Here is a 47,220-nt window from a genome sequence, read left to right as displayed (position 1 = left end):
TCCGAACCCGGAAGCTAAGCCCTCCAGCGCCGATGGTACTGCACTCGTGAGGGTGTGGGAGAGTAGGACGCCGCCGGACAATCTTTCCAGAAAGGGTCACCCGTTATCGGGTGGCCCTTTCTGCGTTGCCCCAGAAAAACCGTGGTATCCGCGGCCACTCCATAACCCGATATCAGGAAAACCGATGGGGCGGCCGGTGGGCCGCGTCAGCCCCGGGTCTGCATGCCGTTGCGGAGGTTACGCAACAGGCCGCCGGCGTCGCCGACCGACCGTCCAGGGAACATCGCCATCACCACGCTGCCGTGGTCGGCCCAGCCGCAGACCGCGAAGTCGCCGCCCTCGCCGCTGGTGCTGCCGCACTTCATCACGCCGCCCAGGTCACCGGCGGGCACCTCGCGGAGGCCGCTCACCGCACCGGTCTCATCCGACATGAGGCGGAAGAGACTGTCCAGGTCCCGTTCCGGCTGCCACAGCAGCGTGGTGCCTCCGAAGACGAGGACCGAGCGCTTGTCGTCGGCCGGGTCCCGGTAGACGGTGCCGAAGCTGCGGTCCAGTTCGATGTCCGCCGCCAAGCCGCTGCGCAGGTAGTCGGCGGTGCTCTTCGCCCGTTCACTGTCGTCGCGGGTCAGACCCGCCACCTGGTCCGGCGACGTCAGTTGCGTGTCCTTCTGCTGCGCGATCCGCCACCCACCCACACCCAGCACTCCGGCGCCGGCGAGGCCGACCACCAGGGCGGCAGTCCAAGCGATCTTGCGCCGGCGGGACCAGCCACCCGACCGCTCGTCCGGGTCGCCACCGGAGTCGCGGGTGCTCAGCTGGATCGGTTCTTCGGTCAGCTCGACCGGCTCGCGACCGCCGTCGAGCGAACGCTCGGTGAGATGTGCGTCGGACATAGCCGACACCGTACGCGAACCACAGGTGGCGCACGTCAGGTCTGCGGAAGCCCTCCGTAGACTTGTCAGGTGACCGAGAGACTGGATGCCCACCGCCCCGCAGCCCCGACCCTTGCCGGCCAGTACCAGCCCGGCGAGGTAGAGCAGCGACGGTACGAGCAGTGGGTAGCCGACGGGCACTTCCGGGCGTCCGCCGACAGCGACAAGCCCCCCTTCACGATCGTCATCCCGCCGCCGAACGTCACCGGCTCGCTGCACATGGGCCACGCGTTCGAGCACACGCTGATGGACGCCTTGACCCGGCGTAAGCGGATGCAGGGCTTCGAGGCGCTGTGGCTGCCCGGCATGGACCACGCTGGCATCGCCACCCAGAACCTGGTGGAGCGCCAGCTCGCCGCCGAGGGCCTGTCCCGGCACGACCTCGGCCGGGAAAAGTTCGTCGAGCGGGTCTGGCAGTGGAAGGCCGAGTCCGGTGGGGCGATCCTCGGGCAGATGCGGCGTCTCGGCGACTCCGTCGACTGGGACCGTGAGCGCTTCACCATGGACGAGGGGCTGACCCGCGCCGTCCAGACGATCTTCAAGAAGCTCTTCGACGAGGGGCTCATCTACCGGGCCAACCGGATCATCAACTGGTGCCCACGCTGCCTCACCGCCCTCTCCGACATCGAGGTCGAGCACACCGACGACGACGGTGAGCTGATCTCGATCCGCTACAGCGACGAGGTCGTGGTGGCCACCACCCGGGCCGAGACGATGCTGGGCGACACCGCCGTGGCGGTGCACCCGGACGACGAGCGCTACCAGCACCTGATCGGCACCGAGGTCGAGCTGCCGCTCACCGGCCGTCGCATCCCGATCGTCGCCGACGCGCACGTCGACCCGTCGTTCGGCACCGGCATGGTCAAGGTGACCCCGGCACACGACCCCAACGACTTCGAGATCGGCCAGCGCCACGACCTGCCCGCGCTCACCGTGATGGACGAGCGTGGGGTGATCACCGTGCCCGGCCCGTTCGAAGGGCTGGACCGGTTCGAGGCGCGGCCCGCGATCGTGGCCGCACTGCGCGAGCAGGGCCGGATCGTGGCCGAGAAGCGGCCGTACGTGCACGCGGTCGGGCACTGCTCGCGGTGCAAGACGACAGTCGAGCCGCGGTTGTCGTTGCAGTGGTTCGTCAACACCGCCCCGCTGGCCCAGGCCGCCGGTGACGCGGTGCGCGACGGTCGGGTGCGCATCGAGCCGGCCGAGCTGTCCAAGCGCTACTTCGCCTGGGTCGACAACATGCACGACTGGTGCATCTCCCGCCAGCTCTGGTGGGGGCACCGGATCCCGGTCTGGTATGGCCCGCAGGGCGAGGTCGTCTGCGTCGGCCCGGACGAGCAGCCGCCGACCGGCGACGGCTGGCGGCAGGACGAGGACGTCCTGGACACCTGGTTCTCCAGCGCGCTCTGGCCGTTCTCCACTCTCGGCTGGCCGGAGCAGACCCCGGACCTCGCCAAGTTCTACCCGACCAGCGTCCTGGTCACCGGCTACGACATCCTCTTCTTCTGGGTCGCCCGGATGATGATGTTCGGTCTGTACGCGATGGACGGCAAGCAGCCGTTCGACGTGGTGGCCCTGCACGGCATGGTCCGCGACGAGCACGGCAAGAAGATGTCCAAGTCGTTCGGCAACGTCGTCGACCCGCTGGACTGGATCGACCGGTTCGGGGCCGACGCCACCCGGTTCACGCTGGCTCGTGGCGCCAACCCCGGGCAGGACGTCCCGGTCAGCGAGGAGTGGTGCCAGGGCTCGCGCAACTTCTGCAACAAGCTCTGGAACGCCACCCGCTTCGCCCTGATGAACGGTGCCCACACCACCGGCGACCTGCCGCCCGCCGAGCAGCTCTCCACCGTCGACCGGTGGATCCTGTCCCGGCTGGCGCACGTCACCGCCGAGGTCGACGAGCAGTTCGAGGCGTACGAGTTCGCCAAGGTGTGTGACCTGCTCTACCACTTCGCCTGGGACGACGTCTGCGACTGGTACGTCGAGCTGAGCAAGCCGGTGCTCGGTGAGGGCGGTGAGCGGGCCGAGGCGAGCCGCCGGGTGCTCGGGCACGTGCTGGACCAGCTGCTGCGGCTGCTGCACCCGGTCATCCCGTTCGTCACCGAGGAGCTGTGGCTCGCGCTGACCGGCGGCGAGACGGTGCAGAACGCGGCCTGGCCGGTGGCCGACCGTGCGCTGATCGACGACGCCGCCGAGGCCGAGCTGATCAGTGTGCAGCGGGTGGTCACCGAGATCCGCCGGTTCCGTTCCGACCAGGGGCTGCGCCCGACGCAGCGGGTGGCCGCCCGGCTGGACGGGCTGACCGGGGCGGGCATCGCCGCCCACGAGCCGCTGATCCGTTCGCTGGTCCGGCTGGACCCGGCCGGGGACGACTTCCAGGCCAGCGCCACGCTGGCCATGCCCGGCGCGGTCGGTGTCGCGTTGGACACCCGGGGGTCGATCGACCTGGCTGCGGAGCGGGCCCGGCTGACGAAGGACCGCGCCGCCGCCGAGAAGGAGGTCGCGCAGGCCCGGGCGAAGCTCGACAACCCCGCCTTCATCGGCAAGGCCCCCGAGCCGGTGGTCGCGAAGATCCGCGACCGGCTCGCCACCGCCGAGGCCGACCTGGTCCGGATCGACGCTGCTCTGGAGACACTTTCCTCGTGACCGACCGTACCGAATTCGCCGCTGTCGAGGCCGAGCTGAATGCTCGCGGCTTCACCCGCATGGTCTTCGAGCTGGACCGGATCGAGTCACTGCTCGACCTGCTCGGCAGCCCTCAGCGGGCCTACCCGGCGATCCACCTGACCGGCACCAACGGCAAGACCTCCACCGCGCGGATGATCGACTCGCTGTTGCGAGCGCACGGGCTGCACACCGGGCGGTACACCAGCCCGCACCTGGAGACCGTCCGGGAGCGGATCAGCCTGGACGGTGAGCCGGTCAGCGAGGAGCGGTTCACGTCGGTGTACCGGGAGATCAAGCCACTGGCCGAGCTGATCGACGCGCGGTCCGACGAGCCGTTGACGTACTTCGACATGACCACCGCGCTGGCGTTCGCCACGTTCGCCGACGCGCCGGTCGACATCGCGGTCGTCGAGGTGGGCCTCGGCGGTGCCGAGGACGCCACCAACGTCATCCAGGCGGGGGTCTGCGTGATCACCCCGATCGGCCTGGACCACACCGAGTGGCTCGGCGACACCATTCAGGACATCGCGCTGGCCAAGGCCGGCATCATCCACCCAGGCGCCACCGTCATCGCGGCAGCGCAGGACGAGGAGGCGGCAGGCCCCCTCCTCGATCGGTGCGCCGAGGTCGGGGCCACCATCGCGCGGGAGGGCGGCGAGTTCGGCGTACTGAGCCGGGCGGTCGCCGTCGGCGGCCAGGTGCTCAGCCTCCAGGGCCTGGGCGGCGTCTACGACGACGTGTTCATTCCGCTGCACGGGGCCCACCAGGCACAGAACGCCGCTGTGGCGCTCGCCGCCGTGGAGGCGTTCCTGGGCGCCGGGAGTCGCCGGCAGCTCGACGTCGAGACGGTCCGGGAGGGCTTCTCCTCGACCAGCTCCCCGGGTCGGCTGGAGCGGGTGCGCAACGCCCCGACCATCCTGCTCGACGGTGCGCACAACCCGCACGGCATGGCCGCCACCGTCACCGCGCTCCAGGAGGAGTTCGCGTTCAGCAAGTTGGTGGCGGTCGTCGGCGTCCTCGCCGACAAGGACGCGGAAGGGCTGTTGGAGCTGCTGGAGCCGGTAATCGACCAGCTGGTGGTCACCCGCAACAGCTCGCCACGGGCGATGCCCACGGACGACCTCGCCGCGCTGGCCGCCGAGATCTTCGGTGAGGAGCGGGTGTCGACGGCCGAGGAGATGCCGGACGCGATCGAGCTGGCGGTGGCGCTGGCCGAGGAGGACGTCCCCGGTGAGCTCAGCGGGGTCGGGGTGCTGGTCACCGGTTCGGTGGTGACGGTCGCCGACGCCCGCCGGCTGCTGAAGCGATGAGCGGCCCGGAGCGGGACCCGCACGTCACCGACGACCCCACCGACCAGGCCCCGGCCGGCTCGCCGGCTGATCAGGGCGCGCCCGGCGTCCCGGCTGGTCAGGCCGTGCCCGGCTCGCCGGCCGATCGACCCGAGGACGGGCCCGACGCCGGGCAGCCACGACGCTCCGGGTTGCGAAACCCGGAGGCGGCGGTACGCGGCCTGGGTGCGGGAACCCTCGGGTTGGAGGCGCTGGTGCTGTTGCTGGCGATCCAGCCGGTCCGGGTGGTCGGCGGTGACCTGAGCGGCGCCGCGATCGGTGTCGTGGTGGCACTGGCGGTGGCTGCCATCGTGCTCGCCGGCATGATGCGCCGCCCGTGGGCGTGGAATGCCGGCACCGTGCTCCAGGGACTGCTGATGCTGGGCGGTCTGCTGCACTGGTCGCTGCTCGGACTGGGCATCATCTTCGCCCTGGTCTGGGCGTACGCGCTGCACGTCCGCCGGGTCATCCTGGGCTGACGGCCGACCGTCGGCCGTCAGCCCGAGGCGCGACGGGACGGGTCAGGCGTCGGCGCGTTCACGCCACTGGGTGAGGGCGATGCCGTGGCCGTCCGGGTCACGGAACGCCGCCGCCCACACCTCCAGCTTCGTGCCGCGGTTGACCACCCGGGGCGCGTACGTGAAGCGGACGCCCGACCCGCGTAGCCGCTCGTACGCCGCTTCGATGTCGTTCACCTCGAGGTTGACGTGCACCAGCCGGCGGCTGATCGGCGCCGCCCCGGTCACCTCGCGCAGGACGAGCCGGGTCGTGCCGGAGGCGAGGATGGCGTTGTGGGCGCCCTGGTCGACCTCGGTGAAGCCGAGCACGTCGCGGTAGAAGCCGAGCGAGCGGGACAGGTCGGTCACCAGCAGGGTGAGACCCACCCCGCTGATCGGCGCGGTCGGATCCGCGGCCGCGTCCGAGGCGAACCCGAAGATCGCCTGGTCCAACTCCTCGTCGGTGACCGTCTCGCGGCCCGCCCCGGCCGGGGTGGGGTCGTCCAGCGGGAGGTCGAGGGGGTCCAGTGGGTCGGTCGCGCCCGGCCCGGAGCGCTGCGCGGGCGGCGGGTCGGCGCGTTGCGCCCTGGACGGGTCGACGGGGTCAGCGGGGGGTGGGGTCGCCCGGTCGTCCTCCGACAGGTCGAACCGGTCGGCGTCGGGCTCGTCGAAGCGCTCCTCAACGGGTGAGCGTGGCGCCGGGGTGGCCCGTCGGGGCAGCCCACCACTGGCCTGCTGCTCGACGAGGACGCCCTCCAACACCACCGGGCCGCCCGGGCTCTGGTGCATCACCACCGGCTCGCGCTCCTCGGGCACGACGCCCGGGTCGTCGCGCAGCGGGTCGTCGTGCAGGGGGTCGGTGCGCAGGTGATCGCTGCGTACCGGGTCGGGGCCGAGCGGGTCGCGGAACGGGTCGCCGAGCGGGTCGCGGAGGTCGTCCCGGAAATCGTCGTCCGGCCCACGGTCGGCCCACGGCGGGGCGTCCTGCTGGATCAACACCTCGTCCACCGCGTCGACGTCGGCGAACTCCGGCGGGAGGTCGGCGACGGCGGCGGCCGTCTCGGCGTGGGTCGGCACCTCGTCCCAGAGGACCTTGACGTGCCGCTGGTCGTCGAGCGCGACCCGGATCGGCAGGGTCTGGCCCAGCGACGGCCACTTCGAAACCGGCACCCGTGGTTCGATGATCTTCTTGGATCGCGGTGGCAGGCCGGGCGCGTCGATCACCAGTTGGAGCTCGCAGCGGCCGAACGCGTACTGGGTGGGTGGTTCGGAGGCGCTGTGCACGTGCCCGACGCCGACCACCCAGGTGCGCCCGCCGCCGCGCACGGTCGCCAGCGCGATCGCCAGCACCAGCAGGGCGACGCCGAGGGCCACGATGGCCCAACTGGTCATACCCAGCCCGAAGAGGACGACGAACGTGGCCACGGTGCCCAGCACCGTGCCGATCAGTTTGCGTACCGGCGCGATGGGCCGGCTCCCGCCATTCGCCACAGTGGACCTCCCGGGGGTCAGGGCCAGGCTAGGCCGGATCGGCCACCGGGGGAAAGACCGGCCGCCGCGCCGGCGCCGGGACCGGGTCGCTACGCTGACCGTACCGATCTCGAGCGTTCAACGCGTACAGGAGGAACCCAGCGTGTCCAGCAACAGCCCGGATGAGCGCAGCCTCGTTCTGATCAAGCCCGACGCGGTCCGCCGCGGCCTGGTCGGCGAGGTTCTCTCCCGCTTCGAGCGCAAGGGGCTGCGGATCGACGCGATGGCGCACCGGACGATGGACGCGGCGCTCGCCGACGAGCACTACGCCGAGCACGTCGACAAGGCGTTCTACCCGCCGCTGAAGGACTTCATGACCGGCGGTCCGCTGGTCGCCCTGGTGCTCTCCGGCGACCAGGTCATCGACGTGGTCCGCGGTCTGGTCGGCGCCACCGACGGGCGCAAGGCCGCCGCCGGCACCATCCGGGGTGACCTGTCGCTGTCCAACCGGGAGAACCTGGTGCACGCCTCCGACTCGACGGACAGCGCCAAGCGCGAGATCGCGCTCTGGTTCCCCGAGCTCGGCTGACCAGGGGTCGTCGACACGGGGCTGGCGGGCGGCGGGTTCAGTCGACCGACGGCAGCTTCGCCGGGTTACCCACCACGTAGACCCCGGTGATCCGGCCGTCGGCCGCCGTGACGGTCAACGTGTAGCGGCTGCCGTCCGCGCGGACGAGCAGGGCGCCGGGTTCGCCGTTCAACTCCAGCCGACGCAGTGTCCAGCTCCGGCTTCCCGGACCGTAGATCCCGGCGAAGAAGCGGGCGATCCGGTCCGCCCCGGTGACCGGGTTGCGGGCGGCCCGCGCCCGGCCGCCGCCGTCGTTCCACGCCGTGGCGTCCTTGGCGACCAGCCCGGTCAGCGTCGCCAGGTCACCGTCGCGGGCGGCGGCGAGGAACGCGTCCAGCAACCGTTCCCGCTCCGAGCGGGTGGCGGTGAACCGTCGCTGCTCCTGGCGTACCCGGGCGGCCGCCCGGTGGTGCAGCTGCCGACAGTCCTCGGGGGTCCGGTCCAGGATCTCGGCGATCTCGGCGTACGGCAGGTCGAACGCGGTGTGCAGGACGTAGACCGCCCGCTCCGGCGGGGTGAGGCGCTCCAGCACGTGCAGCAGGGCGGTGGACAGCGAGTCGCGCAGCTCCGCGCGGTCCAACGGCCCGAACGGCGAGGGCTCGGTGGGCACCGGCTCGGGCAGCCACGGCCCGACGTACGTCTCCCGGGTCGCCTGCCTGGCCCGCAGCCGGTCGAGGGCCAGCCGGGTGACGACCCGGGACAGGTAGCGGCGTGGCTCGGCCACCGTCGAGCGGTCCACACCCAGCCACCGTAGGTATGCCTCCTGGAGCACGTCCTCGGCGTCGTGCCGGCTGCCGAGCAGGCGGTACGCCAGCCCGAGCAGCATCGGCCGGTGCGCCTGGAGCGCACCGGCCGCCTGCGCCGCCTCGGTGGTCACACCTGCGCCGGGGGCTCCGTGCGAGTGGTGATCGCCAGTCGGTTCCACACGTTGATTGTGGCAATAGCGAGTATCAGGTCGGCAAGCTCCTTCTCCGACCACACCTTCGCGGCGGCGTCCCAGACGTCGTCCGGTACGCCGTGGTCGCCGAGGCGGGTCACCGCGTCGGTGAGCGCCAGCGCGGCCCGCTCCCGCTCGTCGAAGAAGGGCGCCTCCCGCCAGGCGGCCACCGCGAAGAGCCGACGGCTCGACTCGCCGGCGCCGAGCGCGTCCCGGCTGTGCATGTCGACGCAGTAGGAACAGCCGTTCAGCATCGACGCGCGCAGCTTCACCAGCTCCAGGACGGTGCTGTCGACGTTCGTCTGGACGTACTTCTCCAGGCCCAGCACGGCCCGGTATCCCTGCGGCATGACCTCGGCGGTGTTCATCCGTTGCATGACTGACTACCTCCCTGATCGGTTCCGACACCGTGACGACGGACCGACCGGGGCCAACCGTGACAGCTCCGGCTGTGATCCGGGTCATGCGGGTGGCGCCGGGTGGCTCAGCCGCGCCCGGTCGGGACGGTGTCGGCCAGCACCTCACGCGGGCGAGAACGCACCGGCGAAGTTCGCAGGAGCGCCCCACTCGCGTCAAGCGCCGGTGCGTTCGCGCGTTTACTCGGCGGCGGGGTGGCGGCTGAGTCTTGTATCGTTGAGCGCTGTAAGGCGATGACCCGGCCATCACCGGTGAGCCTCCGGAAGAACAGTCGGGCAACCGACCCAGTAGAACCGGACGGGTGCGGCCCGTCACAGCCGGCAATGAGCGGGCGGTCGACCCTGACCGCCAAGCGGGGTGGTACCGCGGACCACCCGGGAGCGCCGTTCGAGGCGTACCCCGGACGGTTCGTCCTCGCAGACCCACGTTGAGTGAGCTGCATGAGGAGAGCGACCCCCGATGGCCTATCCGTTGCACGACCCGACCGCCGCCGGTGTCCCGGCGAGCCCGGACCTGCCCGCGGTCGAGCGCCGGGTCCTGGAGCACTGGACGGCCGACAAGACCTTCGAGGCCAGCGTCGAGGCCCGCCCGGCCGGCGACGACGGTAAGAACGAGTACGTCTTCTACGACGGCCCGCCGTTCGCCAACGGCCTGCCGCACTACGGCCACCTGTTCACCGGGTACGTCAAGGACGTGGTGCCGCGCTACCAGACCATGCGTGGGCGGCACGTCGAGCGGCGCTTCGGCTGGGACTGCCACGGCCTGCCCGCCGAGGTGGTGGCCGAGAAGCAGCTCGGCATCACCAGCAAGGCGGAGATCATCGACCTGGGCGTGGCCCGGTTCAACGACGCCTGTCGTGCCTCGGTGCTGGAGTTCACCCAGGACTGGGAGCGGTACATCAACCGGCAGGCCCGCTGGGTCGACTTCGCCAACGACTACAAGACCCTCGACCTGGACTACATGGAAAGCGTCATGTGGGCCTTCAAGACCCTGCACGACAAGGGTCTGATCTACGAGGGTTTCCGGGTGCTGGCGTACTGCTGGCGCTGCGAGACGCCGCTGTCGAACACCGAGACCCGGATGGACGACGTCTACCGGGACCGGCACGACCCCACGCTGTCGGTGTGGTTCGGGCTGACCGCCGACGAGTCCGCCCCGGAGCTGCTGCGCGGGCCGGTCAAGCTGGGCGTCTGGACGACCACGCCGTGGACCCTGCCGTCGAACCTGGCGCTCGCCGTCGGCCCGGACATCGAGTACGCGGTGCTGGAACGCGACGGGGAGCGGTTCGTGGTCGGCGCGGCGCGGCTGGCCGCGTACGCCAAGGAGCTGGACGGTTTCGAGCAGGTCGGCACGGTGTACGGCCGTGACCTGGTCGGACGCCGCTACACGCCGCTGTTCGACTTCCTCGTCGAGCAGGGCGGGGAGAACGCCTACCAGGTGCTCGGCGCGGAGTTCGTCACCACCGAGGACGGCACCGGGATCGTGCACCTCGCCCCTGCCTTCGGTGAGGACGACCAGAACGTCTGCAACGCCGCCGGCATCCCGACCATCGTCACGGTGGACGACCACACCCGGTTCACGGCGCTGGTCCCGCCGTACCAGGGTGAGCAGGTCTTCGACGTCAACAAGCCGGTGATCCGGGAGCTGAAGGAGCGGGGGGTGGTGCTCAAGCAGGACACCTACACCCACTCGTACCCGCACTGCTGGCGCTGCGACACCCCGCTGGTCTACAAGGCGGTCTCGTCGTGGTTCGTCGCCGTGACGCAGTTCCGGGACCGGATGGTCGAGCTGAACCAGGAGATCAACTGGACGCCCGGCCACATCAAGGACGGCTCGTTCGGCAAGTGGCTGGCCAACGCCCGGGACTGGTCGATCAGCCGGAACCGGTTCTGGGGTTCGCCGATCCCGGCGTGGAAGTCCGACGACCCGAACTACCCCCGGCTCGACGTCTACGGCTCGCTCGCCGACATCGAACGTGACTTCGGCGTACGCCTCACCGACCTGCACCGGCCGGCGGTGGACGACCTGGTCCGCCCGAACCCGGACGACCCGACCGGTCAGTCGATGATGCGCCGGGTGCCGGAGGTGCTGGACTGCTGGTTCGAGTCCGGTTCGATGCCGTTCGCCCAGGTGCACTACCCGTTCGAGAACGCGGACTGGTTCGAGCACCACTACCCGGGTGACTTCATCGTCGAGTACATCGGGCAGACCCGCGGCTGGTTCTACACGATGCACGTGCTGGCCACCGCGCTGTTCGACCGGCCGGCGTTCCGCAACTGCCTGAGCCACGGCATCCTGCTGGGCTCGGACGGGCGCAAGATGTCCAAGAGCCTGCGCAACTACCCGGACGTCTACCACGTCTTCGACGCGTACGGCTCGGACGCGATGCGGTGGATGCTGATGTCCTCGCCGGTGCTGCGCGGCGGTGACATGGCGGTCACCGAGGCGGGCATCCGCGACGCCGTCCGGCAGGTGCTGCTGCCGCTGTGGAACGTCTGGTACTTCTTCACGCTCTACGCCAACGCCGACGGGCACCAGGCGCGTCGACGTACCGACTCGACTCACCTGCTCGACCGGTACGTGCTGGCGAAGACGAACGAGTTGGTGGCCACCGTCGGCGCGCAGATGGACGCGTACGACATCTCCGGCGCCTGCGCCACCGTCCGGTCCTACCTGGACGCGCTGACCAACTGGTACGTGCGCCGCTCCCGGGACCGGTTCTGGTCCGGGGACGCCGACGCGTTCGACACGCTCTGGACCGTGCTGGAGACGCTCTGCCGGGTGGTGGCGCCGCTCGCGCCGTTGACCGCGGAGGAGATCTGGCGTGGCCTGACCGGGGAGCGGTCGGTGCACCTGACCGACTGGCCGGAGGCGACCGAGTTCCCGGCCGACCACGACCTGGTCGCCGCGATGGACGCCACCCGGGCGGTCGCCTCGGCGGCGCTGTCGCTGCGCAAGGCCAAGGGTCTGCGGGTGCGGCTGCCGCTGTCGAAGCTGACAGTGGCCTCGCCGGCGGCGGAGCAGTTGCGGCCGTTCGCCGACCTGGTCACCGACGAGGTCAACGTGAAGGCCGTGGAGTTCAGCGCGGAGCTGTCCGCGTACTGCGAGCAGGTGTTGACCGTGGTGCCCCGGGCGCTCGGCCCGCGGGTCGGCAAGCAGGTGCAGCAGGTGATCAAGGCGGTCAAGGCGGGGGACTGGGAGCTGGTCGACGGCGCCCCGGTGGCTGCCGGCGTCACCCTCGCCGAGGGTGAGTACGAGCTGCGCCTGGTCGCCGCCGACGCCGAACACTCGGCGCCACTGCCCGGCGGCGAGGGCGTGGTGGTGCTGGACACCGACGTGACCCCGGAGTTGGCCGCCGAGGGGCTGGCCCGCGACGTGGTGCGGGTGGTGCAGCAGGCCCGCCGTGACGCCGATCTGGACGTCTCCGACCGGATCGTGGTGTCGGTGTCGGCGTCCGACGAGGTGCGCGCGGCAGTGGCGGCGTACGTCGACTTCGTCTCCCGGGAGGTGCTGGCCGACTCGGTGGACTTCGCCGAGGGCATCGACGGCTTCGCCGGTGAGGTCGGCGACGGCGAGCGGGTGACGGTCACCGTCCGCCGTTCGTAGCCGCGGTACGGACGCCTCCACACCTCCGTCGGCGGAGTGTGGAGGCGTCCGCTACCGTGACACCGCCTGTTCGCACCTCATCTGCCGGAGGACCAGTGCCCCTGCTCTACACCATCGGCAAGCTCACCGTGGCGCCGACGCTGCGGTTGGCGTTCCGCCCGACCGTGGAGGGGCTGGAACATGTGCCGGCGACCGGCGGCGCGGTCTTCGCCGGCAACCACCTCTCCGTGGCCGACGAGCTGTTCCTCGGCACGGTCGTGCCCCGCCACCTCGCGTTCTGGGCCAAGTCGGAGTATTTCAAGGGCGCCGGTGTGAAGGGTGCGATCTCCAAGTTCGTGCTCACCGGTCTGGGCGCCATTCCGGTCGAGCGGGCCGGCGGTCGGGCCGCGCTGTCCGCGTTCGACGCGGCGATCCCGGCGCTCAAGGGCGGTGACCTGGTGGTGGTCTACCCGGAGGGCACCCGCTCGCCGGACGGGAAGCTCTACCGAGGGCGGACCGGGGCGGCCCGACTGGCGATCTCCGCCGGCGTGCCGATCATCCCGGTCGGCATGATCGGCACGGACAAGGCGCAGCCGATCGGTGCCCGGGTGCCGCGTCCCGGCACCGCCAAGATCACCGTCCGGTTCGGCAAGCCGCTGGACTTCACCGGCCGGCCGGACGACCGCGCCTCGCTGCGGCAGATGACGGATGAGCTGATGGGCGAGATCCAGAAGCTCACCGGCCAGGAGTACGTGCCCCGCTATGCCCCGCCGCGCGCCCACCCGGGCCCGACCCGCGAAGCCTGACCCCCCGCACCCCCCGGCCCCACCCCCCGCCCACCCCCGGTTGATCAAGAAGTTTGCGTCATTCGCGGGGCTGATTCTGACCGAAACCTCTTGATCAACGTGGGTGGGTCGGCACTCAGCCCCGCTCGGGTTGGACGATCTGGGCGCGCAGCGTGTTCAGCAGGGTGGCGCTGTCACCGACGGAGAGCCGGGTGAACACGCCGGTGGCGATGCTGCCGTGGTCGACAGAGGTGCAGACCACCACGTCGCTGCCGTCCGCCCGGCCGACCGCGCAACGCTCGTGCCGGCCGCGTACGCCGGTGTCCACCGTCTCCGGGGCGTTCAGCGCGTAGCGGTCGGTGAGCCGGCTGATCTCCGCCTCCGCGTCCGACTCCGGGCTCAGCCGGAAGCCGGTGCCGCCGAAGACCGTCACCCGCTTGCCGCTGTTCGTGGAGTAGACGCCGGCGAACGTGTCCTCGGCCAGCCAGTGCTCCTGTCGGACCTCGTTCTCCAACTGCTTGGCGGTTTCCGCGCTGCGGCCGTCCTGACGCAGGCTGAGGTCCTCGATCTGGACGGGCAGTGCCGCGCGGGCCGGGTACTGGGCCGAGATCGGGAATCCGTAGTAGGCGGGGCACCCGCAGCAGCAGGCCAGGGTGAGCAGCAGCAGCCACGGCCAGCGGCGACGTCGGCGGACCGGCACCGGAACGTACCCCTTGGGGGCCTGCCAGTCCGGTGGTGGCGCCGGTGGCGGCGGGTCGGACCGCCGGCCGCGGCGCTGCTTCGGCGGTCGGGCCGGCGTCGGGGGAGGTGCGGGCGGCGACATCGGCCGACTCGGCATCGTGGGCCTCGCGGCCTGTGGAGGCACCGGGACGGCCTGCGGTGGCAGCGGGTGCGGGCCGACCGGGGGAGCGGGCGGACCCGACCACTGCCGGGTCGACGGCGGCGACGGGTAGGGCAACGTCGGAGGCAGCGGGGGCAGCTCGGCGGACGGCAGGTCCCAGCCGCCGGTGTCCACGCCGGCCCAGGGGTCGACCGGGGTCTGGTGCTCCGGCGGCCCGACGGGCACGGCCTGCGGCGGCGTCGGCTCGGCCGACTCGCCCCAGGCGGGTCGGCGCGGCGACGGAGGCGGCACCGGGGCCGAGCCGCTCCACCGGGGCGCCGGAACGTCGGCGGTGGCGGTCGACTCGGGCTGGCCCGACGGCTCGGGTTGGTCCGCAGCCGTGGGCTGCGCCGAGGGCTCAGGCTGGTCCGATGGTACGGGTGGGGAGGTCGGCTCGTCGGCGGCCGCCGGATCCCGGTCCGGCTCCGCGCCCGGGGTGTTCCCGTCGGCCGGCCCTGCTCCCGTCTGGGGCTCGGGCATCGCGGCAATCTCCTCTCGCGCCGGTCCGAGGTTAGTACCGCGTCGCCACCGTCGGACGGGCGCGTACCCTTGGCCATCATGAGTGCCCCGTCCACGACGCCGCGCGCGGCCGCGACCAATTCGGTCTGGTCCCAGCTCGAGCCACTGCTGCCCCAGGTCTCCAAGCCCATCCAGTACGTCGGGGGCGAGCTGGGTGCGGTGACCAAGGACTGGGATGCCGCAGCCGTGCGCTGGGCGTTGATGTATCCCGACGCGTACGAGGTGGGCCTGCCCAACCAGGGCGTGCAGATCCTCTACGAGGTGCTGAACGAGCTGCCCGACACCCTCGCCGAGCGGACGTACGCGGTCTGGCCGGACCTGGAGAACCTGATGCGCACGCACGGCGTGCCGCAGTTCACGGTCGACGCGCACCGGGCGGTACGCGGCTTCGACGTGTTCGGCATCTCCTTCTCCACCGAGCTGGGTTACACCAACATGCTCACCGCGATCGACCTGGCCGGCATCCCGATGCTGGCCGCCGACCGCACCGACGCCGACCCGGTGATCGTGGCCGGCGGGCACGCCGCGTTCAACCCGGAGCCGATCGCCGACTTCATCGACGCCGCAGTGCTCGGCGACGGCGAGGAGGCGGTCCTGGAGATCACCGCGATCGTCCGGGAGTGGAAGGCCGAGGGCTCCCCGGGCGGCCGCGACGAGCTGCTGCTGCGGCTGGCCCGCACCGAGAGCGTCTACGTGCCGCGCTTCTACGACGTCGACTACCTCCCGGACGGGCGCATCCAGCGGGTCGTACCGAACCGGGCGGACGTGCCGTTCCGGGTGCACAAGCGCACGACGATGGACCTGGACGCCTGGCCGTACCCGAAGAAGCCCCTCGTGCCACTGGCCGAGACGGTCCACGAGCGGTACGCGGTGGAGATCTTCCGGGGTTGCACCCGGGGCTGCCGGTTCTGCCAGGCGGGCATGATCACCCGTCCGGTCCGGGAACGGTCGATCACCACGGTCGGGCAGATGGTCCGCGACGGCCTGGAGTTCTCCGGCTTCAACGAGGTGGGCCTGCTGTCGCTCTCCTCGGCCGACCACTCCGAGATCGGCGACATGTGCTCGGGCCTCGCCCAGCAGTACGAGGGCACCAACGTGTCGCTGTCGCTGCCGTCGACCCGGGTGGACGCCTTCAACATCGACCTCGCCCAGGAGCTGTCGCGCAACGGGCGGCGGACCGGCCTGACCTTCGCCCCGGAGGGCGGGTCGGAGCGGATCCGCAAGGTCATCAACAAGATGGTGACGAAGGAAGACCTGATCCGCACCGTCGTCACCGCGTACACCAACGGCTGGCGGCAGGTGAAGCTCTACTTCATGTGCGGCCTGCCCACCGAGACCGACGAGGACGTCCTCGAGATCGCGGAGATGGCCCACGAGGTGATCAGGGCCGGGCGGGCCGCCACCGGTTCCAAGGACATCCGGTGCACCGTCTCGATCGGCGGGTTCGTGCCGAAGCCACACACCCCGTTCCAGTGGGCCTCGATGGAGCGTCCGGAGGTCATCGACCACCGGCTCAAGATCCTCAAGCAGGCCATCAACTCGGACCGGTCGCTGGGCCGCGCCATCGGCTACCGCTACCACGACGGCGAGCCGTCGCTGATCGAAGGACTGCTCTCCCGGGGTGACCGCCGGGTCGGCTCGGTGATCCGCAAGGTCTGGGAGGGCGGCGGCCGGTTCGACGGTTGGAGCGAGCACTTCTCGTACCAGCGCTGGGTCGACGCGGCTGCCGAGACGCTGCCCGCGTTCGGCGTGGACCTCGACTGGTACACCACCCGGCAGCGCGAGGAGCTGGAGGTCCTGCCCTGGGACCACCTGGACTCGGGCCTGGACAAGGACTGGCTCTGGCAGGACTGGCAGGACTCGGTCAGCGGGTTCGAGCAGGACGACTGCCGGTGGACGCCCTGCTTCGACTGCGGCGTCTGCCCGTCCATGGACACCGAGATCCAGATCGGCCCGACCGGTAAGAAGCTGCTGCCGCTGACCCCGCTGGGCGGCAACGGTATGAACGTGCCGGCAGCCGGCCACTCACACTGAGGCGCCTCCGGGGCAGCGCCGGGCGGCGTTGACCCACTACTCTCCACTTCCGACATCACCCAACGGGTCCGCTCCTCGCGGACCCGTTGGTGTTGGTCGGGCTTCCTGACGCCCCCCGCACACGACATCGACAACTGTCGGTTCGTTCGGACGGCGGCCAGGGCTGCCCCGACGTGGTCAGACTTCGATACGCTGCGTCTGACATGGACCGACCCCGAGGGTCGGAAACGGGGGAGGAACCGCATGGGGAGCTTGCCGCCGCCGAACACCGGCGATCTGCACGTCAGCGTCGAGGACCTGGACGCCGCGGCCGCGTACGTCGAACGGCTGAAGCAGTATGTCGAGGACACTCTCAGCTACGAGATGGAGCGCATCAAGGAGCGGATGAAGGGCGACAGCAACAACGCCCAGGCCGTTCCGAACGGCACGCCCTTCGGCGCGTTCGAGGACGCCCGCCTGCAGTGGCGGACGCTCGAGACCTCCACGGCCAACATGGAGGCGCACCTCAAGACGCTCTCCCAGAAGCTCGCCGCGCTGAAGCAGGGCACAGAGGACATCGCCAAGGCGTTCCGTGACGCCGAGGCGCGCAACGGCGCCAACGGCAAGGAGATCGAGCGGCTGCTGGAGTCGGCGGCTCCGCCGCCCCCTGCCGGCGGCACGCCCACCTACCCGTACACGGCCTGAGGGGGACGGCATGGCTGGAGGAACCTGGGAGCGGTGCGTCCGCGAGGTGACGCTCTCCGCGGACCCGGAAACGGTCGGCTCGGTCGGGATGGGGTGGAGCAACCTCTCCGCCGGTCTGGGCCATCTGCGGGACGCGCTCGTCGGTCGGTCGTTCGTCGGCCCGATCGCGACGGGTCAGGAGCGCCCGCACGTGGGTGGTCTGCCCGGCATGCTCGCCGGCTGGAAGGGCAGCGGCGGTGACGCGTATCGCGAGCACCTCGGCAAGATCGGCAAGCAGATCGAGGATCTGATCACCGACGCGAGCAACGTCAGCGGCGCGTTGACGCGGATCGAGGGCGACATCCGCAAGGTGGTGGCCACGATCCCGATCCCGTTGGGGGACGACTTCGGGTGGAACGAGTGGAGCCTGCCCAACGGCACCGAGCTCGATGACGCCCGCGACGGCGAGAGCTCGTCGGGCTTCCTCGCCGCGCTGCGCGCGGACTACCAGAGCAACCCCGCGTCGTACGCCGACGGGGCGTTCCGCGACAAGGCCGACGACCTCGAAGCGACAATGAAGGTCGACGGCCAGGCCGGTGACCAGAAGCGGGGCGGCTTCTGGGACACCAAGGCCCATCTGGACAACTGGTACCGGGACAATCAGCAGGCGGCGAACACGGCGATGTCACCGCTGCCCCCGGCCGTGTACACCGAGCGTCCAAAGCTGGTGGTCGGCGATCCAGCACGCCATGCGGACGACTATCGACCCGACGATCGGGTGCCCCCGAAGGGGCTGCCTGAGACCGGCGGCATTGGTGGCGGCGGCGGTGGCGGTGGTGGTGGCGGTGGCCCGTCCATCGGCAGCAGGCCGCCCGGCATCAGCGACATCAACGGGGGCCCCACGTCCGCGGTGGCCCCGTTCAACCCGACGACGTCCGGTGGCCCCGGTGGCGGCCCCTCGTTCGAAGGCCCCGGCCCATTCGCGCCGCCGACCACCGGTTCCGGCTATCCGGACGGCGACGGCGGCTACAGCACCGGCCTGGCCGGTGCCGCGCCCACCACCATCGGTGGCGTGGGTGGTGGCCTCGGCAGCGCCGGGGTCGGCAGCGCCGGTCTCGGTGGAGCCGGCGGTGGTTTCGGTGGCGGCGTCGGCGCGGGCGGCGGGCTCGGGTCCGGCGGTGGTCTGGGTGCCGCCAGCGGGATCGGTGTCGGCGGTATCCCCGGCATGGTGGGTGGCGGCAACGGAAAGATTCCGCCGGTGACGAGCGCGGCCAACGCCCTGCGTGCCGCCGCTGGCGCGGGTGCCGGTGGCGCCGGCATGCCGGGTGGCGCGCGTGGCGGCACCGGGATGGGCGGCGCCGGGATGATGGGCGGCGGCATGATGGGCGGCGCCGGCGGTGCAGGGCACGGCGGTGGCACCGGCTCCGAACACTCGTCGTGGTTGACTGAGGATGACGATCCGTGGGGCCCTGGTGACGGGGCGTCCCCGGGCGTCCTTCGATGAGGACGGACGGATGAGGGTGAATGCTGCAGCGTTCCGGTCGGTGACTGCCTGCCTGCTGGCGGGTCTCCTGGTGGTGGGGGCCGCCCAACCGGCGGCCGCCGCGCCTCGGCGGGCCGAGCAGTGGTATTTGGATGAGCTCCGGATCGCGCAGGCGCACAAGCTGTCCACCGGGCAGGGCGTGATCGTGGCAGTGGTGGACAGCGGCGTCGACGCGAATCACCCGGATCTCAAGGGCCAGGTGCTCGCCGGTGGCCGCAGCGACGGCGGCAGCGGAGATGGACGAGTCGACGCGCAGGGGCACGGCACGCACATGGCCGGCATCATCGCGGCGACGAACGCCAGCCCCGACGGCGTGGACGGCATCGCCCCCGGCGCGAAGATCCTGCCCATCAGACTGGACGACTCTGCGGAGGATGACGCGCCGTACGACGAAGTGCTGGTCAGCCGCGGCATCAGGATGGCCGCCGACGGTGGCGCCAAGGTCATCAACGTGTCACTGAGCAAGCCGTCGGCCGTCACCCCCGAAGAGGTCAGCGCCATCCATTACGCCCTGGAGCGCGACGCCGTCGTGGTGGTCGCCGCCGGCAACATCGCCAAGGGCAGCGTCAAGGTCGATGCTCCCGCCAACGTCCCCGGTGTGATCGCCGTGACCGGGACGACCCGCGGTGGCAGGTTCTGGTCCGGCTCGGTCCAGGGCCCCGAGGCGGTGGTCGCCGCACCTGGCGATGACATCTACAACGCCGGCCGCAACAAGGGCTACGGCTGGGGTGACGGCACCTCCGACTCCACGGCGATCGTCTCCGGTCTGGCCGCGTTGATCCGATCGAAGTACCCGAACCTCGACGCCGCCAACGTGATCAACCGGATCATCCGGACCTCCCGGGACGCCGGCCCCGCCGGCCGGGATCCGCAGTACGGGTTCGGCCTGATCGACCCGGTGACCGCGCTGAGCGCGAGCGTGCCGCCGGTCAGCGCCAATCCGCTGCTCGACCCGGCCGCCGCGGCCAACCCGGCACCCACTCGGACAGCGGACGCGGCCGAGGAGTTCGACGTCACCCAGCACGGCGACCGCGGTGGCCCCACCGACCAGCAGGTCATGGTGGTCGTCATCGGCATCGCCGTGGTGCTGGTGCTGCTGCTGGGGTTGGCGGTGTTCCTGATCTGGAATCGACGTCGGTACCGCCGTGAGGCGGCCCTGGCGGCCGACCTGCCGGACGACCTGCTGGACCAGGTGGCCACCGACGGGTACGCCCCACCGGGTGCTGGTTACGCCCCGCCGCCCGGTTACCCCGCACCCCCGGGCTACGCCCCACCGTCCGGGTACGCCCCACCGTCCGGGTACACGCCGCAGCCGCCGGGCTACGGCCCGCCCGGCGGGGGCCCGTCGGCTCCACCGGGGCGCGACAACCGGTCCTGATCGCCAATGGCCGGCCGGGTGACCTACGCGTCACCGGCCGGCCATCGGCGTCTTCGGCGAGTGATCATGGCCGTGTCGACCGTTTCCACCCGGTTCGTCGGGGCGAGGCGACAGCCCCGGCTGCGTACCGTCACGGACACTGCGCCAGGATGGGTGCACACGCAGGTACCCCCGAGGAGCCCACGATCGCCAAGAAGCCTCAACCCGAGGGCGGCCAGGCACCGGTCGTCCAGCGCGTCCGCATCCGATACGCCAAGCGCGGCCCGCTGCGGTTCACCTCGCACCGGGACTTCGCCCGCGCCTTCGAACGCGCGCTGCGCCGGGCCGCCGTGCCGATCGCCTTCTCCCAGGGTTTCCACCCGCACCCGAAGATCTCCTACGCCAGCGCCGCCCCCACCGGGGTGGCGAGCGAGGCGGAATACCTGGAGATCGCCCTCCAGTCGGAGGTCGACCCGGAGGCGTTGCGCGCCGCGTTGGACGCCGCGCTCTCACCGGGGCTGGACGTCCTGGACGCCGTGATCGCCGAGGGAGGCAGTCTCCCGGACCGGATCGAGGCGTCGCGCTGGTACATCGAGATGCCCGAGGTCGACCCGGCGGTGCTGCGCGCGGCGGTGGACGCCTTCGTCGCGGCCGACGAGGTGCTGGTGGAGCGGATGACCAAGCAGGGCCGACGCACGTTCGACGCCCGTGCTGCCGTGATATCCATCGATGTCCCGGCGTCGGCACCGACGCCTTCCGGGGCGCCGGCCGTACCGTGTGCGATACTCGAACTGGTCGTGCGGCAGGTCACCCCGTCCGTACGGCCCGATGACGTCCTTTCCGGCCTCCGCGTGGTGGCCGACCTGGAGCCGCCGGTTTCGCCGAGGGTGACCCGGCTGGCTCAGGGCACGTTGACCGCGCAGGGTGCGATCGTGGATCCGTTGGATGCGGACCGCGACGGGGCAGCCATCGTTGGGCACTGACCGACGGTCGGTGTTCTGGCAGGCAGACTTCGGCGGTCGCGCACCACGCGCGCCCGGCGGAAACACTTTTGCGGCGACCCTGCGTGGCAGCGCTCACCCGCGCCCGGGCTAGCCAGAACTGGAGAACGTCCATGCTCGAGAACGAGCCCGAGGGCGGCGAACGGACCGGTTCACAGCCGGCCGGTGAAACCGCCGACGAGAGCACCACGACCGACGGCGCCGCCGTCGCGACCCCTACCACGGCCGTCGGCTCGGCCTCGGTCGAACCGGCAGGCGCGGAGACGGCTGAGCCCGCCGCGCCGGTACGGCGTGCGAGGGCGACCCGTCGTCGGGCCGCCCCGCTCAATCAGCCGGAGCAGACCGACGCGCCGATCGAGGCGTCCACGGGTGGGTCCGGCAGCGTCGAGTCGCCGCAGGCGGAGGTCTTCGCCCCGGTCTCCGGTGACCAGGACGTCGCACCGAAGACCCCCCGGCGCCGCCGCAAGGCCACCCCCGTCGAGACCACCGCCGAGGAGCCGTTGGTCGCCGCCTCCGCGGAGGCGGCCTCGGCCGAGGTGGTCCCGCCGGTCAAGGTGACCCGGACCAGGCGCAAGAAGGCCACCCCGGCTGCCGTCGAGGAGCCGCCCGCCACCGAGCAGCCGGCCGCCGTCGAAGAGCAGCCCTCGATCGAGGAGCCGGTCGTCGCCGAGGAACCGGTTGTCGACGAGGAGCCGGCGGAGTCCGACCTGCGCGAGGCCGAGGCCGAGCTGAACGACACCGACACCCTCCCGAGGGCGAGCGCCGCCAAGCTGGCCTGGACCAGTGGCGCGCAGGAGCGCTCGGGCGAGGTGCCGCCGGGTGTGGCCGTCCCCGCTGTGGCCGATGAGCCCATCGAGCCGGCCGAGGTCGAGCCGGAGCAGCCGCGTACCCGTCGTCGGAGGGCCGCCCTCTCGGCGCCCACAGTGCTGTTCATGGCACCCCAGCCGGACGCTGTGCCGGTGACCCGGCCGGTGGAGCCGGCCCCGGTCGCCGAGGAGCCGGCTGTGGAGGAGGCCGCCGAGCCGTCCCGCCGCCGCCGGCGTGGTCGCCGCGACATCGAGCCGGTCGAGCCGGTCGAGGCGATCGAGGCCGAGGAAGAGCCGGTCGACGAGGCCGACGAGGCCGCCGAGACGGATGAGGACGACGAGGACAGCGCCGCCGCGCGCCGTCGGCGTCGGCGTGGTCGCCGGGGCCGGGGCCGCGGCAAGGGCGGGGCCGACGACGCCGAGGACGAGGAGTCCGAGGAGGCGGCGCAGGCCGACGAGGAAGAGACCGCAGAGGTCGAGGCCGAGAGCGACGAGGACGAGGAGACCGAGGGCGGCGATGGCCTGACCCGTCGTCGCCGGCGTCGTCGTCGCCGTGGTGCGGGCGACACGGAGGGCGCCGCGGACGACGGTGTGCCGACCGTGGTCAAGATCCGCGAGCCGCGCCGGACCGTCGACGAGGTGCAGGGCGTCTCCGGCTCGACCCGCCTGGAGGCCAAGCGTCAGCGCCGCCGCGACGGCCGGGAGCAGCGGCGTACCCGACCGCCGATCCTCAGCGAGTCGGAGTTCCTGGCGCGCCGGGAGGCCGTCGATCGCGTGATGGCGGTCCGCCAGCGCGGCGACCGTACCCAGATCGCCGTCCTGGAGGACGGCGTGCTGGTCGAGCACTACGTCACCCGTAACTCCTCCGGCACCATGGCCGGCAACGTGTACCTGGGCAAGGTGCAGAACGTGCTGCCGAGCATGGAGGCGGCGTTCGTCGACGTCGGCCGGGGCCGCAACGCGGTGCTGTACGCCGGCGAGGTCAACTGGGACGTGTCCGGCCTGGAAGGGCGGGCCCGCTCGATCGAGCAGGCGCTGCGCTCCGGCGACTCGGTGCTGGTCCAGGTCACCAAGGACCCGATCGGGCACAAGGGCGCTCGGCTGACCAGCCACATCGCGCTCTCCGGCCGGCACCTGGTCTACGTGCCCAACGGCAACGCGTCCGGGATCAGCCGCAAGCTGCCGGACAACGAGCGCAAGCGGCTGCGCGACGTGCTCAAGAAGCTCGTTCCGGACGGCGCGGGCGTCATCGTCCGCACCGCCGCCGAGGGCGCCACCGAGGACGAACTGGCCCGTGACGTCAAGCGGCTCCAGGCGCAGTGGGAGGACATCCAGGCCAAGGCCGCCGAGGGTGGTGCCCCGGCGCTGCTCTACGGGGAGCCGGACCTGGTCATCCGCGTGGTCCGTGACCTGTTCAACGAGGACTTCCGCGAGCTGGTGATCGAGGGCGAGCAGTCGTACGACATCGTCGAGTCGTACCTGTCGCACGTCTCTCCGGACCTGGTGGACCGGGTGCGCCGGCACGTCGGGACGAGCGACGTCTTCGCCGAGTACCGGATCGACGAGCAGATCATCAAGGGCCTGGACCGCAAGGTCTTCCTGCCCTCCGGTGGCTCGCTGGTGATCGACCGCACCGAGGCGATGACTGTCGTCGACGTCAACACCGGTAAGTACACCGGCTCCGGGGGCAACCTGGAGGAGACCGTCACCCGCAACAACCTGGAGGCGGCGGAGGAGATCGTCCGCCAGCTCCGGTTGCGCGACATCGGCGGCATCGTGGTGATCGACTTCATCGACATGGTGTTGGAGTCGAACCGTGAGCTGGTGCTGCGCCGACTCACCGAGTGCCTGGGCCGGGACCGGACCAAGCACCAGGTCACCGAGATCACCTCGCTCGGTCTGGTGCAGATGACCCGTAAGCGGATCGGCGCGGGCCTGCTGGAGGCGTTCAGCGAGACCTGCGAGTGCTGCAAGGGCCGGGGCGTCATCATGCACACCGAGCCGGTGCCGGAGAAGCCGCGCCCTGCCGGCGCGGGGGAGAAGGTCAAGGCGGTCGCCTCGGCGGTGGCCGCCCCCGCCCCGGCCGCCGAGCAGGCCACCACCTCGTCCCGCCGCCGGGCGCGCAAGAACGCCCCGGCCGAGCGGGCCGTCGTGGAGGTCGTCGACACCGACACCAGCGCCGAACCGGACGCCGACTACCAGGACACCATGGGCTACGACCTGTCCCGCTACGAGTCGGACACCGCCGCCGCGCCGGCGATCTCCGACAGCCAGCAGGGGGAGTCGGCTCGGTTGGCGGCGGCGGACGACCCGGACGCGCTCGCCGACGGTGACGGCGACGAGGACGCCACCGAGGGTGGCGCCGGCCGACGCCGTTCACGTCGGGGTGGCGCCCGCCGGCGGACGCGCCCCTGACCGCCTGACCGGCCAAGTGTTTGACGAGGTCCCTTCCCCGGCAATGTGCCGGGGGAGGGACCTCGCCGTTGCGGCCACCCCGGTCCAGGATCGGTCGTCCCGGGTCAGGAGAAGAAGATGCGTCGTCTGTTCGCCGTCACCGCGTTGGTAACCGTGCTGGCTGGCTGCTCCGCCGACCGGCCGGGGAGCGTCGGGCCAGGTCCGACCGTCGTGACCACCGGTGGCTCGGCCTCCGGGCCGAGCGGTGTTCCGGCCAGTGGTGCTGCGGCGGGCGGCGGCACGAAGGTCTGCGTCGCCGCCCAGCAGGCCAGCACGAACGCCGTACGGACGTACGTGGCGGAGCTGGGCCGGATGGTCGCGGCGGTGGGCGCCGGGGACAGCAGCACGGCCGAGGCCGCCCGTGGGCGGGCCGAGGCGGCACTGGACGGCTGGCGCACCGAGCTGCGGGAGCAGTCGGAGCAGGCCACCGATCCGCAGCTCAAGACTCTGCTCACGGACCTCGGCACCGAGGTGGCCGCGCTCAGCGTCGACGTCGAGTCGATCGACGAGACTGAGTTGGACCGGCTCCAGCAGCGTCTCGACCAGCTCTGCGCGCGCTGACCAGGGCGGGCCGGTTTGGGGTCGGGGCCGGCAATGGCGTACTCTTGCCTGCGGCCCACCTTTGGTGTGCCGAGTTCCCGTGTGCCCGCGCCGCCGTGCACTGCTACCCGGCGAGCCGCTGCGGGGACGACCGCCAGCAGCCTCAACGACAGGGAGTCCGCCTCCGATGTACGCGATCGTCAAGACCGGCGGCAAGCAGTACAAGGTCGCCGAGGGCGACGTGATCGAGGTCGAGAAGCTCACCGGTGCCCCCGGTGACGCGGTGAAGCTCACCGCGGTGCTCCTCGTCGACGGTGACGACCTGGTGACCGACGCGGCGAAGCTTGCCGAGGTCGCGGTGTCCGGCGAAATCGCCGCGCACACCAAGGGCCCGAAGATCCGGATCCACAAGTTCAAGAACAAGACCGGCTACCACAAGCGCCAGGGTCACCGCCAGCCGTTGACCCAGGTCAAGGTGACCGGCATCTCCAGCGGGAAGTAGGTCGTCCTCCAATGGCTCACAAAAAGGGTGCGTCCAGCTCGCGTAACGGTCGTGACTCCGCGGCCCAGCGACTCGGCGTGAAGCGCTTCGGTGGTCAGGTTGTCAGCGCCGGTGAGATCCTCATCCGGCAGCGTGGCACCAAGTTCCACCCCGGTGACCTGGTCGGCCGTGGCGGCGACGACACGCTGTTCGCGCTGTCGGCCGGTGCGGTCCTGTTCGGCACCAAGCGCGGTCGCAAGACCGTCAGCATCGTTCCGCAGCAGTAGTTCTCGAGCCAAGCGGGCCGCGGACCTACGGGTCCCGGCCCGTTTGGCTTTTTTCGAAGTGCGGGGTTGGACCTCGCTGGAAGGATTGACGCCGTGGCAACGTTCGTTGACCGGGTCGTTCTGCATCTGCAGGCCGGCGATGGCGGGCACGGTTGTGCCTCGATCCACCGCGAGAAGTTCAAGCCCTTCGGCGGGCCGGACGGCGGCAACGGCGGGCACGGCGGCAGCGTGTCGCTGGTGGTCGACCCGCAGGTGACCACGCTGCTCGACTTCCACTTCCACCCGCACGTCAAGGCCGACAACGGCAAGGGCGGCGCCGGGTCGAACCGGGACGGGGCCAACGGTCACAACCTGGTGCTCAAGGTGCCCAACGGCACCGTGGTGCAGACCACCGACGGCACCGTGCTGGCCGACATGGTCGGCGCCGGCACCACCTTCGAGGTGGCCCGCGGTGGGCGCGGCGGGCGGGGCAACGCCTCGCTGGCCAACGCCAAGCGCAAGGCTCCGGGCTTCGCCGAGCTGGGCGAGCCCGGCGACCAGCTGGACATCGTGCTGGAGCTCAAGAGCGTCGCCGACGTGGGCCTGGTGGGTTTCCCGTCGGCCGGCAAGTCGTCGCTGATCTCGGTGATCTCCGCGGCCAAGCCGAAGATCGCCGACTACCCGTTCACCACCCTGGTGCCCAACCTCGGTGTGGTCCGGATGGACAACCACACCTTCACCGTCGCTGACGTCCCGGGTCTGATCCCGGGTGCGGCGACCGGCAAGGGTCTGGGCCTGGAGTTCCTGCGGCACATCGAGCGCTGCGCGGTGCTGGTGCACGTCATCGACTCGGCGACCCTGGAGCCCGGGCGTGACCCGGTCGCCGACATCGACGCCATCGAGGCGGAGCTGAGCCAGTACGGCGGGCTCACCGACCGCCCGCGACTCGTGGCCGTGAACAAGGTCGACGTGCCGGACGGCCGGGACCTCGCCGAGATCGTGCGCCCCGACCTGGAGGAGCGCGGCTACCGGGTGTTCGAGGTGTCCGCGGCCACCCGGGAGGGGCTCAAGGAGCTGACCTACGCGATGGCCGACCTGGTCGAGGCCGAGCGCAAGGCCGCACCGCCCGCCGAGCCGACCCGGATCGTGATCCGTCCGATGGCCGTGGACGACGACGGCTTCACCATCACCGCCGAGGCGGACGGCTCCTTCACCGTGCGCGGTGTCCGGCCCGAGCGCTGGGTCAAGCAGACCAACTTCGACAACGACGAGGCGGTCGGCTACCTGGCCGACCGGCTGGCCCGGCTCGGGGTGGAGGACAAGCTGGCCAAGGCCGGCGCGCAGCCCGGTGACCTGGTCCGGATCGGCGCGCGCGAGTTCGACTGGCAGCCGACGCTGTTCGCCGGCGTGGACTTCGTACCCGGTAACCGGGGCACCGACGTCCGCCTGGAGGAGAAGTCGAACCGGGCCTCGGCGGCGGACCGGCTCGCCGCCCGTAAGGCCCGCCGGGTGCGGTCGGCCGACGAGGTGGGCGCGGACGCGTCCGACGACCTCGACGACATCGACGACGAGGACGACGCCGAGTAGTTCGTTGCGCTCTGTGATCGGGTTGATTTCCGGAAACCTCCGCGAAATCCACCCGTTCTAGCGTGGGGTGATGCTGATCGAGTCCCGGCCTGTCACCGATCCGGAGATCGCCGCCCTCGTCGTCGCGCAGCAGCGTGAGCTGCGCGAGGCCGACGGTGGGTTGGACGGGCAGGTCTTCATGCCGCACGACGACGTCCGCTACCTGGCCGTGGTGGTCAACGATCGGGCGGTCGCCTGCGGAGGGCTCCAGTCGCTCGACGCCGAGACCGGCGAGATCAAGCGGATGTACGTGCGGCCCGCGTACCGAGGGCGGGGCATCGCCCGCCAGTTGGTGGCCGCGCTGGAGGAGTGCGCGTTCCGACAGGGGCACTCGGTGGTCTGCCTGGAGACCGGCACCTACCTGCCGACGGCGATCGCGCTGTACACCTCGTGTGGCTACGAGCAGATCCCGGTCTACGGCGAGTACGTGAGCAACCCGTACAGCGTCTGTTTCGCCAAGCGGCTGCCGGTCGCGGCCTGAGGCGTCGCGTCGCCGGTCAGGCGCCGGTGCTGGCGTGCTCGACGGTCACCGGCTTCGACTCGGGTGAGGCGTGCTGGCGCAGGACGATGCTCAGCAGGATCAGCGCACCGACCGCGAGGAACTCGCTCTGCCAGTTCTGCATCGACTGGAACCAGAAGTCGCTGGTGCCGAGGAACTCCCACACCCCGATCGGCGGTGCGCCGCTCTGTAGCGCCTGCTCCTGGTTGTACGCGGCCGTGCCACCGAACAGGTGACCGACGAACGAACCGGCGAAGATCAGCAGCAGCGCGAGCGAGAGGCTGTTGCGGTAGATCACCAGCGGCAGACCGCCGACACGCACCGGCCAGGGCGACTGCGGGGTGGCCCGGCGCTCGTCGTCCTCCGGCCGGTCGGTCTGGTCCACCGGCTTCGACTCGGCCGACCCCCGCTGCACCAGGTGTGCGGTGAGCAGCACGTACCCGCCCATCTGGAGGAACTCCGACTCCCAGTTCTCGAAGACCGACTCGATGAAGTGCCCGCTGGTCAGGTACGCCGGCCAGCTCAGCGGCGCGGCACCGAACTCGGTCAGCTCCTCATTGTGGGTCTGCCAGCCGAAGACGCTCTGCAACACGAGGAAGACCAGGAAGGCCCCCAGCATGGCGACGGCCAGGCCGTTGTTGCGTAGCCAACGAGGCATGACGTACCTCCTTCGGCGGTCGATTACCCCTGCCGGTGTGGCGGCGAAACCACCAAAAGCTCCAGGTCAGTGCCGTTCGGCGGGATTGTCGAGGCGCCCGCCGGTGCCCGCCTGGTTCGACAGCAGCAGCCCGAGCGCGAGCATCCCGAAGCCGAGCGCGAGGTGCAGCCAGTTGTCGGCGTCGTTCACCGGCAGGATGTTCGCCCCGCCCTCCGGGTTGACCGCCTCGATCCCCAGGCCGTACAGCCAGAGGGCGAGGTAGATCGCGCCGCCGGCGGCCAGGAACACGCGGGCGCCGGCGATGCTGCGGGCCATCACCAGGCCGACCAGCCCGAAGAGCAGGTGCACCGCGTTGTGCAGGATCGACACCTGGAACAGCCCCAGCAGCCGGGCGTCCGAGTGGTGTCCGGCGAATCTCAGCTCGCCGTAGTCGGTGGTGATGCCGGGGATGAAGCCGAGCACGCCGATCAGCAGGAAGACCCCGGCGACGGCCAACGCGGCCAGCTGGACCCGGGGTCGAGGGCCGGCCCGTCGGCCACCTCGCGCGTCTCGTGCCATCGCTGCCCCCTCCATGGATCTGCCAGCACTCGCGAACCTCACTGTCCGCAGCGGCGACGTGACGCAGCCCGACGATCCTCCATTTTGAAGTTGGAGCGGCCGGTCCCGCAGAGAAATGCACGAAGAGGTATGGAAGCCAAAACGCAGGGTAGGTCAATGGTCAGCGGCTGCGGCAACGCGGCCGCATCCCCCCAGCACAACCGCGACGACTTTCTGAGCGGAAGGGAAATCATGTCTTACGATCTTTCACCTACGTCTTCCACGTACGGGCAGGAGTCGACGAACGGCGGTGGCGTTCGCGACCAGGCGCGCCAGGTCGGTTCCGAGGCCGCGCAGGCTGGCGGCGCGGTCGCCCAGACCGCCAAGGAGCAGGGCACCGAGGTTGGCCGCGAGGCGGCCCGGCAGGCCCGCAACCTGTACGGCGAGGCTCGCACCCAGCTCGCCAGCCAGACCGGTGAGCAGCAGCGCCGGGCCGCCGGTGGGCTGCGTTCGCTGGCCGACGAGATGCGCTCGATGGCCGAGCAGGGTGGCCAGGCCGGCCCGGTGACCGAGATTGCCCGCCAAGCCGCCGACCGGGTGCACGGCGTCGCCGGCTGGCTCGAGGAGCGCGAGCCCGGCGACCTGATCACCGAGGTACGCGACTACGCGCGGCGCAACCCGGGCACCTTCCTGGTCGGCGCGGCGGTTCTCGGAGTGTTGGCCGGCCGGCTGACCCGCAGCATCTCCTCCGCTGGCGACGACTCCGGCAACGGATCCTCGGCCTACCGGGGCGCCGGTGCGTACGACCCGGAGCAGACCGCCGTGATCCCGACGCCGCCGCCGGCACCCCGCGCGGCGCCGGACGCCACCCCGGCGGGCGGTTACCTCGACCCGACCCCCGGCACGTACACCGAGCCGACCCCCGGCGGTTACACCGACCCGACCCCCGGCGGTTACACCGCGCCGGCTCCCGGTGGCTACACCGAGCCGACCGGCACCGGGCAGCCGCTGCCGCCCGTGACCCAGACCGACCCGCTGCCGGGCGTGCCGTCCAGCGGCAGCCCGCGCCCGTGAGCCGCCGAGTCATCCGAAGGGAGGCGACGGCATGAGCATGCCGACGCAGGGGTCCGGGCTGGACTCCGGATACCACCCCGACGCGGGTGCCCCGCACACCGCCGCGGAGGTGAAGGGCAGCTCGCTGGGTGACCTGATGCGTCAGGTCACCACCGACCTGTCGACGCTGATGCGTCAGGAGGTCGAGCTGGCCAAGGCCGAGATCCGCCAGGAGGGCAAGAAGGCCGGCAAGACCGCCGGGCTCTTCGGCGGTGCCGGCTTCGGCGGCTACATGGTGGCGCTCTTCGTGTCCATCGCCGTGTGGCAGTTCCTTGACAACGTCATGGACTCCGGTCTGGCCGCGCTGATCGTGGCCGTGATCTGGGCCGCGGTCGCCGCCGTCCTCTACTCCAAGGCGAAGCAGAACGCCCAGCACGTGCGCGGGCTCAAGCAGACCAACGACAGCGTGCAGCGGATCCCCGACGCGCTCAAGCCGCACCCGGAGGGAGTCACCCGATGAGCACCGATCCCGATCAGATCCGCCGCGAGATCGAAGCCACCCGTAACAGCCTCAGCTCCGACGTGGACGCGCTGGCGTACAAGGTCAGCCCGAGCCGCATCGTCGACGACCGCAAGCAGCGGGCCCGTTCCGCTATGCAGAATGTGAGGGACAAGGTCATGGGAACCGCGTCTGACCTCGGCCACGGCACCGGCCAGGCCGCCCACTCGGTGGGTGACCGCGCCTCGTCGGCGGCCTCCAGCGTCAGCGACGCCGCGCACTCGGCGGCGACCAGTGTCAGCGACGCCGCCCACAGCGCTCCGCGGGTGATCCGGCAGAAGTCCCAGGGCAACCCTCTCGCCGCCGGTCTGATCGCGTTCGGGGTCGGCTGGCTGGCCTCGTCGCTGATCCCGGCCTCCCGCCGTGAGCAGCAGGCCGCCACCCAGCTCAAGGAGCGGGTCAGCGAGCACAGCGGTGCGGTGACCGAGAAGCTTGGCACTGTGGCCAGCGAGCTCAAGGAAGAGCTGCGCGAGCCGGCCCAGCAGGCCGCCCAGTCGGTGAAGTCCACCGCCCAGGACGCCGTGCACGCGGTCAAGGACGACACGAAGTCGGCCGCGTACGACGTCAAGGACCAGGCCCAGCAGGCCCGGCACCAGGTCAACTCCTGACCCCACCGTAATCCCGACAGCTCGCGGCCACCTCGGTGACCGCGAGCTGTCGCGTTGTGGGGTCCGGTCAGTGGTGGCGGCGTCGCAGGGCGCGGGTCCGGTGGGCGGCCCGGCGGATTCGGGTGTCGCCGTAGCGGACACCGCCGAACAGGAACCGCTGGCCGACCGCGAGCCAGCCGCACACGCCGCGCTCCAGCAGCCAGACCGGAGCTGCCAGCGCCGTTGCCGCAGGGAAGACCCCGGTGCCGCCGGCGCGACGGCGACCCACCTCGGCGAGGGCCACGGTGCCGGCCGCCGCGCCGAGCACCAGCGCGGGCCGCCGGGCCGCGACGGCCGCGGCCAGCGCCGGCAGGACCGCGAGCGAGGTCAGCAGGCGCGCCGGCTGGGCCAGATCGTCGTACGCCTGACGGACCCGTTGCCCGCGGAAGTGCGCGGCGTCCGGAGGCAGCCGGCGTACGTAGAGCCAGGCCGGCGCCGCCTCGGTGCCGTCGTTCGCGCGCAGGGTGCGGATCAGCTCCAGGTTCTCGAAGAGCACGTCCGGGTCGTAGCCGCCCATGGCGAGGAAGGTGCTGCGACGCACCGCGAGGGTCCCCGGGTAGTCAGCGCCGAGCGCCCTGTTGAGCAGCGTCCGGCCGGTGTCCCACCAGGCGTGCCAGGGCAGCGGGTCGAAGTAGTTCTGCGGCCGCACCAGGTCGACCCGGTCCAGCAGCCGGTGCACGGCGGTCAGACCGGCCTCGTCGTACCGGACGTCGTCGTCGGCGATCACCACGTGCTCGTGGCCTGCCGCGCGCACGCCGGTGCGTACGCCGAGCACCTTGCCGTTGAGCCCGCGAGTGGTGGCGTCGGGCGGGAGGTGCCGGACCAGCCCCCGCCAGGCGTCGGCGTGCCGTGCGAACAGGTCCGGGGCGGAGCCGTCGACCACGATCACGTCGACCCGGTCGGCCAGCCACCGCAGGTAACCGGTCAGCTCGGCCAGGCCGGTGTCGGCGTGCCAGCGCAGCGGCAGCACGTACGTCATCGGCAGTCGGACCGGCGCCGTGCCGGCGCGGTCGTCTTCGACGCCCCACCCGCGCGCGGCGGGCCGGGCGTCACCAGCTGGGCTGAACAGGGACATCGACGGGCCTCCTCGGCAGGACAGCGGTGAACCGGTGGCTGAGCAGCACCTGCCCGCATTCCCGCCGATCAAACGGACGTGTTGTTTCGACCGCCCGACGCCGGGTAGCGCTGCCGGAAAGAGCTGTCCATCCCCGGACGTCCGGGTGGAGGAGACGAGATGACCAACAACGGAACGAGATGGGCGGTGCTCGGCGTCACCGCGGTCACGGCGGCCGGTGTGGGGCGGGCGGTGGCTCGCCGTCGGCACCGGCATCAGCCGGAGCGGCAGGACGGCTGGTACGTCGTGCGTCGCGGGGTGACCGTGGACCGGCCCCGGGACGAGGTGATCGGCTTCTGGACCGACCGGGAACGGCTGGACCGCGCGCTGGCCGGGTGGGCCACCCTGGAGCAGCTCGACGACCGGCGCTGGCGGTGCGTGGCTCGCGACCGGGCCGGCGGCGACACCGAGTGGCGGGCGGAGATCACCGTCGACGGGCCCGGCACGCTGCGGTGGCGGGTCGAGGACGGGCCGGTGCCGCAGGAGGGGCGGATCGAGCTGGCCGACGCGCCCCAGGGCCGGGGCACCGAGATCCGCGCCGAGCTGCGGTACCGCTCGGGCCCGGTGCGCCGGGTGTTGGGCCTGATCGGTGGGGACGACCCCGATCTGGCGCTGCGGGACGCCCTGCGGCGGGTGAAGTCGCTGATCGAGTGTGGCCAGGTGATGGACACCCGCGACGACCCGTCCGGCCGGAGCCCGAGGCAGGAGAAGGCGACCGACAAGGTCCGGGAGAAGCTGATGACGGGAGGCCGGGCGTGAGGGCACTGTGTTGGGAAGGCGTCGGCAAGCTGGCGGTGCGGGACGTGCCGGAGCCCAGAATCCGCGCCGAGGGGGACATCATCGTCCGCGTCCGGGCCAGCAGTGTCTGCGGCTCCGACCTGCACCTGATCAACGGGTACCTGCCGGCGATGCGGGAGGGCGACATCCTCGGCCACGAGTTCATGGGCGAGGTGGTGGAGACCGGGCCCGGCGTACGACAGCACAAGGTCGGTGACCGCGTGGTGGTCGGGTCGGTGGTCGCCTGTGGTGGCTGCTGGTACTGCCGCACCGAGCAGTACTCGCTCTGCGACAACTCCAACCCCCAGCCGGTGTTCACCGAGAAGCTGTGGGGGCACTCACCGGCCGGCATTCTCGGCTACTCGCACGCCGCTGGCGGCTACTCGGGGTCGCACGCCGAATACATCCGGGTGCCGTTCGGTGACGTTGGTGCGTTCGGTGTGCCCGACGGGGTGCCGGACGACTCGGTGGTGTTCGCCTCCGACGCGATGCCCACCGGGTGGATGGCGGCGGACTTCTGTGGGCTCACCGGTGGCGAGGTGGTCGCCGTCTGGGGCGCCGGCGGCGTCGGGCAGATGGCGGCCCGGTCGGCGCAACTCCTCGGCGCCGAGCGGGTCATCATGATCGACCGGTTCCCGGATCGGCTCGCCACGGCGGCCGAGCGGGTCGGCGTCGAGACGATCAACTACGCGGAGACGGACGTGCTGGAGGCGCTACGGGAGCTGACCGCCGGCCGTGGGCCGGACGCCTGCATCGAGGCCGTCGGCATGGAGTCACACGACGTCGGACCGACCTACGCGTACGACCGGACGAAGCAGGCGGCTCGGTTGCAGACCGACCGGCCGACCTCCGTACGCCAGGCGATCATGGCCTGCCGTAAGGGTGGCACGGTGAGCATCGTCGGGGTGTACGCCGGTCTGGTGGACAAGTTCCCGCTCGGCGCGGCCATGAACAAGGCCCTGGTGCTGCGGATGGGGCAGATGCACGCGCAGCGCTACATCCCGATGCTGCTCGACCGGCTCGCGGCCGGCGAGATCGACCCCGGCTACCTGGCCACCCACCCGATCTCCCTGGAAGAGGGCGCACACGGCTACGAGCTGTTCGAGAAGAAGCAGGACGGCTGTCTCCGCAGCGTGCTGCACCCCTGACCCACTGGGATGCCGCCTCGCCGGTCCCCCCGAACGACCGGCGAGGCGGAGGTCAGGCGGTGCTGAGCGTCAGGCGGTGCGTCGGATGTTGGTGAGGGTCAGGCCGAGGGGCGGCAGCGCCGGCATCCGGTGCAGGTCCAGGGCCAGGTCCTGGACGGGCACGTCGTAGCGCATGGTGCTGGTCAGGTTGGTGACCGCCCGCTTCATCAGGTCGATGGTGATCCACTCGCCCGCGCAACGGTGCCCGGCCCAGTGGTCACCGCCGCCCTGCGGGATCAGCTCGAACGGGTCCACGCGTCGGTTGGCGAACCGCTCCGGCCGGAACAGCTCCGGTTCCGGCCAGAGGGCCGGGTGGTGGTTGGTGCCGTACAGGTCGAGCAGGACCCGTCGCCCCTGGGGAAAATGGTGGCCCTGCCAGTCGAAGGAACGCCGGACCCGGGCTGCCGCCATCGGGAAGAACGGGTAGTAGCGGCGTACTTCCTGGACGAAGTTCTCGGTGGCTTCACCGTCGCCGCGGACCCGTTCCCGCCAGCCCGGATGGTCGTGCAGGGCGAGCGCGGCGAACGCGATGTACTGGTCCACGGCGACCACCGGCCGCAGCACGTTGAGCAGTTCCACAGCCGCGACCCGGCGGGGGAGCAGCCGGCCCTGCCGGTCGCGGTGTTCGGCGATCACGGCCAGGGCGCTGCCGGGCGGCGCCGGAAAGAGACCGATCCGGGTCCGCTCGATGAGGTCGCCGAGCCAGCGTTCGGTGCGACGACGGGCGAGCCGTCCCCGCCAGTGCCGGGGGCCGACCGCCGCCGGAGCCTCGATCATCGAGTGCAGCTCGACGGCGCGTCGTTCGACCTGGGACGTGGGCAGCGGCACCCCCGCCCAGGCGCAGACCACCCGGGTCAGCAACCGGCCGAGCTCGTCGTAGAGCGGCAGCGGCCCGGCGGCCTCCCAGGCGGGGATCCGCGCCTGCCACTCGTCGTCGAAGAGTTGGCCGAGCTGCCGGATGGCGTTCGGCGTCATGATCGACATGAACATGGCCTTGCGGTCGGCGTGCTCCGGCCCGTCCAGCCCCTGCACACCACGCCGACCGGTGAGGGTCCGCTGCGCCCGCAGCGGCATGGCGGTCGCGCGCTGGAACCGGTCGTTGTCGTAGAACAGCACCGCCGCCGGCCGGCCGCGCAGGCAGATGGTCGGGGCGAGCAGGATCCGGGTCTGGAAGACGTCGCTGCCGTACCGCTCGCAGCGTTCGCCGATGAACCGGTAGCCGGCGCGGAGCAACGCGAGGGTGCTGTCCGGGCTGCGGTCGGCCGGCATGGTGGCCATCGGGTCTCCTCACGCGCGGGTGTGGCCGGGTCGCCACCGGCCGGCTGCGTCTACCCCCGTCACGGCCGCTGAATCCCCGCGCCGACGGCACGCCGGCTGGCCCCTCCCAGGGGCAGCGGAACCTGGTTTGCTGCTGGTGGGGCAACCACGGGGAGGGCGGATGCGCGACAACACATCACCGCACTGGCGGCAGCGACGAACTGTCGGGGCACTGGGCGGAGGCCGCGACGCGCGGCCACTCATCGGGCCGCCCCGACGGCCCACCCGGCCACACCGCTTCTTCACCGTGCACCTGGGCTTCACCGCCCCCAGCGTGGTCGAGGCACGCGAGCTGGCCGTGACGTACGCGGAGGCGCTCAACCTGCTCCGCCCGGAGGTGGCGCTCGGGGCGGCGGCCCTGTCACCGGCCGATGCCTGGCAGCGGGCCGAGCGGCTGTTCTGCGGTGCGCTCGGCCCGGACGGCGAGCGCTGCGTCGACGTGGCCGATCACCCCGGCTTCCACCACGCCCCGGGCCCCGGCGGTCTCGGCTGGGGCGACGGCGACGGCCCCGCCCGTGACTGACCGCCAACCCGGGGCCGCCGGTCCCGGGTCGACGGCCCCGCCCGCCGGCGGGCACGATCAGTCCAGGTCAAACTCGCCGTCCTGCGCGCCGGCCACGAACGCGTCCCACTCGGCCTGCGTGAAGACCAGCACCGGCCCGTCCGGCTCGGCCGAGTTGCGCATCCCGATCAGATCGTCGACGAAGGCGACCTCTACGGCGCTGTCGGAGGTGTCCCCTTCGGCCCGCTGCCAGACCGCCCGAGAGAGGTCGAAGTCGCCCTTGGGGTGCTGCGCCATTGTTCTTTCCTCCAGTGCCGAGGGTCGTGTGGTGACCGGGTGCCGATCCCCATCGGGCAGGATAAGCGGATGCCGAGCCTGACCCGTGTAGAGGCGACCGCGCGTGGCGCGGCGATTACTGTCGAGTCCTATCAGGTGGACCTTGACCTGACCGGTGGCACGGAGCTGTTCCGTTCCCGCGTCGAGATCCGGTTCCGGGCGACCGCCGGCATCGCGACCTTCGCCGAGGTCAAGCCCGCAAAACTGCTCGGCGTACGCCTCAACGACCGCGACCTCGACCCCGGTCTGCTCACCGACAACCGGCTGCCGCTCGACGACCTGCTCGCGGACAACACGCTGGTCGTCGAGGCGGAGATGGCGTATTCCAGGACGGGCGAGGGGATGCACCGCTTCGTCGACCCGGCCGACGGCGAGACCTACCTCTACGCGATGTCCTTCCTCGACAACGTGCAGCGCATCTTCGCCGCGTTCGACCAGCCCGACCTCAAGGCACCGTTCACCCTCTCGGTGACCGCTCCGCCGGAATGGACGGTGTCCGGCAACGCCGAGGTGGCCGCCAATCCCGCGCCCGGTCGTTGGGAGTTCGCACCGACCGCGCCGCTGGCCACATACTTCTTCTCGCTGATCGCCGGTCCGTACCACGTCCGGCGGGCCGAGCACGACGGCGTGCCGCTGGGCATCTACTGCCGCCGGTCGCTCGCCGAGCACCTGGACGCGGACGCCGAGGAGATCTTCACCGTCACCCGGCAGTGCCTGGACCGGTTCCACCAGCTCTTCACCGAGCGCTACCCGTTCGGCAAGTACGACCAGGCGTTCGTGCCCGAGTTCAACGCCGGCGCGATGGAAAACCCGGGCATCGTCACCTTCCGCGACGACTACGTGTTCCGCTCGGCAGTCACCGACAGCCAGCGCGAGCTGCGGGCCACCACCATCGCGCACGAGATGGCGCACATGTGGTTCGGTGACCTGGTCACCATGCGCTGGTGGGACGACCTGTGGTTGAACGAGTCCTTCGCGGAATACCTGGGCACCCGGGTCACCGCCGATGCGACCCGCTTCGACCAGGCGTGGACCACCTTCGCGATGCGCCGCAAGGCCTGGGGTTACGCCGCCGACCAGCGCCCCTCCACCCACCCAGTCGCCCCGGACGAGGTGGCCGACACCGACGAGGGCCTGCTCAACTTCGACGGCATCTCGTACGCCAAGGGCGCCAGCGTGCTCCGGCAACTGGTCGCGTGGCTCGGTGACGAGGCGTTCCTCGCCGGCCTGAACGCGCACTTCGCGGCGCACCGCTTCGGCAACGCCACCCTCGACGACCTGCTGGCCAGCCTCTCCACCGCCAGCGGGCGGGACCTGTCCGGTTGGGCCGAGCTGTGGCTGCGTCGGCCACAGGTCAACACCCTGCGTGCCGAGGTCGCCGTCGATGCCGACGGCCACTACGCCGAGGTGGCCGTGGTGCAGACCGCGCCCGCGCCACACCAGGTGCTGCGCCCGCACCGCATCGGCGTGGGCCGCTACTCGATGGACGGCACCGTCGAGCGCGACGAGGTGGACATCGACCCCGACGCCGACGGTGCCCGCACGGTGCTGGGTGAGCTGACCGGCGCCCCGGCGGCCCGGCTGCTCCTGCTCAACGACGGTGACCTCAGCTTCGCCAAGGTGCGCCTCGACCCGGCGTCGGCGGACGCCGTTCCGCTGGTGCTGCCCGGGCTGACCGACCCACTGGCGAGGGCGGTGCTCTGGAGCGAGGCGCTGGACGCGGCGACCGACGGGGAGCGGCCGGTCACCGGCCTCGTCGAGCTGATGGTCGCCGCGCTGCCGGCCGAAACAGAGGTGATCATCGCGGAGGACGTGCTGACCCTCAGCCGGTCGCTGATCGACCGCTATCTCGACCCACTGGCCCGGTCCACAGCGCTGGCCCGGGTCGCCGGGGCGTGCCAGCGGCTGCTCGACGGTGCGCAGGCGGGGGAGTCGCTGCAACTCGCCGCAGCCCGCGGCTGGATCGCCGCGACCACCGACGCGGACCTGCTCGTCGGCTGGCTCGCCGGCCGGGACGTGCCGACCGGCCTGAAGGTCGACGCGGAGCTGCGCTGGGCGGTGCTGCGCCGGCTGGTGGTGCTCGGCGCCGCCGGCGAGGCGGAGATCGCCATCGAGGCAGCCGCCGACAACAGCTCCACGGGGGCGGAACGGGCCGCCCGCTGCCGGGCCGCCCTGCCCGACCCGGCCGCGAAGCAGGCAGCCTGGGAGATCATCGTGCGGGACACCGAGCTGTCCAGCCGGCCGTTGGAGGCGACCGCCGAAGGGTTCTGGCAACCCGAACAGGCCGAGCTGACCGCCGCGTACGTCGATCGGTACTTCGCGGACATGCCGGCCGCCGCGCGTCGGCGTACCCCCTGGACGGCCGATCGGGTCGCGGCCCTGGCGTTCCCCCGCTATGCCGTGGCGCAGCCGACCAGGGAAGCGGCCGCGGCGCTGCTGGCCCGCGACGACCTGACCCCCGGCCTACGCCGGGTGGTGACCGACGCCGACGACGACCTGCGCCGCGCGCTGGTCGCCCGAACGGCGGTGGCCGCCGCGTCCGCATAGGGCTGGTTGGGCGCGGGGCCCGGGACGGGCGAACCCCCGATTCCCGGACCCCGACTCGATCAGGAAGTGCTCCCGCGCCCGTAGCTCAGCGCAGCGCGGGCTCCGCCGTGACCGGCGCGTCCCAGTCGATGACGTACCGCTGCTCGTGGGCGATCGTCTTTTCCGGGTCCATCGCGGTGCGCACCAGCAGGGGCATCAGCAACGGCATCAGCGTCCGGCCGACCGGCCCCGGCGCCTTGGTGTGGTTGATCCGCGCCGCGCGGGCGGCGACCTTCTCCACCCGGGAGCGGCGGAGCCGGTCGAACGCGGCGAACGCCGACGCCACGTCCGGTAGGTCACGCAGGCAACGGGCGAGCTGCACCGCGCTCTCGATGGCCAGTGACGCGCCCTGCCCGGAGCTGTTCGACGGTGCGTGCGCCGCATCGCCGACCAGCACCATCCGACCCCGGTGCCAGTGCGGCACCGGCGGCATGATCTGCAACGCCCCGACCACCTGGAGCTCGTCCGCTGTGCTGGTCGCCATCAGCTCCCGGCCCGGGTCGTCGTCGCCGTAGGTGTCGCGCAGCGTGGCCAGCCACTGCGTCGACGGCACCGTGCGGGCCTCGACCAGGCTCATCGGCCGCTGGTACGGCAGGTTGGCCCCCCACCGGGTGCCACCGCCCGGCTCCGGCCAGTAGAGGTAGTAGCCGCGGCGCCCGAACGCGAACGTCATAGTGCCCGGCTCCGCGTCCACCTCGTGCCGGGCCACCGCCTCGAAGCCGAGCAGGCCGGTGAACCGGGGGCCGGGTGCGGCCGGGTCGATCAGGCCACGAACGGTCGACCGGATGCCGTCGGCACCGATCAGGACGTCGGCGGTGGCGGTGCTGCCGTCCTCGAAGCGGGCGGTCACGCCGCTCTCCGACTGCTCGGCGTCGACCAGCCGCTTGCCGTACGCGAAACCGACCCCCTCGGCGACAGCCTGGTCGTGCAGCGCCTGATGCAGCTCGGCGCGGTGCACCACGCGCAGCGGTGGCACTCCGCTCAGCGTGGGCAGGTCGATGCGGCGTCGGCCGACCGCCATCACGCTGCGCGTGATCGGGGTGGCGGCCGCCGTCACCGCCTGGTCCGCGCCGACCGTACGTAGGGCCGCCACGCCGTTGGGCGCGAGCGCGAGGGTGCCGCCGATGCCGCCAACTCCGCTGGCGGTGGCCGGGTACGCCTCGTGGACGGTCGCCGTGATGCCGGCGCGGCGCAGTGCGAGTGCCGTCACCGGTCCGGCGATGCCGCCGCCGATGACGATCGCGGTTCGTACCGTGGTCATGCTCTTCTCCCTGAGGTGTGTGGTCGCGTGCGACCGACCTGGGAGGGAGCCCGGTTATCCTCTGGTTGCCGCTTCGGGCCGGGCGCCTTCCCAGGCATCGGTTCGGGGTAAGGGCTCCGGCGGGGTGTTGGCGCACCCCGCCGGAGCCGTTCTTCAGTCGGCTTCCCGGCTGCTGGTTGTCGGGGTGCTGGCTTTCTGTGTGGTGGTGTTGTTGCTTTCGGCGGTGGCTTTCGCGGTGGTGGTTCTCTGGGACAGCTCGGTCAGCTCCGCGGGCATCTCGCCGGTCTCGTGGAAGGCCCGCCAGGTGTCCAGCCCCGGGTAGCTGCCCGAGGTCAGCTCCGCGAGCAGCCCGCGCAGCCAGGAGGCCTCCGCGTCGCGCATGGCGAGGTCGTACTCCGACTCCACCAGGAACAGCCGCGGAACCTCCCGCAGGTGCGCGTCGAGCGCTTCCCGGTCCTGGCGGATCGTGTCCTCCAGCAGGTCGAGCCGTTGCCGCAGCAGGGCGGCGGCCTCGTCGGGATGCAGGGCGGCGAGAACGGACAGGCCGGCTCGGAAACGGGGATGCTCGGGCATCGGCGTGGAGACCAGCTCGCGGGCCCAGTCGACCAGCTCCGCCCGCCCCGCATCCGTGATGCGGTAGACGGTGCGTTCCGGGCGCCGACCCTCGCGGACGCTCTCCACCGCTTCGATCATGCGGTGTTTGTCCATGTTGCGGATCACCGTGTAGAAGGATCCCCACTTGAACTCCATGTCCTGGTCCTTGCCCCAGGCACGCAGTGCGGTGGCGATCTCGTACGGGTGCATCGGCCGCTGGACCAGGGCAGACAGCACGGCCAGCGCCAGCAGGTTGCCGACCTTGCGCCGCTTCTGCACGACGTCTCCTCTGCTCGCGGACGATTACTCGTAGACGAGTATATGCTCACGCTGGCTTGCCCGCGACCCTCGCGCGGCCTGCGGCTTGATCGACTCCGTTTTCACGAAAACGGGGTGTCCGATCCGGCGTGACACCCCGATTTCCAGAAAGCCGAGTCGATCAGCGCCGGGGCGACTCATCTGCCCGGCAGGCTGCCATCCGGTGGCCTGACGTGCGCCCGATGCCGGGCCCCAACGGCGCCCCACGACGTCCGGCCTACGATCACGGGGTGGAGGAAGACATCCGGCGGATCGGGATCATGGGTGGCACCTTCGACCCGATCCACCACGGGCACCTCGTCGCGGCCAGTGAGGTGGCGGACCGGTTTGGTCTGGACGAGGTGGTTTTCGTCCCCACCGGTCAGCCGTGGCAGAAGGCTGACGAGCCGGTCAGCCCGGCCGAGGACCGGTACCTGATGACGGTCATCGCCACCGCCTCCAACCCCCGCTTCCAGGTCAGCCGGGTCGACATCGACCGCAGTGGCCCCACCTACACGGTCGACACCCTGCGTGATCTTCAGGCCGAGTACGGCCCCAAGGTGCAGCTGTTCTTCATCACCGGCGCGGACGCGTTGCAGCGCATCCTGTCGTGGAAGGACCTGGACGAGATCTTCGAGCTGGCCCACTTCGTCGGGGTGACCCGGCCCGGCTTCCAGTTGACCGACAAGCACCTTCCGGCCGACACCGTCAGTCTGATCCAGGTGCCCGCGATGTCCATCTCGTCGACCGACTGCCGCGCTCGGGTCGCCCGTGGTGAGCCGGTCTGGTATCTGGTGCCCGACGGTGTGGTGCAGTACATCGCCAAGCGGCGCCTCTATCAGGGCTGATCACGCCCGGTATGGCCCGGTCTGTGCGCTTAACCGACCAGAACTGAACGGTCGGGGTGTCGCCGGGTATGAGACGCTTGGAGGATCGCACGCTTGATCTAAGGAGAACGGTGACAGTTTCCGAACGCGCTCACGAGCTGGCTATCGCGGCTGCCCAGGCCGCTGCCGACAAGAAGGCGCAGGACATCACGATCATCGACGTCGGCGACCAGCTCGCCATCACCGACGCGTTCGTGCTCGCCGCCGCCCCCAACGAGCGTCAGGTGCTGGCCATCGTCGACGCCATCGAGGCGAGCCTGCTGGAGCTGCCGGAGAAGGCGAAGCCGGTGCGGCGCGAGGGCGAGCGTGGCGGCCGTTGGGTGCTGCTCGACTACGTCGACATCGTGGTGCACGTCCAGCACACCGAGGAGCGCGAGTTCTACGCGCTCGACCGGCTCTGGAAGGACTGCCCCACCATCCCGTTCGTCGACCGCGACCTGGTCGAGGCCGACGCCAGCGGGTCCGCCGCAGCAGAATGACCCGGCTGATCGTCTGGCGGCACGGCAACACCGACTGGAACGCCGCCAACCGCGTGCAGGGGCAGACCGACGTACCCCTGAATGAGCTGGGCCGCGACCAGGCCCGCGCCGCCGCCCCGCTGCTCGCGGCGCTGCGGCCCGACGCGATCGTGTCCAGCGACCTGAGCCGCGCCGCGGAGACCGCTGGCGCGCTCGCCGCGCTGACGGGGCTTCCGATACGCACGGACCCCCGGCTGCGCGAGCGGCATTTCGGTCAGTGGCAGGGTCTGCACCTCACCGAGGTCGCCGAGCGCTTCCCCGAGGAGTACGCGCGCTGGCGGGCCGGCGACCCCGATCCGGGCGCGGATCTGGAGCCTCTGCACGACCTAGGCGAGCGGGTCGGCGCCGCGTTGCGGGAGGCGGCCGACGCGGCACCGGGCGGCACCGTGGTGATCGCCACCCACGGTGGTGGCTCCCGGCAGGGCATCGGCCACCTGCTCGGTTGGGACACCAGCGTGCTGCGCACCATCGGCTCCCTGGCCAACTGCCACTGGAGCGAGCTACGGCACGACGACCGCGCGCCGGCTGTCGGGCGTCCGCAGGACGTCCGGGGCTGGCAGTTGCGGGCGCACAACGTCGGCCTGGTCACCGCCCCGGTCGTCGTCGACGCGATCTGAACGCTTCCGCCTCGTCGTTCGACCTCTCGATCGGCTAGCGTGCCGGGCATGCCCGTCGCGGTTGTCATCGACTCCACCGCCTACCTTCCGCCCGAGCTGGTGCAGGCGCACCGGCTGACCGTCGTTCCGTTGACCGTCGTGCTCAACGGCGCGGAAGGGCTGGAGGGGGTGGAGACCCAGCCGGCCGACGCCACCCTGGCGCTGAGCGCCCGGCGGGTCACCGCGACTACCTCCCGGCCGGCACCCGAGCAGTTCGCCCGCACGTACCGCCGACTGCTCGACGACGGCGCCGACGGCGTCGTCTCGGTGCACATCTCCGCCGCCCTGTCCGGCACGGTGGAGGCGGCCCGGCTCGCCGCCGCCGACTTCGACGGCCGCGTCGAGGTCGTGGACAGTCGCTCCACGGGCATGGGGCTCGGCTTCCCGGCCATCGCGGCCGCCACCGCCGCCCAGGCGGGCGCCGACCTGACCGGGGTACGCGACGCGGCGCTCGCCGCCGTCGCCCGCACGACCGTCTGGTTCTACGTCGACACGCTGGAGTTCCTTCGCCGAGGCGGCCGGATCAACGCCGCCGAGGCGCTGCTGGGGACCGCCCTGTCCGTCAAGCCGATCATGCACATGCCGGACGGGGCGATCGTGCTGCGGGAGAAGGTCCGCACCGCCAGCCGTGGAGTGGCCCGTCTCGTGGATCTGGCCGTCGAGGCGGCCGGGGACGACGATGTGGATATCGGTGTGCATCATCTGGCCGCGCCGCAGCGGGCCGAGGCGTTGCTCGCCGCGCTGACCGGACGGTTCGGTGACCGGCTGCACGACACGTACGTCTCCGAGGCGGGTGCGGTCGTCGCCGCGCACGCGGGCCCAGGTCTGGCCAGCGTGGTCGTCCACCGCAGGCCGGCCGGCTGAGCCGATGGCGACGTCCTGTGTGGTCACCGGCGGCGGCCGTGGTGTCGGCCGGGCCGTGGTGGAGCGCCTGGTGGCGACCGGTGTCACGGTCGTCGTGCTGGAGCGCGACGCGGACGCGGTCGACTGGCTGACCGGGCACCCCTCCGCCGACCGGCTCGTCGCCGTGATCGGCGACGCCGCCGACGAGCAGGTTGCCGAGCACGCCGCCGAGCTGGCCGAACGCGCCGCGCCCCTGTCCGGCTGGGTGAACAACGCGGCGGTCTTCCGCGACGCCGCCCTGCACTCCGTCTCCGCCGACACGGTGCTGGAACTGATCGAGCTGAACCTACGCCCGGCAGTGGTGGGCGCCGCGGTGGCCATACGCCGGTTCCTGGCTCGTGCCGCCGGCGGCGCGATCGTCAACGTCTCGTCGCACCAGGCCCGCCGGCCGGTGTCAGGCGCCTTGCCGTACGCGACGGCGAAGGCCGCGGTGGAAGGGCTGACCCGGGCGCTGGCCGTCGAGTACGGGAGGCACGGAATTCGTGCCAACGCGGTCGCGCTCGGTTCGATCGCCACCGAGCGGCACGCCGACTTCCTGGCCGCGCAGGAACCCTCCCAGGCCCAGTGGATCGACGCCGAGCTGACCCGGCTGCACCCGGTGGGGCGCATCGGGCGGGTCGACGAGGTGGCCGAGGCCGTCGCGTACCTGCTGTCACCCGCGGCGAGCTTCGTCAACGGGGTGGTCCTGCCGGTGGACGGGGGACGGGCCGTGCTCGGCCTCGACCCGGAGGCCCGCTGACGGCGTACCCGTCGGGTAGCCTGGTTGCGCGCCCCAGATGGGCCTACCCCCCGGAGGTTCTGGCTACTTTAGCCACCACGCCGAGATCGACGCGATATGCGCGTCTCTCGTGCGGGATCCGGGGCGTCGGTGCCCTCGGGGTTTTGTTGTTGGTGGCTGGTGGGCGCTGTGGGCCTCCGGTCGGGTCTTCGGATCGACCGGGAAGAAGACGGTACGCATGACAGTCACGTTCAACCACACCATCATCGCCACGAAGGACAGGAACGCCTCGGCCGCGTTCTACCGGGAGTTGTTCGAGCTGCCGGAGGCGCCGTCGTGGGGGCCGTTCGTCAACGTCCAGCTGGACGAGGGCGTGCTGCTCCAGTTCGCCGAGCCGCCGGTGGACATCCAGATGCAGCACTACGCGTTTCTCGTCGACGACGAGTTGTTCGCCCGGTGCCTGGCGTTCGTCCAGGGGCGCGGCATCACGTACTGGGCCGACCCCCAGCTGAAGCGGGAGGGCGAGACCAACACCGAGCACGGTGGGCGGGGTTTCTACTTCATGGACCCGGCGGGCCACGCCATCGAGATCATCACCCGGCCGTACGTGTAGCGACCGGCGTCGACGGCACCGGCAATCGGGACCCACATAGGTGTGAGCGTGATGCCTCAGGGTCATCTTGATGACTCAGAGGCATCACGCTCATGAGCTGATCCGGCTCGGCCTCGTCGGTGAGGTGTGCCCCTAGCAGATCGTGCGGTGATCAGGGCGTTGTCCACAGGACGCTGGTTGTCCACAGAGGGGGAGGGCGGCTCGCCCCGTCGCGCTGTCCTCCGCTCTAGCGTCGGGCCGTGTCGCACGACGAGGAGACCGAGGTCCGCCAACGCCTGCGCTGGCTGACCGACCCGCCGGAGGGTTCGCCGCCAATGCGGGCTGAGGTGCCGCTTGCGGGCGTACCCCCGCTGGGTGTCTTGCCGCCCCGGGCCGATGCGCCGCCCGCTGAGTCGGACGCGCGCGGCGCATCGGCTGGCCTCGCGGCCGAGCCCGGGTCGCGGCTGCCCGGGCCTGGGGCGTTCGACCCCGGGCGGCGCGGCGTGCGGGCGTTGGCGGTTGTCGCCGTGGTGGTCGTGTTGGGCGCGGCCGGTTGGGCCTGGCTGTCACGCCCGCAGTCGGAAGCGGTCGCTCCGCTGGTCAGTGTGACCGCGTCTGCCGCACCGGCGGACGATCCCAGCGCGTCCGGCTCCGGCGAGCTGGTGGTGGCGGTCGCGGGGAAGGTTCGCAAGCCGGGGCTGGTGCGGTTGCCGGCCGGGTCCCGGCTCGCCGACGCGGTGCAGGCGGCTGGCGGCGCGCTGCCCGGTGTCGACGTGGCGTTGCTCAACCCCGCCCGCAAGGTCACCGACGGTGAGTTGATCGTGGTCGGGGTGACGCCACCGCCGGTGCCGGGTGGTGCGGCCGGGCCACCCGGCGGCGCGGCCGGGCCGGCCGTCGGGCCGTTGAACCTGAACACCGCCACGTTGGCCCAGCTCGACGCGCTGCCCGGGGTCGGGCCTGTCCTCGCCCAGCGGATCCTCACTCATCGGGACCAGCACGGTGGGTTCAAGGCCGTCGGCGACCTGCGCCAGGTCGACGGGATCGGCGATGCGCGGTATGAGCAGCTCAAGGACCTGGTGACGGTGTGAGCGGCGGTGCCCCGAGGCCGTCGGACGGTGTCGGTGTCGGTGTCGTGCCAGCCGAGACCTCCCCGCCGGACCTGCGGCTGGCCGGGTTGGCGGTGGCCGCCTGGCTCACCGCGCTCGCCGGCCTGCACCTCGGCGCCGGCCCACTTCTGGCGGTCACCGTGGCGGCGGCCGGCGTGACGACGGCGGGCGCCCTGCACCTGCTCGGTGGGCTCGGCCATCCCCGGGCCGCTGTCCGCCGCTACGGCTGGATCGCCGTCGCGGTCGGCCTCGGCGTGGTCTGCGCAGGAGCGGCCACCGCAGCCCGGCTCGCCGTCCGCGACGCACCGCCGATCCGTGCCCTTGCCGAACAGCGAGCTTCGGTCACCGCCGACCTGGTGGTCCGGGACGATCCGCGTCCGATCCGCAGCGCCGGTCGGCCCGGCATGCTGCTGGTGTCGACGGAACTGGTCCGGCTCACCGGCCCGGACGGCCGACGCATCGACGCGTCGGTGCGGCTGCTCGTCCTGACGACCGAC

44 protein-coding genes and 1 rRNA gene (1 of these 45 only partly in view) are annotated in these 47,220 nt (G+C 71.6%); 33 read left to right on the top strand and 12 right to left on the bottom strand.

The window, feature by feature from the left end; genetic code table 11:
* Window positions 1-79 (top strand): 5S ribosomal RNA (rrf, locus tag KBX46_RS19820); the annotation flags it as partial.
* A gap of 127 nt (window positions 80-206) precedes the next feature.
* On the opposite strand, the gene KBX46_RS19815 is transcribed toward rrf, so the two are convergent.
* Window positions 207-893: a hypothetical protein gene (locus KBX46_RS19815; RefSeq protein ID WP_210793579.1), complete on the bottom strand. Its 687-nt coding sequence runs from the start codon at window positions 891-893 to the stop codon at window positions 207-209.
* A gap of 69 nt (window positions 894-962) precedes the next feature.
* Here KBX46_RS19815 and KBX46_RS19810 point away from each other — a divergent pair, with 69 nt between their 5' ends.
* The 3 genes from KBX46_RS19810 to KBX46_RS19800 are packed head-to-tail and all read left to right on the top strand — an operon-like array spanning window position 963 to window position 5,409.
* Window positions 963-3,581, top strand: coding sequence for a valine--tRNA ligase (locus KBX46_RS19810; RefSeq protein WP_210793578.1), 2,619 nt, complete (start codon window positions 963-965; stop codon window positions 3,579-3,581).
* On the top strand, window positions 3,578-4,912 hold the full coding sequence (locus tag KBX46_RS19805; protein ID WP_088949745.1) for a folylpolyglutamate synthase/dihydrofolate synthase family protein: 1,335 nt from the start codon (window positions 3,578-3,580) through the stop codon (window positions 4,910-4,912). The genes KBX46_RS19810 and KBX46_RS19805 overlap by 4 nt, the downstream gene beginning before the upstream one ends.
* On the top strand, window positions 4,909-5,409 hold the full coding sequence (locus tag KBX46_RS19800; protein WP_210793577.1) for a DUF4233 domain-containing protein: 501 nt from the start codon (window positions 4,909-4,911) through the stop codon (window positions 5,407-5,409). Before KBX46_RS19805 ends, KBX46_RS19800 begins: the two co-directional genes overlap by 4 nt.
* 42 nt (window positions 5,410-5,451) lie before the next feature.
* Here the strand turns inward: KBX46_RS19800 and KBX46_RS19795 are convergent, their stop codons facing one another.
* Window positions 5,452-6,918: a VOC family protein gene (locus KBX46_RS19795; protein ID WP_210793576.1), complete on the bottom strand. Its 1,467-nt coding sequence runs from the start codon at window positions 6,916-6,918 to the stop codon at window positions 5,452-5,454.
* A gap of 142 nt (window positions 6,919-7,060) precedes the next feature.
* Here KBX46_RS19795 and ndk point away from each other — a divergent pair, with 142 nt between their 5' ends.
* Window positions 7,061-7,486, top strand: coding sequence for a nucleoside-diphosphate kinase (gene ndk, locus KBX46_RS19790; protein WP_088949743.1), 426 nt, complete (start codon window positions 7,061-7,063; stop codon window positions 7,484-7,486).
* A 37-nt stretch (window positions 7,487-7,523) separates the two neighbouring features.
* On the opposite strand, the gene sigJ is transcribed toward ndk, so the two are convergent.
* Window positions 7,524-8,402, bottom strand: coding sequence for an RNA polymerase sigma factor SigJ (sigJ, locus tag KBX46_RS19785; RefSeq protein ID WP_088949742.1), 879 nt, complete (start codon window positions 8,400-8,402; stop codon window positions 7,524-7,526).
* The gene (locus KBX46_RS19780; protein WP_210793575.1) at window positions 8,399-8,839 is read right to left on the bottom strand and encodes a carboxymuconolactone decarboxylase family protein; all 441 of its coding nucleotides are present in this window, start codon (window positions 8,837-8,839) and stop codon (window positions 8,399-8,401) included. The genes sigJ and KBX46_RS19780 overlap by 4 nt, the downstream gene beginning before the upstream one ends.
* A gap of 499 nt (window positions 8,840-9,338) precedes the next feature.
* On the opposite strand from KBX46_RS19780, the gene ileS reads away from it, so the two are divergent.
* Together ileS and KBX46_RS19770 are read left to right on the top strand one after the other, a co-directional pair.
* Window positions 9,339-12,485 carry an isoleucine--tRNA ligase gene (gene ileS, locus KBX46_RS19775; protein ID WP_210793574.1) on the top strand — a complete coding sequence of 1,049 codons (3,147 nt, stop codon included), beginning with the start codon at window positions 9,339-9,341 and terminating at the stop codon, window positions 12,483-12,485.
* Between the two features lie 95 nt (window positions 12,486-12,580).
* Complete coding sequence (locus KBX46_RS19770) at window positions 12,581-13,270, top strand: 1-acyl-sn-glycerol-3-phosphate acyltransferase (RefSeq protein WP_210793573.1); 690 nt, start codon at window positions 12,581-12,583, stop codon at window positions 13,268-13,270.
* A gap of 115 nt (window positions 13,271-13,385) precedes the next feature.
* Here KBX46_RS19770 and KBX46_RS32570 read toward each other — a convergent pair whose 3' ends face one another.
* Complete coding sequence (locus KBX46_RS32570) at window positions 13,386-14,609, bottom strand: hypothetical protein (RefSeq protein ID WP_247667805.1); 1,224 nt, start codon at window positions 14,607-14,609, stop codon at window positions 13,386-13,388.
* A gap of 78 nt (window positions 14,610-14,687) precedes the next feature.
* Here KBX46_RS32570 and KBX46_RS19760 point away from each other — a divergent pair, with 78 nt between their 5' ends.
* The 11 genes from KBX46_RS19760 (at window position 14,688) to KBX46_RS19710 (ending at window position 27,900) form a co-directional block, all read left to right on the top strand.
* Window positions 14,688-16,682 carry a TIGR03960 family B12-binding radical SAM protein gene (locus KBX46_RS19760; RefSeq protein ID WP_088949738.1) on the top strand — a complete coding sequence of 665 codons (1,995 nt, stop codon included), beginning with the start codon at window positions 14,688-14,690 and terminating at the stop codon, window positions 16,680-16,682.
* Between the two features lie 243 nt (window positions 16,683-16,925).
* Window positions 16,926-17,366 carry a hypothetical protein gene (locus KBX46_RS19755; protein WP_141910812.1) on the top strand — a complete coding sequence of 147 codons (441 nt, stop codon included), beginning with the start codon at window positions 16,926-16,928 and terminating at the stop codon, window positions 17,364-17,366.
* Window positions 17,367-17,376: 10 nt separating this feature from the next.
* Window positions 17,377-18,849 carry a hypothetical protein gene (locus tag KBX46_RS19750; RefSeq protein WP_210793572.1) on the top strand — a complete coding sequence of 491 codons (1,473 nt, stop codon included), beginning with the start codon at window positions 17,377-17,379 and terminating at the stop codon, window positions 18,847-18,849.
* A 10-nt stretch (window positions 18,850-18,859) separates the two neighbouring features.
* Entirely contained in the window at window positions 18,860-20,266 is a 1,407-nt protein-coding gene (mycP, locus tag KBX46_RS19745; protein WP_210793571.1) for a type VII secretion-associated serine protease mycosin, read from the top strand.
* 149 nt (window positions 20,267-20,415) lie between these two features.
* Window positions 20,416-21,228, top strand: coding sequence for a TIGR03936 family radical SAM-associated protein (locus KBX46_RS19740; RefSeq protein ID WP_141910809.1), 813 nt, complete (start codon window positions 20,416-20,418; stop codon window positions 21,226-21,228).
* Between the two features lie 131 nt (window positions 21,229-21,359).
* The gene (locus KBX46_RS19735; RefSeq protein WP_210793570.1) at window positions 21,360-24,467 is read left to right on the top strand and encodes an Rne/Rng family ribonuclease; all 3,108 of its coding nucleotides are present in this window, start codon (window positions 21,360-21,362) and stop codon (window positions 24,465-24,467) included.
* A gap of 117 nt (window positions 24,468-24,584) precedes the next feature.
* Window positions 24,585-25,067, top strand: coding sequence for a hypothetical protein (locus tag KBX46_RS19730; RefSeq protein WP_210793569.1), 483 nt, complete (start codon window positions 24,585-24,587; stop codon window positions 25,065-25,067).
* 166 nt (window positions 25,068-25,233) lie between these two features.
* Complete coding sequence (rplU, locus tag KBX46_RS19725) at window positions 25,234-25,548, top strand: 50S ribosomal protein L21 (RefSeq protein ID WP_007464063.1); 315 nt, start codon at window positions 25,234-25,236, stop codon at window positions 25,546-25,548.
* Between the two features lie 11 nt (window positions 25,549-25,559).
* Entirely contained in the window at window positions 25,560-25,814 is a 255-nt protein-coding gene (gene rpmA, locus KBX46_RS19720) for a 50S ribosomal protein L27 (protein ID WP_074313740.1), read from the top strand.
* A 93-nt stretch (window positions 25,815-25,907) separates the two neighbouring features.
* Window positions 25,908-27,380: a GTPase ObgE gene (obgE, locus tag KBX46_RS19715; protein ID WP_088949732.1), complete on the top strand. Its 1,473-nt coding sequence runs from the start codon at window positions 25,908-25,910 to the stop codon at window positions 27,378-27,380.
* A gap of 70 nt (window positions 27,381-27,450) precedes the next feature.
* Window positions 27,451-27,900, top strand: coding sequence for a GNAT family N-acetyltransferase (locus KBX46_RS19710; protein WP_088951956.1), 450 nt, complete (start codon window positions 27,451-27,453; stop codon window positions 27,898-27,900).
* 16 nt (window positions 27,901-27,916) lie between these two features.
* Here the strand turns inward: KBX46_RS19710 and KBX46_RS19705 are convergent, their stop codons facing one another.
* Together KBX46_RS19705 and KBX46_RS19700 are read right to left on the bottom strand one after the other, a co-directional pair.
* Window positions 27,917-28,576 carry a DUF6766 family protein gene (locus KBX46_RS19705; RefSeq protein WP_141910805.1) on the bottom strand — a complete coding sequence of 220 codons (660 nt, stop codon included), beginning with the start codon at window positions 28,574-28,576 and terminating at the stop codon, window positions 27,917-27,919.
* Between the two features lie 66 nt (window positions 28,577-28,642).
* On the bottom strand, window positions 28,643-29,134 hold the full coding sequence (locus tag KBX46_RS19700) for a DUF4383 domain-containing protein (RefSeq protein WP_088949730.1): 492 nt from the start codon (window positions 29,132-29,134) through the stop codon (window positions 28,643-28,645).
* Between the two features lie 231 nt (window positions 29,135-29,365).
* On the opposite strand from KBX46_RS19700, the gene KBX46_RS19695 reads away from it, so the two are divergent.
* The 3 genes from KBX46_RS19695 to KBX46_RS19685 are packed head-to-tail and all read left to right on the top strand — an operon-like array spanning window position 29,366 to window position 31,333.
* Entirely contained in the window at window positions 29,366-30,187 is an 822-nt protein-coding gene (locus KBX46_RS19695; protein WP_210793568.1) for a hypothetical protein, read from the top strand.
* 31 nt (window positions 30,188-30,218) lie between these two features.
* Window positions 30,219-30,686 carry a phage holin family protein gene (locus KBX46_RS19690; RefSeq protein WP_210793567.1) on the top strand — a complete coding sequence of 156 codons (468 nt, stop codon included), beginning with the start codon at window positions 30,219-30,221 and terminating at the stop codon, window positions 30,684-30,686.
* Window positions 30,683-31,333, top strand: coding sequence for a DUF3618 domain-containing protein (locus KBX46_RS19685; RefSeq protein ID WP_210793566.1), 651 nt, complete (start codon window positions 30,683-30,685; stop codon window positions 31,331-31,333). The genes KBX46_RS19690 and KBX46_RS19685 overlap by 4 nt, the downstream gene beginning before the upstream one ends.
* 67 nt (window positions 31,334-31,400) lie before the next feature.
* On the opposite strand, the gene KBX46_RS19680 is transcribed toward KBX46_RS19685, so the two are convergent.
* Complete coding sequence (locus KBX46_RS19680) at window positions 31,401-32,447, bottom strand: glycosyltransferase family 2 protein (RefSeq protein WP_210793565.1); 1,047 nt, start codon at window positions 32,445-32,447, stop codon at window positions 31,401-31,403.
* 159 nt (window positions 32,448-32,606) lie between these two features.
* Here KBX46_RS19680 and KBX46_RS19675 point away from each other — a divergent pair, with 159 nt between their 5' ends.
* Window positions 32,607-33,245 (top strand): cyclase, encoded by a 639-nt coding sequence (locus KBX46_RS19675; RefSeq protein WP_210793564.1) that lies wholly within the window; start codon window positions 32,607-32,609, stop codon window positions 33,243-33,245.
* Window positions 33,242-34,411: a zinc-dependent alcohol dehydrogenase gene (locus KBX46_RS19670; protein ID WP_088949725.1), complete on the top strand. Its 1,170-nt coding sequence runs from the start codon at window positions 33,242-33,244 to the stop codon at window positions 34,409-34,411. Before KBX46_RS19675 ends, KBX46_RS19670 begins: the two co-directional genes overlap by 4 nt.
* Before the next feature lie 69 nt (window positions 34,412-34,480).
* Here the strand turns inward: KBX46_RS19670 and KBX46_RS19665 are convergent, their stop codons facing one another.
* Entirely contained in the window at window positions 34,481-35,728 is a 1,248-nt protein-coding gene (locus tag KBX46_RS19665) for a cytochrome P450 (protein ID WP_210793563.1), read from the bottom strand.
* Window positions 35,729-35,888: 160 nt separating this feature from the next.
* Between KBX46_RS19665 and KBX46_RS19660 the strand changes: the two genes are divergently transcribed.
* Entirely contained in the window at window positions 35,889-36,290 is a 402-nt protein-coding gene (locus KBX46_RS19660; protein WP_210793562.1) for a hypothetical protein, read from the top strand.
* Window positions 36,291-36,347: 57 nt separating this feature from the next.
* Here the strand turns inward: KBX46_RS19660 and KBX46_RS19655 are convergent, their stop codons facing one another.
* Window positions 36,348-36,566, bottom strand: coding sequence for a DUF397 domain-containing protein (locus KBX46_RS19655; RefSeq protein ID WP_030336536.1), 219 nt, complete (start codon window positions 36,564-36,566; stop codon window positions 36,348-36,350).
* A 69-nt stretch (window positions 36,567-36,635) separates the two neighbouring features.
* On the opposite strand from KBX46_RS19655, the gene pepN reads away from it, so the two are divergent.
* Window positions 36,636-39,152: an aminopeptidase N gene (gene pepN, locus KBX46_RS19650; RefSeq protein WP_210793561.1), complete on the top strand. Its 2,517-nt coding sequence runs from the start codon at window positions 36,636-36,638 to the stop codon at window positions 39,150-39,152.
* 85 nt (window positions 39,153-39,237) lie between these two features.
* On the opposite strand, the gene KBX46_RS19645 is transcribed toward pepN, so the two are convergent.
* The gene (locus KBX46_RS19645) at window positions 39,238-40,452 is read right to left on the bottom strand and encodes an FAD-dependent monooxygenase (protein ID WP_210793560.1); all 1,215 of its coding nucleotides are present in this window, start codon (window positions 40,450-40,452) and stop codon (window positions 39,238-39,240) included.
* A gap of 153 nt (window positions 40,453-40,605) precedes the next feature.
* The gene (locus KBX46_RS19640; RefSeq protein ID WP_210793559.1) at window positions 40,606-41,325 is read right to left on the bottom strand and encodes a PadR family transcriptional regulator; all 720 of its coding nucleotides are present in this window, start codon (window positions 41,323-41,325) and stop codon (window positions 40,606-40,608) included.
* Between the two features lie 269 nt (window positions 41,326-41,594).
* Between KBX46_RS19640 and nadD the strand changes: the two genes are divergently transcribed.
* The 8 genes from nadD to KBX46_RS19600 form a co-directional block, all read left to right on the top strand.
* Window positions 41,595-42,191 (top strand): nicotinate-nucleotide adenylyltransferase, encoded by a 597-nt coding sequence (gene nadD / locus KBX46_RS19635; RefSeq protein WP_088951954.1) that lies wholly within the window; start codon window positions 41,595-41,597, stop codon window positions 42,189-42,191.
* A gap of 110 nt (window positions 42,192-42,301) precedes the next feature.
* Window positions 42,302-42,709, top strand: a complete 408-nt coding sequence (rsfS, locus tag KBX46_RS19630) for a ribosome silencing factor (protein ID WP_088949720.1) — start codon at window positions 42,302-42,304, stop codon at window positions 42,707-42,709.
* The gene (locus KBX46_RS19625) at window positions 42,706-43,365 is read left to right on the top strand and encodes a histidine phosphatase family protein (RefSeq protein ID WP_210793558.1); all 660 of its coding nucleotides are present in this window, start codon (window positions 42,706-42,708) and stop codon (window positions 43,363-43,365) included. Before rsfS ends, KBX46_RS19625 begins: the two co-directional genes overlap by 4 nt.
* Window positions 43,366-43,413: 48 nt before the next feature.
* On the top strand, window positions 43,414-44,268 hold the full coding sequence (locus KBX46_RS19620; protein ID WP_099856581.1) for a DegV family protein: 855 nt from the start codon (window positions 43,414-43,416) through the stop codon (window positions 44,266-44,268).
* Between the two features lie 4 nt (window positions 44,269-44,272).
* A complete protein-coding gene (locus KBX46_RS19615; protein WP_210793557.1) occupies window positions 44,273-45,046 on the top strand; it encodes an SDR family NAD(P)-dependent oxidoreductase in 774 nt (257 codons plus the stop codon).
* A 217-nt stretch (window positions 45,047-45,263) separates the two neighbouring features.
* The gene (locus tag KBX46_RS19610; protein WP_210793556.1) at window positions 45,264-45,638 is read left to right on the top strand and encodes a VOC family protein; all 375 of its coding nucleotides are present in this window, start codon (window positions 45,264-45,266) and stop codon (window positions 45,636-45,638) included.
* A 239-nt stretch (window positions 45,639-45,877) separates the two neighbouring features.
* Window positions 45,878-46,705: a ComEA family DNA-binding protein gene (locus KBX46_RS19605; RefSeq protein ID WP_308159618.1), complete on the top strand. Its 828-nt coding sequence runs from the start codon at window positions 45,878-45,880 to the stop codon at window positions 46,703-46,705.
* Between the two features lie 44 nt (window positions 46,706-46,749).
* Window positions 46,750-47,220, top strand: the 5' end (the start) of a protein-coding gene (locus KBX46_RS19600; RefSeq protein WP_308159617.1) for a ComEC/Rec2 family competence protein. Its footprint extends 1,896 nt past the window's final position; only the first 471 of its 2,367 coding nucleotides appear in the window; the start codon lies at window positions 46,750-46,752; its stop codon lies off the right edge, out of view.

Source organism: Micromonospora sp. C81 (assembly GCF_018070425.1).
Taxonomy (GTDB): domain Bacteria; phylum Actinomycetota; class Actinomycetes; order Mycobacteriales; family Micromonosporaceae; genus Micromonospora; species Micromonospora zamorensis.
The sequence above is the reverse complement of the archived record's forward strand: the minus strand, read 5'-3'. Positions and strand labels throughout refer to the sequence as shown.

Excerpts from the sequence above, each read along its gene's own strand:
- KBX46_RS19680 (WP_210793565.1), bottom strand. The coding sequence starts at position 32,447 with ATGTCCCTGTTCAGCCCAGCTGGTGACGCCCGGCCCGCCGCGCGCGGG.
- KBX46_RS32570 (WP_247667805.1), bottom strand. The coding sequence starts at position 14,609 with ATGCCCGAGCCCCAGACGGGAGCAGGGCCGGCCGACGGGAACACCCCG.
- KBX46_RS19700 (WP_088949730.1), bottom strand. The coding sequence starts at position 29,134 with ATGGCACGAGACGCGCGAGGTGGCCGACGGGCCGGCCCTCGACCCCGG.
- KBX46_RS19710 (WP_088951956.1), top strand. The coding sequence starts at position 27,451 with ATGCTGATCGAGTCCCGGCCTGTCACCGATCCGGAGATCGCCGCCCTC.
- rpmA (WP_074313740.1), top strand. The coding sequence starts at position 25,560 with ATGGCTCACAAAAAGGGTGCGTCCAGCTCGCGTAACGGTCGTGACTCC.
- KBX46_RS19815 (WP_210793579.1), bottom strand. The coding sequence starts at position 893 with ATGTCCGACGCACATCTCACCGAGCGTTCGCTCGACGGCGGTCGCGAG.
- KBX46_RS19620 (WP_099856581.1), top strand. The coding sequence starts at position 43,414 with ATGCCCGTCGCGGTTGTCATCGACTCCACCGCCTACCTTCCGCCCGAG.
- KBX46_RS19615 (WP_210793557.1), top strand. The coding sequence starts at position 44,273 with ATGGCGACGTCCTGTGTGGTCACCGGCGGCGGCCGTGGTGTCGGCCGG.
- KBX46_RS19740 (WP_141910809.1), top strand. The coding sequence starts at position 20,416 with ATGGGTGCACACGCAGGTACCCCCGAGGAGCCCACGATCGCCAAGAAG.
- KBX46_RS19760 (WP_088949738.1), top strand. The coding sequence starts at position 14,688 with ATGAGTGCCCCGTCCACGACGCCGCGCGCGGCCGCGACCAATTCGGTC.
- KBX46_RS19735 (WP_210793570.1), top strand. The coding sequence starts at position 21,360 with ATGCTCGAGAACGAGCCCGAGGGCGGCGAACGGACCGGTTCACAGCCG.
- KBX46_RS19755 (WP_141910812.1), top strand. The coding sequence starts at position 16,926 with ATGGGGAGCTTGCCGCCGCCGAACACCGGCGATCTGCACGTCAGCGTC.
- mycP (WP_210793571.1), top strand. The coding sequence starts at position 18,860 with ATGAGGGTGAATGCTGCAGCGTTCCGGTCGGTGACTGCCTGCCTGCTG.
- KBX46_RS19645 (WP_210793560.1), bottom strand. The coding sequence starts at position 40,452 with ATGACCACGGTACGAACCGCGATCGTCATCGGCGGCGGCATCGCCGGA.
- ileS (WP_210793574.1), top strand. The coding sequence starts at position 9,339 with ATGGCCTATCCGTTGCACGACCCGACCGCCGCCGGTGTCCCGGCGAGC.
- KBX46_RS19690 (WP_210793567.1), top strand. The coding sequence starts at position 30,219 with ATGAGCATGCCGACGCAGGGGTCCGGGCTGGACTCCGGATACCACCCC.
- KBX46_RS19685 (WP_210793566.1), top strand. The coding sequence starts at position 30,683 with ATGAGCACCGATCCCGATCAGATCCGCCGCGAGATCGAAGCCACCCGT.
- KBX46_RS19750 (WP_210793572.1), top strand. The coding sequence starts at position 17,377 with ATGGCTGGAGGAACCTGGGAGCGGTGCGTCCGCGAGGTGACGCTCTCC.
- KBX46_RS19625 (WP_210793558.1), top strand. The coding sequence starts at position 42,706 with ATGACCCGGCTGATCGTCTGGCGGCACGGCAACACCGACTGGAACGCC.
- KBX46_RS19705 (WP_141910805.1), bottom strand. The coding sequence starts at position 28,576 with ATGCCTCGTTGGCTACGCAACAACGGCCTGGCCGTCGCCATGCTGGGG.
- KBX46_RS19660 (WP_210793562.1), top strand. The coding sequence starts at position 35,889 with ATGCGCGACAACACATCACCGCACTGGCGGCAGCGACGAACTGTCGGG.
- KBX46_RS19780 (WP_210793575.1), bottom strand. The coding sequence starts at position 8,839 with ATGCAACGGATGAACACCGCCGAGGTCATGCCGCAGGGATACCGGGCC.
- KBX46_RS19695 (WP_210793568.1), top strand. The coding sequence starts at position 29,366 with ATGTCTTACGATCTTTCACCTACGTCTTCCACGTACGGGCAGGAGTCG.
- KBX46_RS19800 (WP_210793577.1), top strand. The coding sequence starts at position 4,909 with ATGAGCGGCCCGGAGCGGGACCCGCACGTCACCGACGACCCCACCGAC.
- KBX46_RS19665 (WP_210793563.1), bottom strand. The coding sequence starts at position 35,728 with ATGGCCACCATGCCGGCCGACCGCAGCCCGGACAGCACCCTCGCGTTG.
- rplU (WP_007464063.1), top strand. The coding sequence starts at position 25,234 with ATGTACGCGATCGTCAAGACCGGCGGCAAGCAGTACAAGGTCGCCGAG.
- KBX46_RS19675 (WP_210793564.1), top strand. The coding sequence starts at position 32,607 with ATGACCAACAACGGAACGAGATGGGCGGTGCTCGGCGTCACCGCGGTC.
- KBX46_RS19730 (WP_210793569.1), top strand. The coding sequence starts at position 24,585 with ATGCGTCGTCTGTTCGCCGTCACCGCGTTGGTAACCGTGCTGGCTGGC.
- KBX46_RS19655 (WP_030336536.1), bottom strand. The coding sequence starts at position 36,566 with ATGGCGCAGCACCCCAAGGGCGACTTCGACCTCTCTCGGGCGGTCTGG.
- KBX46_RS19610 (WP_210793556.1), top strand. The coding sequence starts at position 45,264 with ATGACAGTCACGTTCAACCACACCATCATCGCCACGAAGGACAGGAAC.
- pepN (WP_210793561.1), top strand. The coding sequence starts at position 36,636 with ATGCCGAGCCTGACCCGTGTAGAGGCGACCGCGCGTGGCGCGGCGATT.